Genomic DNA, 56,740 nt, shown 5'->3' with positions numbered 1-56,740 from the left:
TGACCATACGGTGAAGGTGTGGGATTTGCAAACCCAACGGACATTAAACACACTCTGGGGCCATACCGATGAAATTCGCTCGGTGGTGATTAGCCCCAATGGGCAGCACATTATCAGCGGCAGCCGCGATCGCACGATTAAAATTTGGGATCTGCGCACCGGCCATGTCTTGCGCACGCTCCGGGGCCATACCCAATCCGTCACCTCCCTCGCCCTCAGCCCCGACGGCAAAACCATCGTCAGCGGTAGCCGCGATGCAACGCTACGGATTTGGGATTTTGAGACTGGGGAACATCTGAATACTTTAATGGGCCATAGTGATTTGGTGCGATCGGTCGCCCTCAGCCATGATGGGAAAACGATCGTCAGTGGGAGCCGCGACCACACGATCCGTGTCTGGGCCAGCCGTTGAAGCAACGACTAAAGTCGTAACTATGAACCTTTTGGGGTAGGGGCAGAGAAGCAACCGGAAGTGTTGCCGTACTAACCTGAGTGGCCTATTCGCAGCTACGACCGGGTTATCTCCGGTCACTCCCCCACCTCAGCGAATGCCAGGTGGGGGTCATTGAAACGAACCTAACCGAAGCGGTAGCCGAAGCCCCGCACGGTGATCAGGTACTTGGGCTTACTGGGGTCTGTTTCTAACTTCTCCCGGAGCCAGCGGATATGGACATCGACGGTTTTGGTGTCACCGAGGAAATCCATGCCCCAGATTTGCTCGATTAATTGTTCCCGTGACCAAACTCGGCGGGGCGAACTCATGAACAATTCCAACAGTCGGAATTCTTTGGGAGAAAGGTTAATTTCAACCCCATCCACTAAAACGCGACATTCTTCGGGGAAAAGGGTAATGCCTTCAAACTGAAGAACGGAGGAGACGGGAGCCGTTGAGAAACTTTGGCGGCGCAAGAGGGCGCGACAGCGGGCTATCAGTTCCCGCATACTAAAAGGCTTTGTGAGGTAATCATCAGCCCCCACCTCTAGGCCCAAAACCCGATCCGTTTCGCTGGCCTTGGCACTGAGAATTAAAATCGGGATCGTATCCCCTTGATACCGTAGTAACCGACAGAGATCTAAGCCATTCACCTGGGGCAACATTAAGTCCAGGATGATTAAATCAAAGGCCAGTTGCAAGCTCATTTGCGATTCTTTGAGCAAGTTCAGAGCGACGCGCCCATCCGTTGCCGTCACGACGTGGTAGCCCTGCTCCTGAAGGGCAAGGCTAACCATCTCTCGAATCAAGTCTTCGTCCTCAACAACCAGAACACGGGTAGTGGTGGTAAATTCTGGGGTTGTGCGGCTCTTTGGTATATCGAGCGACAGCATAAATATCACAATTAGTGCTTATAAGCACAGGTATACACCAAAACGGGGTCATGGAGACATGAAGATTAGATTAACAATCTCAGTCCTGGGGATCGGAGTTTGGGGGAGGGGAGGCGGAATGTTCAGAAATCATGATTGTTGAATGCCGATGGCAACTAAGTTACTAGATTTTCTGTATTATCAGAGTACACAGGTTCTAGAATAGATGTACAATTATTTTAACCGAGAAAATTTGGTTCATTCACTGCCCCAACAATCACTATGGAATCTTTAACTAAAGCGCAACAGGAACTCTACGACTGGCTTGTGGACTACATCCGAAATTCCCAACACGCCCCCTCCATCCGTCAAATGATGAAGGCGATGAATCTCAAATCCCCTGCGCCGATCCAGAGTCGCCTGGAACGGCTGCGGAAAAAGGGCTATATCAGTTGGGATGAGGGCAAAGCCCGCACGATCCGGATTACCTATGCGCCCGATCGCCCCGGTATTCAAATTATGGGGGCGATCGCCGCTGGCGGCCTCGTTGAACCCTATACCGATATTCAAGACCAAGAGCAGTTAGACTTGCATCGCGTCCTAGAGCAGCCCAATTGCTTTGCCCTGCGGGTGATTGGCGATAGTATGCTGGGTGACATGATTATGGAAGGGGATTATGTGCTGTTGCGCCGCCCTGCTGCCGATGAAGTGCCTAAGGATGGGGCGATTGTGGCGGTACGGGTGGATGGGGAAGGGACTACGCTGAAACGCTATTACCAATCCGGGGAAGATGTCACCCTCAAACCTTCTAATCTTGCCTATGATCCCATCTATGCAAAGGCGGATGCTGTGGAAGTCCAAGGGATTTTAGTTGGGGTTTGGCGTAATTATGGGATGTTGTTGCGGCGCTCTGGTTTGGCGATCGCCTAGGGTGCGGGTAGGGGCGAAAAATCTTTCGCCCTCCCCATTTCTCCCCTCGCAAAATGTTCTGTTCCCCTTGGCAACTTTGGAGGTTCCGATGTGCGATCGCCCCACCCATCAAGACCCCCCCGGCCTCTGGTGGATTTTAGCGATCCTCTCTGGTGGGAGTCATCTGCTGTTGTTGTTGCTGTTGCCGGTGGCAACGGTGCGTCTCGCAATGCCTGCGGGGGGGGGAATGCCGGAATGGTTGCCGGTGACGTTACAGGAAACGGTGGTTCCTGCGCCGCCCCCCCTAGCGACGATTCCGGTGGAGCCAACTCCGGATGAGCCGGATCCTACACCCTCAGCACCGATGGCGATCGCCCCCAACGAACCGATCGCCCCTCCTCAACCGAACCCCAATCCTCAAGCAACTCCTCAAGCAACTCCAACTCCTCAACGGAATCCCACCCCGCAACCGAACCCCAATCCTCAAGCAACTCCTCAAGCAACTCCAACTCCTCAACCGAACCCCAATCCTCAGGCAACTCCTCAACCGAACCCCAATCCTCAACCGAATCCCACCCCGCAACCTCGGCCAAATCCTCAGGCAACACCTCAACCGAACCCTAATCCTCCGGCGACTGGGGAATTTGTCGCTATCCTGGCTAATCCCACAATTCCCAGCTTTACCGATGCCTATGGCCAAACGGTGCAGCGGGATGTTCCCGATCAATTGGCAACGGTGCGCACCGCCCAAAAACGCTTGGCGATCGCCCAATACCTGATCCCCTTGGGGGTTTCTCTCCAAGAGCAGACGATTTTAGAAACCGTGGTGATTATCGATGCCACCGGCAAACCGGAGGTCTTAGCCGAACAAACGCGGGTATTGGCGGGGCCCCTCACACCAGCCCAGGCGGGACAACTGGCTAAACGCATTATTGAAACTTGGGAGTTTAACCCCACCATTGATGGCGGTCAACCGAAGGATTTTGACTATACGCTCCGGTTGACCTTGCAAACCCTGTCCTAATGCGGAAGAAAAGAGAATAGAGGATAGAGGATAGAGAATAGAGGATAGAGCAGCGTTTAACGTTCTCCCTCACTTCTCACTCCTCACTTCTCATCGGGATTTGGGCTTAAACAATTGAACTTTTATCCTCACCCTTGAGGAAGTTGTTTAACAGGCTGGATACAATCGACAGCACAAAGGAGCCAAACAGGGCGGGGAAAAAACCGGAAACGGTGAAGCCGGGGGTGAGGTAGCCCACTAACCCAAAGGCGATCGCATTCACCACTAATAAAAATAATCCCAGGGACAAAATCGTCAGGGGCAGCGTGAACAAAACGAGGAGCGGTTTCACCACGGCGTTAACCATGCCGAAAATGGGGGCAGCGATCAGGGCTGTTGTGAAGTTGGCGATCGCCAACCCCGGCACAACCCAAGCCGTCACCAGCACCGCCAGGGCCGACACCAACCAAGTAACCAAAAATTCCACCATTGCAACCTCCAGGGTCAAAAAGCCTACTCTCTCAATTTACCAACTCTGATCCAAGGGCATACCGAGTAATTTCCGAACCTTGCGCTGCGATCGCTTCCACAAACTGGGGAAATAGTCGAAATAGGTGTGATCGGTGTAGTGATCAGCGGCCCGATGGCGGATCATGAAATCGGGATGATGGAGGGGGAAAGTGAGGGGAGTCGTCGCCAGTTGATTATAGCGGCTGAGGCCGTTGGTGGTGTGGGTGGCATCGTCGGTATAGCCAATATAGCGGATGAGATTATCGCGGGGAATCGTTGCTAAACCATGGTGGATAAAATTGGCAAAAATCCATTGAAAATCCCAACAATCTAGGGTTTTATTGTAGGCATTATCAAAGGCACTCGTCCAAATTTTAACCGCATAATCATCCCCTAAAATATCCTGCAATAACCCCTGTTCCCGCACCTTGGGCCAATGCTCTAAATCATAGTCAAAATATTGCCAAGCCCGCCGCCAACTGGCCCAGCCCCAACAGTGATTATATCGAGAAAAATAATAGCTTGCCTCGGGGATATGGCGGCCAAACTGGATATTTAACCCCCCAATGGTCATCACCCGTTGATCCTCACGATAATAGGCCAGCAATTCCTCACAATAGCGAAAAAAACTCGGCTCCGGTAGGCAATCATCCTCTAAAATAATCGCCTCTGGTACGGTGGCAAAGACCCAATCAATCCCCTTCGCGGGCCCCTGGCCACAGCCTAGATTCCCATCTTGATAACGGCGATGCACCTGACAATCCCAATCAATGGTTTCCACCACCTGACGAGCAGCGGCACAGCGATCGCCATCAGTGGGATGGCCGGGGCGGGGGCCATCGGCAATCAAAAATAAAATGGGGGGACAAGCTCGGCGAATCGCCTCAAACACCTGACGGGTCGTTTCCGGACGATTAAACAGAATCAGCGCGACGGGTGTCTTCAGTTGCCAGGGTTCCATAGGGTTGAACAATTAGGAATCAGTAACTATACAATCAGAAAAAAATACTTCAGTTTTTAGAGCAGAGCCTTGTTTTCGGCAAAACCTTGGTTATCATTAGGGAAGCTTAACAAAAAGATCGGCAGTATCTACTATCACTTTTTTGATTATGAATCAACCAGTCTCTCCCCTCCCCATTTATATCCTGGGCGCAGGGCCCGCTGGCTTGGCTGCTGCCTATACCCTCGCTAAAGGGGGGCAACCCGTTGTTGTCATTGAACGGGATCAGCGGGTGGGGGGATTAGCCAAAAGCATTGAATACCAAGGGTTTATCCTCGATTATGGCCCCCATCGATTCTATACCAAGCTTGCCCCCGTGCTGCGATTGTGGGATGAGGTCTTGGGGTCGGAACAGGTGACGGTGGATCGCCTCACGCGGATTTATTATCAGCGGAAATACTTTAATTATCCCATTCAGGCGGTGGAAACGCTGAAAACCTTGGGATTGGTGGAAAGTTTTCGGATTATTTTCTCCTATTTTCAAAGTCGCTTATTTCCCAACCGTCATCCGGAAAATTTTGCGGAATGGATGGAAACCCATTTTGGTAAACGGCTTTATGAGATTTTCTTTGAAGCCTATACCGAAAAATTGTGGGGCATTCCCTGTACGGAAATTAGTGCGGATTGGGCGGCCCAGCGGATTAAAAGCCTTTCCCTGCTCAAGGCGATGAAAACGGCACTGTTGGGCAATGATGGCAAGGTGAAGAACATGATTAATCAGTTCCAATTTCCCCGGTTGGGATCGGGACAGTTGTATGAGCGGATGCGCGATCGCCTCGAGGCTTGGGATTGCCCGGTGCTGGTGAATACGGAGGTGGTGGGGGTGGAGATTGAGGGCAATCAGGCAAAGCAGGTGGTGCTAAGAAATTGCCTGACGGGGGAGGAATCCGTTGCCGATTGTGGGGGGGTGATTTCTTCGATTCCGTTAACACTGCTGCTGACGAAAATGATCCATCCTGCCCCCCCGGAGCCGGTGCAGGATTATGCCCGCGCTCTCAAATTTCGCAATACTGTTCTGGTGTATTTAATGGTGGAGGGCGATCGCCTTTTCCCCGATAACTGGCTCTATATCAATGAGCCGGGGGTGCAACTGGGGCGAGTCACCAATTTCGCCAACTGGTCTCAGGATATGCTGGCCAATGATCAGCAAACCCCTTTATGCTGCGAATATTGGGCGGATTTAGGGGATGCGCTCTGGACGGCTTCTGATCAGGAATTGATCGCCATGGCAGAGCAAGATTTACGGCACATTGGTTTACTGAAACAAGAACCTATCGCCAGCGGTTTTGTAATCAAATTACCCCGCACCTACCCCATCTATGCGGGCAATTATCAAGCGGCCTTAAGTGCGATTCAAACCTACACCCAAGGGATCGAAAACCTCCAACTGATTGGCCGTTATGGTTCGTTTAAATACAACAACCAAGACCATAGTTTATTAATGGGCATTCTCGCCGCTGAAAATGTCTTTGCGCCGGGCCGCCATGATCTTTGGGATGTGAATTCTGATCGGGAATATGTGGAAGAAGCCAAAGCCGATGCTGCCACCACCGCCGCCGAACACCGCAAATCCCGCCGCCGTCAGGTGATCGAATGGGTACAACAGTTTAGGAAATATTTACTCACTGGGGGGGCTGCAACGGTTTTTGATGTGGCTCTGTTCGCCCTGTTAATTCAGATGGGTTGGTGGAATGTGGCGGCTTTAACCCTGAGTTATTTGGTGGGGATGACGGTGAACTTTACCCTCAGTCGTCAGTTTGTATTTAAGGTGTTTTGGAATAATTGGCCGCTGCAATACGGGATTTTTTCAATTGTGGCGTTGAATGGTTTATTGGCAAATATGGGACTACTGAAGTTGTTGATTAATGATCTGGCCTTCAATCCCGTGGTGGGTCGGTTGATCAGTGCAGCGGCGGTTTCCCTGTTAAGTTTTGCCGGTCATAAACTTTATTCCTTTGCGATGCGATCGCCCGATGCCCCCCTCCCCAGCCGTTCCCTCTTGGATTAGGGGGTTCAAATTTGGGGCGGATGGGCGAGGGTGTAGATTTGCTGTTCTTGGGCGATCGCCTCACGCATATAGCGCGGCGTTTGCAACATCCCCAACAGCGTCATCCCATCCATGGCCCGCAACCCGCCCTTGGTGCGTTCCGCCAGAAGTTGATCCACCGCTGCCGGATCGGGGTGATGATCAATAGGCTGATCCCCACAGAGGAGAAAACCCCAAGGTTCCCCAAAAGTGGGAATCGTCGAGCAGTAGGAAACCACATGGGGGAAGAGGGTTTGCAGCGTTTTGGCGAGCCGAGCATGGAGCGTGAGGGCGGCGATCGCCACCGAACCCGCCTGCACCACCAACAGCCCCCCAGGGGAGAGCAAATTTTGCAAATCTCGAAAAAATTCTTGGGTAAACAACGCAAAGGAGGGCCCCGCTTCAATGGGATCGGAAAGATCCGAGATAATCACATCCCATTCCCGCTGGGCGGCGGCTACATAATCCAAGGCATCGCCAATCACCAACTCCAAGCGCGGATCATCAAAAGCCCCACCATGCATCTCCGGCAACCACTGCCGACAGGCCGCCACCACCTCCCCATCAATATCCACCATCACCACCCGCTCCACCGTATGCCACCGCAGGATTTCCCGCACCGTTGCCCCCTCGCCCCCCCCTAAAACGAGGACATTTTTTGGGGTTTGATGACAAATTAAGGCCGGTTGCACCAGCGGCTCATGGTATAAAAATTCATCGCCAGTGCAGGACTGCCATTTACCATCTAAAATCAGCGCTTTGCCGTAGGCTCCGGTTTCCACCAGCATCATTTCCTGAAAGGCGGTGTGTTGATGTAATAAGATACGGCTAATGCCATGGTCATAGACATCCCAGGGCGTAAGGTTGTCCTTGAGCCAGACATCTACCTGAACGTCACGGTCAGCCATTTGGTCTCCATACTACTTGGCCCCATCTATCATAAAGCAAATCTGAAATGTCCTTGCGGGAGCAAAACCGCAAGCTGCTCAGTCTGAGCCTCAGCGGCTAGAGCGGATTGAGCTTGCGTCAAAATCAAGAAAAAGCCTGCCTGAGATTTATGGTGAGTTCTGTTCAGTTGGATGAAATTCTTGGCGATCGCTATCGCATCATGCGGGTTTTGCGCCAAAATGCCTTTGGCTCCACCGCCCTTGTTGAAGATCTCAGTCAAGATTGCCAAGCCCGCATTCTTCAGGAACTCAAGCTTCCCAGCCAGGATCCCCGCCTCATCGACCGAGCGCGGGAACTGCTCACGCCGGAGGTGGAATTTTTAAAACGTCTCCATCATCCCCAGATTCCCCAATTTCACGATTTTTTTGAACTCCAGCGGGATCAGACCGTCAGTTTTTGTGTGGTGCGCACGTTCATTGAAGGCATGAGCCTGCGTCAGGTGTTGGAACGTCGTCAAGGGGAAAATCGCCCCCTCAGCGCCCTCGAAGCGATACGCCTACTTCAACAACTGCTGCCGGTGTTGGATTATCTCCATAACCAAGGGGTGATCCATCGCAATCTTTCCCCGGATACGATTCTCTGGCGACGACAGGATGCCCGCTTGGTGTTAATTGAGTTTGGCGGGTTGCTTCAGGTGATGACGATGCTTTGGACAGAGCGACAGGATGTGACTACCTTGGGGACAGCGGCGGATTTGCCCCGGGTGGGACAGTTGGGCTATGCCCCGCCGGAACAGATCCAAAAGGGGATTGTTTACACCTATACCGACCTCTATGCCTTGGGGGCAACGGTGCTGATGGCCTTGACGGGACAAGAACCCCTCTCGCTGTTTGATCTGGAGCGGGGGCAATGGCGGTGGCAGGAGGTGAAAGTGGAATATCCGGTACTCCTGACGCTTTTACAGGGGATGTTGGCGTTAAAAATTAACGACCGTCCCCACAGCGCCCAGACTGTTTTACAAACCCTCCGCCGTGCTTTGCAAGAAATGCCGACCCCTTCCCCTTCGACCACGAATCCTTCTGAATTTGTTGCGCCGCCCGTCGTGGTGGAGCGGGGGCTGTGGTTGCGGAGCTTAGGGGGTTGGCTGTGGCGGGGGGGGGTGGCGATCGCCTTTGCTGCTGCTGCGGGGGTGGGGGGCTGGTTTGTTGGCCAAGCCTGGCTGGATTATCAAGTGAAAACGGTACTCCCCTCCAGGCCGGAGTTAGATCTAGATTTGGATCTGGCTCCGGAGGTGGCCCCCTTGCCTACGGAATCGGCGGCCCTTAATTTCCCCCCCACCAATGATCAGGAACCGGAACCGGAACCGGATTTACCGGAGGCGGAGCGCGATCGCAAGCTGGAGCTACGCCGTCAGCGGCGGGAGTTGGCCATTGATTATGATTTTTTTAAGGCTTTGGTGAACGATCGCTATAGCCAGGAAAATCCCGACCGCGAAGGGATACCTTTAACCCCAGAGCCGGAGGATCAGGTGTGGCGCGATCGCCGCGATGTGATCGCCCAACAGATGCTGGATCAACTGGGGGAATTATCGGGGGAAGCCCGCCGTCGCTTAGGCGCTTATAACCGCGATGACCGCCGCCAATGGGAACAACGGCTCCAAAAGCAGAATTTAACCCTAGGGCCGGTGGAGTTGCTCACCAATACCGTCTTTACCCTTTATTTTCCCCAAGATGAGCCGGATCAAGAACCGTTGGCTCAAGTGTGGAGTGCGATCGCCTTTGATTACATTCGGGATTTGGAGGTGGGGGAAACATTGATCCCTCTCACCCCCACCCTCGGCACAGAGTTACGCCATTCTGGGAGCCTTGACCCTTGGCAAGGTAAAGTATTTACCGTCGCCCTCGAAGCCGGCCAATCCTTAACCGCCAATGGGGTCAGCGACTATCCCACGGTGGTGGGGATTTATGACCCCAGCGGGCGATCGCTCCTGGCTAACAGCAACGAGCGCAGTTGGTCGGGCCAAGTCTCCCAAACGGGCTACTACGCGATTGCGATCGTCAGCAACGCCCCCCAAACCGTCAATTACAACCTCTACCTCACCGTCAAAGCTGCCCCCTAAAGGTAGCGGCTGGCCAGGTTCAGGGCATCGCTGAGATCAACAGAACCATCCCCATCACTATCCAAGAAGGAATGCAGTACGGAATTATTGGCGTTTTCCGTTTCCGCCCCCCCTTGGAGCAATTGCAGCACCAAAGGCACGAGCGTCGGCAATAACCCCTCAATTGTGCCAGCGGGCAGGCCGGTTTTTGCCGTCACCTCTGCCACCAATTGCTGGACTTGGGAGCCGTTGAGCAGGAGATTAACCACTTGGGCATTGGGGTTAGTGCCACTGTATTGATTAACAATCTGTTGGGCCGCCGCCTCTCCCCCCTGTTGGTTAGCGGTTTCCTGTAACCCAGAGCGGACATATTTGCCGACAATCCCTAAGGCCATTTGCATCGTGTCGGGATTGGCTTGGTTGGCTTGGCTCAACTGTTGGACGGTTTGGACAATCGTCCCCAGTTGGCTGGCGTTGGCTTGGGCGTTGGGATTCTGGATCGCCCCCAGGAGGGCATTCACTAAACTCATGAGCGGTAAGTTTTTGAGATAACAATGCTTCTAGCCTAACGAGGGCGATCGCCCCATCGCCAAAAATGCCTCAAAAAATTAATCAATTGTTAACCTCATCTCCGCCTTGGCCAAAAACTTTTAAGGTGAATCCGGGCAATTCACCCGCCCCAACCGTTAACCACCCACAATTAAAGTATGTTTGAACGCATTGTCATCCCCGATGGCCGCTTACCCCTCTTTGGCCCCTTTCCCCATGCTATCCGCGCCGGAGACTTGCTCTTCGTCACCGGGCAACTCTCCGAAGACCCCGAAACCGGCGCAATGGAACTGGGCCCCATCGAAGACCAGACCAGGCGAGTGATGGAAAATCTTCAGATCGTGCTAGCGGCAGCAGGGACTTCCTTTGATCGCGCCGTCATGGCCCGGGTTTTTATCACCGATCTACGGGATTTCGAGGCCATGAATAGGGTCTATAGTTCCTATTTTGAAGCCGGAAAACTGCCCTGCCGCACCACAGTCGGAGTCGTTGGCCTGGCGGGAAAAGGCCATGTGGAGATCGATTTAATTGTCTACTGTGGGGAAACCGGAGAAGCTTAAGCTAGGCTGAGAACTAAAGCCGAGAGGAATTTGACCATGGATAATTTAGAAACCCTAGCCCAAGAAACAGAAGCCCCCGCCAGTCACTACGATTTGATTGAAACGGTCATTTCTAGTTTGGAGCAAAACGACAGCGCCATGGTCAACCATGGCGACAATGGCACGCTCTGGAAATTTCAATACGGCAGTGTCGAGGTGTTCGTCCAATTAACCGGAGAAAAAGAGGAGGACTTTCTCACCGTTTGGTCGCCAGTCATCACGCTACCCGTCAGAGATGAATTGGGGTTATTGCGGAAACTGATGGCGATGAACTGGTCAGAAACCTTTGAAACCTGTTTTGGTATTTGCAATGAGCAGGTGGTGGTGTTATCCCAGCGCACCGTTGCCGATCTCTCCGCTGGGGAAATTTCCCGCGCCATTACCCTTGTGGCCACCATTGCCGATGACCATGACGAAGCCCTCCAAGCCGCCTTTGGTGCTTAAGAGGGGGCGGCTCCTTCCCCTTTGGCAAGCGCCAGGGGAGGCACAAATGGCCCTCGACCGGGCCCTATTGGCAGGGCTGGAGCAATGGGGCCCGATCCTCCGGTTCTATACCTGGGAACCTGTTGCCATTTCTCTTGGCTACCATCAACAGACCTATCCTACTGCTTGGGAAGCTTTAACCTACCAAGGTGAGCCGGTGGAGTTGGTGCGCCGTCCCACAGGGGGGCGGGCGGTGCTCCATCAGGGGGATCTCTGCTATAGCTTGCTCATGCCTCACTTTCCGGGAACGCGGCGACAGGTGTATGAGCGTTGCTGTCAATTTTTGCGCCTCGGTTGGCAAAGCTTGGGGATAGACCTCACCTTTGGAGCGGGGCAACGGGGCTATATCCATCACCCCAGTTGTTTTAGCACCGCCACCGCTGCGGATTTAGTCACTGCCGCCGGTTATAAATTGATCGGTAGCGCCCAACTGCACCGAGGCGGCGGAATTTTGCAACAGGGTTCGATGCGTCTGAATCCTGATCCAGTATTATTTTTTGAGGTGTTTGGGGAGGCTGTTGCCCCCCCCTCCCCCATGCCGACGATTCCCGCAATTATCACCGCTCTCCATCAGGCGGCCCAAACCGATTGGGGCTGTCCCTTCCCGGCACAGCCCCTCACGGCTCAAGAATGGGCGCGGTTAAACACCCTAGGGTTTGGGACTACAAACCCCGGAGCAATTCATTAACCCGTTCAACCCCAACAGTATTATTTTGCTGTTGATAGAGTTGGCGGGCCATTTCCAGGGGGGCTTGGGCTTCCCGCTTGCGGTTACGGGCAAGGAGGGATTCTCCTAAACCCAAGAAACCGAGGGGATTTTGGGGATCGAGTTCTGTGACAAAGCGATAGGTGGCGGTGGCTTCAAGATACCGCTCTTGGCGGAGGTTGAGTTCCGCAAGGGCTAAACGAATTTCCGCAACTCGGGGAGCCAAGTCTACCGCTCGGCGGATCGCTGCGTCGGCATCTTCCCAGCGTTGTTGATATTGGTAGATTTTGCCCAGTTGGAGGTGAACTTCGGCGTTGTTGGGATCGAGGCGGTTGACGGTTTGGAGGGCTTTAATGCCTGCGTCGTAGTTGCCGATTTGTAAATAGGCGACGGCGAGGGGCAGATACAGTTTCACCTCGTTGGGGGAAGTTTGACTGGCTTGCTCTAGGAGGCGAATCGCTTCCGCCAATTGGTTTTGCTCGATCAGCAATGTACCCATCATCGCGTAGATTTGGGGGCGATCGCCCGGATTATTGGCCAACAGCCGGTTATAGATCGCCATGGCGGCATCGTAGCGACCTAAACGGAGTTGCACGGCGGCTAACCCCTGATGGCTGAGGCTGTCGTTGGGGTCGAGGGCGATCGCCCTTTCGTAGGCTTGGGCTGCGGCGGCGTATTGGCCGGCTTTGGCTTGGCTGTAGCCGAGGCCATAGAAAAAGCTGGCGTTGTTCCCCTCAAGGCGGATGGCCTGTTGGTAGGCGGCGATCGCCTCTCCATAGTTGCCTTGGCTGGCTTGGAGGTAGCCAATGCCGGAATAGATCCGGGCGTTGTTGGCATCGAGGCGGGCGGCTTGTTCATACACCGCAACGGCGGCGGCATAGTTACCCGCATCGGAAAATTCTCGCCCACGACGCAGCAAATCCCGCAGTTCTTGGGAATTGGCGGCGGCACTTTGGGACAGGAGCAGGGGTTGGGGGATGGATTGAGCTTGGGCCGGTTGTGCGGCTGTCATCACCACAAGAGCCAACCCCAAAAGACTTATGGGTTTCAAACCAATCAGATTCAGCATAGACAAACGTTCTTTGGTGTGTGTGAGAGAGAACGTTGCAATCCTAACACTTTTTAAAAAATGTTCACAAAATGATACTTTAGCGTCGCTTATCTGGTAGATGGGGAACGGGGAACAGGTGCTTTCTCATGCCATGGCAGAGCCATGGCATGACCCTTAGGCGGCTCTGCCGCCAGAGGCTCCTAGGCTGTGCCGATGTCGCGGAAAAAGGCGATCGCCCCCTCTAAGGCGGTGACAAACTGATCAATCTCGGCATGGGTATTGTAAAAATACAAACTGGCCCGCCCACTGCCGGTAATTCCCAATAAACGATGGAGGGGTTGGGTGCAGTGATGGCCGGAACGAATCGCTACGCCGTCATGATCTAATAATGTGGCTAGATCGCTGGCATTTAACCCCGCCACATTAAAGGCAGCAAGGGCGGCCCGCTCCCCCTGCTCCGGTGTGGGGCCATAGATCCGTACCCCTTCCACTTGGCTGAGTTTTTTAAAGAGATATTGGGTTAATTCCTGCTCGTAGGCGTGGATCCGCTCCATGCCGATGGCGGTGAGGTAATCGATGGCCGCACCGAGGGCGATCGCCTCCCCAATGGCCGGCGTTCCCGCTTCAAACTTATGGGGCAAGTCTGCATAGGTGGAATGATCCAAAAATACATCCTGGATCATTTCCCCACCCCCTAAAAAGGGGGGCATGGCTTCCAAGAGCGCTAACTTGCCGTAGAGGAAACCGCTCCCGGTGGGGCCGCACATTTTATGGCCCGAAGCCACCAGCCAATCACAATCCATTGCTTGGACATCTAAGGGCAGATGGGGCGCACTTTGGCAGGCATCGATCAACACCTTTGCCCCAATGCCATGGGCGCGGGCAATAATTTCCGCCACGGGATTAACACAGCCGAGGGTATTGGAAACATGGACGACGGCGACTAAACGGGTGCGATCGCTCAACAATTCCCCAAAGGCATCAAGATCAAACTGCTCCGTTGCCGTTAACGGAACGTGCTTCAACACCGCCCCGGTTTTTTGCGCCACCATTTGCCAAGGCACAAGATTACTGTGGTGCTCCATCACGGAAAGGATGATTTCATCCCCCGGCTGGAGCGTACTCATCCCCCAGGTATAGGCCACCAAATTAATCGCCTCGCTGGCATTGCGGGTAAAGACAATCTCATTGCGAGAAGCCGCACCAATAAAGGCCGCCACCTTATCCCGCGCCCCCTCATAGGCCGTCGTCGCCCGCGCACTGAGGGCATGGGCCCCCCGATGGACGTTGGCGTTATCCCGTTGGTAGTAGTGATCGAGGGCATCCAGAACCGCCTGGGGTTTTTGAGACGTAGCCGCGCTGTCGAGATAGATCAGGGGGCGATCGTGAACCCGTTGGTTGAGGATCGGAAAATCCCCACGTCGTTCAGCGGCTAGGGAAGAATGTTGTAGAAATACCATGGCGATCGCCCCTTAAACATTAAACAAATAACTCTTCAGTGCGGCAGGCCACACATTGGCTCAACCGTTGACGCAACGAGGCGAGGGGAATCCGATCCAACACCTCAGCGGCAAAGGCATCCAAAAGCAGATCCCTGGCTTGCTCCGCATTAATGCCCCGACTTTGCAGATAAAACAACTCATCCGCATCAATCTGGCTCACCGTTGCCCCATGGGTACATTTGACGTTATCCGCCGTAATCTGTAACTGGGGTTGAGTGTTCACCCGCGCTTGGGGTGAAAGCAGGAGATTGCGATTCAACTGCGCTGCCTGGGTTTGTTGGGCCGCCTGAGGAACCAAAACTTTACCACTAAAAACAGCGTGGGCTTGGGCATCAACAATACATTTATGGAGTTGATCGGTAATCCCGTGGGGATGGTTGAGGGCAATCAGGCTATGGGTATCAGATACTTGGGCATGATCCACCAGCGTTAAACCATTGAGATAGGTTTCAGTGTTCGGCCCCTTTTGCCAGATGTTGAGATGGTGGCGGGAGAGTTTCGCCCCAAAGTTAATGCTTTGGGTGGTGTAGTGGCTGTCGCGCTCCTGTACCACCACAGTTTTACCGATGTGGAATCCACTCCCCGATTCCCGTTGGTAGCGGGTATGGTTGACCCGGGCATTGTTACGGGTAAACACCTCCAGCACCGCATTGTTCAAATAGGGGGGAGTGCTGGTGAAATCGGCACAGGCGGCGATCGCCACCCCATACTGCTCAATCACCGTCAGGCTTGACCCCGGATCGGCAATCACCAAGCCCCGGGGTTGGATCAAAGCCGGGTTCGAGGTGGGAACCGTCAGCCAGAGCAGATGAATGGGCATTTCTACCGTGACATTGGCCTCAGCCCAAATCACCGCCACATCGGGAAACCCGGTGCTATTGAGGGCGGTGAACACCTCACTGGCATCATCTTGATGGGCAATATATTTGATCGCGTCGTAATTTGCCTCTAGGGGCAAACCCATCAAGTTACCCACAAACACCCCAGGGGGCAGGCCCGTCAGATCCGACAGTTCCGGGGCAAACACCCCGTTTACAAACACCGCTTGGGTATCCTTCGCCTCCGGGAGCGTGAAGCTGGCGAGGGTTTCCCGGTCAATGTTGACAGCAGGGGGATTTTCAAAGGCGATCGCCTTTAACTCACTCAAATCCGTAAATTGCCATTCCTCATCGCGGCGGGTGGGTAATTTTTGATGGGCCACCTCATAGGCCGCCTTCTGACGTAACTCCTGTAACCATCCGGAAATTTCAGATCGGACACGGATCGTCTGGGTTTGACTTTGTTTGAGGAGGTCACTGAGATAAGCGTCAGTTTGGAGCATAGCGTTTAAAAGGTCAGCAGATAATACCATTATGCCGTGACCTCAGCCTCTAAGAACTCATAACCTTCTGCTTCGAGCTTCAGCGCCAATTCTTTACCGCCACTCATGACAATCTGCCCCGCCTGCATGACATGGACATAATCCGGCTCAATGTAGTCGAGGAGTCGTTGATAGTGGGTAATCAAGATTGTGGCGTTATCGGCATTGGCCAACTGATTCACGCCACCGGCTACAATCCGCAGTGCGTCGATATCTAAGCCCGAATCCGTTTCGTCAAGGATGGCTACTTTTGGCTCTAGAAGGGCCATTTGTAAAATTTCATTGCGTTTTTTCTCACCGCCAGAAAATCCTTCATTAACGCTGCGGTCTAAAAACTTAGCATCCATCTGAACAACGCCAAGCTTTTCAATCACCAAATCCTCAAAATCAAAGGTATCTAGTTCTTCTAAACCTAAAGCTTTTTGGCGAGAATTATAGGCCACCCGCAGGAAATCCAAATTACTCACCCCTGGAATTTCTAAAGGGTATTGAAAGGCGAGAAAAATTCCTTTCAGCGCCCGTTCATCGGGTTCAAGATCGAGAATATTGTCGCCATAGTAGAGAATTTCGCCGCCGGTCACTTCATAGTCAGGATGGCCCGCTAGTACTTTAGAAAATGTGCTTTTTCCGGAGCCATTGCGGCCCATAATCGCGTGAATTTCTCCCGCTTTGACCTCCAAATTTACGCCTTTGAGGATCGGGGTTCCATCCACATTGGCAGTCAGGTTCTTAACCGATAAAATAACGTCGCTATTGGGGTTGATCATGGTCATCAATCAATAAATGTTCAAAATGCAAACTTCAAAAATCAAAAATCAAAAAATTGCCATCGTTAACCACTATCTACAGAGTAGGGGCGAAAAATTTTTCGCCCCTCCAGGGTTAACCGACGGTTCCCTCTAATTTAAGGCTGAGGAGTTTATCCGCTTCAGCGGCAAACTCCATGGGCAATTGGTTAAACACATCCTTACAGAAACCGCTAATCAGCATCGAGATCGCATCTTCGGCACTGATGCCCCGTTGGGCAAAATAGAAGAGTTGATCTTCCCCGATTTTGGAAGTGGAGGCTTCATGTTCAACTTTGGCGGTTTGGTTATCCACTTGGATATAGGGGAAGGTGTTGGCTTGGGCGCGATCGCCAATCAACATCGAATCACATTGGGAATAATTCCGCGCCCCCTTCGCCTTCGGCCCCATCTTCACCAAACCGCGATAACTATTTTTCGATTGACCCGCAGAAATCCCCTTAGAAATAATCCGACTCCGGGTGTTGCGGCCAATATGCACCATTTTTGTGCCGGTATCCGCCTGTTGATGGTTATTGGTGAGGGCGATGGAATAGAATTCACCCACGGAATTATCCCCTACCAAAACACAACTGGGGTATTTCCAAGTGATCGCGGAACCCGTTTCCACCTGCGTCCAGGAAATTTTGGAATTAACCCCCTTACAGAGGCCCCGTTTCGTCACAAAGTTGTAAATCCCACCCTTGCCATTTTCATCCCCGGCATACCAGTTTTGCACCGTGGAATATTTAATTTCCGCATTGTCCAGGGCCACCAATTCGACAATGGCCGCATGGAGTTGATTGCTGTCGTACATCGGGGCAGTACAGCCTTCGAGATAGCTCACCGAAGCCCCTTCTTCCGCCACAATCAATGTCCGCTCAAACTGCCCTGTGTCCCCATTATTAATCCGAAAATAGGTGGAGAGTTCCATCGGGCAGGTGACACCCTTGGGAATATACACAAAGGAGCCATCGCTAAAGACAGCGGAGTTGAGGGCGGCAAAGTAGTTATCGCCAATGGGGACAACGGTTCCAAGGTATTTCTCCACCAGTGCCGGGTGTTCTTGAAGTGCTTCGGAAATGGAGCAGAAAATTACCCCGGCCTCAGCAAGCTTTTCCTTAAACGTTGTCCCAATGGAAACACTGTCAAAAATGGCATCAACGGCGACATTACTGAGGCGTTTTTGCTCCGAAAGGGGAATGCCCAATTTTTCAAAGGTTTCGAGCAAGGCGGGATCGACTTCATCCAAGCTGGCGAGTTTTTCCCCCGCTTTCTTTTTGGGGGCGGAGTAGTAGATGATATTTTGGTAATCAATGGGAGGATAGCCGACGTGGGCCCAGTTGGGTTCGCTCATCGTCAGCCATTGGCGATAGGCCTTGAGGCGAAATTCCAACATGAATTCTGGCTCATTCTTTTTGGCGGAAATGAGCCGCACGACATCTTCGCTGAGGCCGGGGGGGAGGGTATCGGCTTCAATATCGGTGATGAACCCGTATTTGTAGGGTTGGTTGACGAGGGTTTTGACCGAAGTTGCACTCATGAAACTCAGTGTTCTCCGCAGCTAAATCGGGGTGGACAGGGGTGCTCTGGTATGGAGGGGAAAAATTCCTTAAGGTTTGGGCTTAACCGGGCCCTTGGGCTTAGGGTAAACTCATGTCCTTGTCGAAACGTTCCATTGTGGCGGTCAGGGGCTGGATCGGGGAGCGATGGGTACGCTAGCGCGGATCGCCCCTGGAACAACCTTGACCCACAGTTTAAACAACAATTTGGTTGTTTTACTGATCATAGGCTACATTAACAACAGAGATGTTGTCAAAGTCCACAGGGAATTTTACACAATGGCGACGACGCAGCACGCTTCGACTAAGCAAGACATTCTGCAACATCTGCTCCGGCAGGGGCAAGCTACTGCCCAAGACCTGGCAGAATCCCTTACCATTAGCCCCCAAGCGGTGCGCCGCCACCTCAAGGATTTAGCGGATAGTGGCTTGATTGAATACGAAGCCATCCAAACCGGGATGGGACGGCCCCAACACCAGTATTCCCTCAGTCGGGAAGGCCGGGAGCAGTTCCCCCACCGCTATGGCGAGTTTACCGTGTCGCTGATTGATACGTTGGTGGAAACAGTGGGCCGGGAACAGGTGGGGATGGTGTTGCGGAAACAATGGGAACGGAAGGCCCGAGAATACCGCGATCGCATCGGGGTGGGCAGTTTGCGCGATCGCATTGAACGCCTGGTGCAAATGCGCCAAACCGAGGGCTACATGGCGGAACTCCACCCCCCGGAACCCCGCCGCAGCAATGAACCAGAGCAATACATTTTTGCGGAACACAATTGTGCGATCTCCGAAGTGGCGGAATCTTTCCCCTCGGTCTGTGGCCATGAGTTGGAAATGTTTGCCGCCATTTTGCCCGATTGCACCGTGGAGCGAACCCAGTGGCTCAACGATGGGGAACACCGTTGCGGCTATTTAATCCGGGCCAAACTCAGTAATGAATCCGCCGCTTAAGCTCAACTAACGGGTGATGCGATTGAGGAGCAGCAGGGAGGAGACGATGCCGGCAAAATGGGCGGCGATCGTGTTCGTGTTGGCTTGGATCACCAAGAGATCAATGGAGTTAACTAATTTGGCGGGATCTTGATTGGCCAGCGCCCCCGGTGGATTGGCGAGGGATTTGGCCAAGACAATCCCGACGATCGCCTCTGCGCCAATAATCGTTAACAGCATCCCCACCATATTGACAATTAACCCCAGGCGGATCACCCGGATTGTGTCGGCGCGGTTGGGACGTTGGGCGGGGCCTTGGGTTTGGAGGAGGTCGGCGATCGCCATATACCGCCAAGAAAAATAAATCCCCACCGAAAGAGCAATCAACCCCCCCACCGCACAAAATACGCCAAATTCTGTCCCTTGGGTTTCCCGGCTCCCCCCACTGAAAAAGCTTGTACTCGAAAACAGCACCGTCACCACCGAGATCACCCCCAGCACCAACTGCACCCAAAAGCCAATGCGGCCCGCAAACTTTAAATCAGCAGAGATCTGTTGTACTTTAGAGGAAGGAGGAGCCGTCAGGCCGGGCTTATCGTTCATGATCTTGGGAAACAGCAACAGACTTATCCCCCCTATTTTAGCGGTTGTGGGCAGTGAAACTTTCGCGGCTGCCGCAACCCAGTCTAGACAATTGACTTAAAAACAAAAAAATCATGAGCCAAATGACGCAAAACCGATGAAAAATCCCTGAATCTTGGCACTTGCTTTGGAAGTAATCGTCTAGAATCCCTGTGCAATCATCAGGTTCGTTTATTGGGTTAGCTATGTCCCCATCCATGTCTTTTGCTCCTAACGGCTCTTCTTTATCTCTGTTTAGCCAAAGGCTCAAGCAAATTAAAGAAAATCTCCGCAAGATCAGCCACAACCTCAACCTGCGCAGTCAACGCGGGCAAAACAATCACCATACGCAGGAAAACTTGATTGCCATTCAGGGGGAAATTGCGGCTCTCGTTGTGCTTTTTCCCCGCATCGAAAAATTACTCATTCAACTGGAATCAAGTTCACTCCATCGTTTCGCAAAATTCCTGCGCATCAGTTCTAAGCAACAGGAATTAACGATGTTGTTTGAATATATTGAAATGGCCATTGAGGTGCTTAGTCATGAGCATCCCAGTGTATTAGTGGCGCGAAAAATCCGCATTGATATTGAGCGGACGGTAAATTGTTATCAACATCCGTTGATGGGGGTGATTATCAATCGCTTTATGGACGTTTACCGTTCGGAATCCGATCCCCTTAAGGTAGTCTGTGGATTAGCCTTTACCTCCTCGATCTCTGCCCTGCTGTTTTTTGGGGGGCTGATTGGCATTTCTTTACAGCAGAAAAGTGGGGCAGAACTATTGGAAGTTCAGGAGCGGTTATTTACAATTAAGGCAATTTTAGAAGAAGATGGGGTGACAATTAATGAAAATGGGGAATTAATTCCTTTAACCCCTAATGCCCTCAATCCGAACAATGGCTCTAATTCCTTAGGAAGTGCCATTGGTCAAGCGATTACGAGTGATAATCATTTAGAGTTAGCGCGGGAATATCGCACGAAACGCTTGCGCCTCAATACGTTGGAGAAGTTGCAGGAGCAGGAACGGCAAGATGCTTCGATTTTGTTCTTGATTGTGTTGGTGGTTTCTTCGGGAACTCTAGGGAGTGCGATTAGTATTTTGATTCGGATCAATGATTTTGAAAAGCAGGATGCAACGGATCCGATTGTGCCGATTTTTACCGGGGCGTTTAAGCCGATTATTGGTTCTTCCTTTGGGCTTTTGGTCTATGCGATGTTCAGTTCTGGAATTATTTCGGTGCAAATTGTGCCGCCGACGACGGCGCGGGGGGCGGAGTTTTTCTTTTGTTCTCTGGCGTTTGTGGTGGGGTTTAGTGAGCGGTTGGCGAAGGATGTGATTAAGCGGACTGAGGATCAGTTTTTAGGGGCGGAGCCTGCCCCGCTACCGCCGCCGATGGCTTCCCATCGTGTCACCTATGTGGAGGAGCAGATTACGCCACCGGAGGAGGTACGCGATCGCCCCTCGATCAATAGTCCCGATTATCCCCAGTTGCCGAAGGGGGAAGATGGGGGTTAAGGGGGTGGGGGCGAAAGATTTTTGTGCCTCCGGCAGGCTTAGGCCAACGCCCCTACGGTTTGGTCGTGCTACGGGTTTGCTCCGTTTCCCCGTGGGCTTTGAGCAGAGCCGCCAAGCGACGACGGATGAGCAAACCCGGCTTATCCGTCATCATGTGTTGCTCATATTTCGACTCCAGCGGCACATCATAATCCGTAGTTTCAAGAATCGCCTGATCTTCAAGCGTCACCTGTCGATCAAAAGCGATCGCATCCACCGCCTTAAGCTCCGCCTCCGTATCATTGCGTAAACAAAACTGCACCATTTGCGATCGCCCATCGCTAATCGGGGTCATCGTATTGACAATCATGTGGGTTAAACCATTGGGATAATTAATCCGTAAACAACAGGTAAACGGCATAAACCAATCCATATCAAGAAGGCGCTGAGTTTGGCTCTCTGCCATGTTTAAATTCTTTTGCTGTAATTCCGGATTGACCACCCCCAATGTGGCGCGAATTTTTAACCCATAATCCGTTTCTTCGGTTTCCAAATGGTCAGGAATGGGGTGTTCTTCACTGCCGAACGTGGTGGTATGGACAAACGTCGGATGAGCTAAATCCAGTTCATTTTCCATCACCCGCAAACCGGCACAATTCCAAGGCTCATAAAACTCATGGATGAGGCGATAAGCGGGATCATCGGCTTCGGGAATGTGGGGAATCGGTTGTAACGGTTCCCCTAAACAAACCCAGGCGTAGCCATAGCGAGCCTCACAGCGATAGCTTTGGATTTGATAGGTTTTGGGAATCAAGGCATCATCCGCCAGTTGGGGAACATTGCAGCATTGGCCCGCCTCGTCAAATTGCCAACCGTGGTAGGGGCAGGTGATGCAGCCATTTTTGACCGTACCGAGGGAGAGTTGGGCGGAGCGGTGACAACAGCGGTCTTGGGCGGCGGCGGGCTGACCCTGGGCATCAAGCCAGAGAACAAGTTTTTCCTCAAGGAGCGTGAAACTGTAGGGGCGATCGCTTAACTTCGCCAGGGGAGCGATGGGATACCAAAAGTTACGAAAAACCGGCTGTTTTGTGACGAGCATAGGGAGGAGCAGTAAGGAGTTGAGGGCATTGTAGATCAATCCCGCCGGGGGATTTGTAGCATAACCCACCCCCCACCGCAGCGATCATCCGCTGCTCCGTAGGGGCGCAAAATTTTTCGCCCTCCCCCTGTGGGCATTAATAGCGATACCAGAGTTTGCGCACGAGGATCAGCAGGCTCAGGAGTTGCTGAAGTTGCTGGATTTGGCTTTGGAGCCGGGCGTAGGCGAGGCGGGTTTGTTGGGCCCCCTGTTGCCCTTGGTGGATCACCCTTGGGGCAGTGGTGAGGATGCGGCGCATTTGCCGTTCCGTGCGGGTAAGGGTGTAGTGGGTACAACGCAAACAGCGCCGCCACTGGATAATTTTCCAGAATAGATAGCAATTCAAAAGGGCGATCGCCACATTAAACCCCACAACCCAAACCACCATAACCCTCTCCTGATCCTCAAAAGTATACTACGGAAGCAATGAGCTAGAACCTACAGGGATTGATAACACTAGGCAGAATGATTAAGACTCAGTTTGTATTGCAGAATTCAGCCCGCTCCACCTTAGTTTCAGAGATTGCATTAACCTCCTTGGCTACTGCTAGAATTGCAGCGATGACTGATGCAATTGAGCAAGTCACCCGTGAAAATCTGCCTAGCGGGTACAGCAATTATTGCTGCTGTACCTCATGAATCACAAAATTTATTTGTTTAACGCACCCGTTTAAGACTTTCTACCTTATTGGTAAATAGTTCAATAAATAAACTAATCACCTTGCGATTTTCACGAATTTTAATATTCACACTCACCGACATCCCTGATTGCAAGGCAACTTGCCGGTCTTGGATTTGTAAAAACTGTTGATCTAGGCTCACCTTAACGGGAAAGCGGAAGAAGTTATAAACTTGATCCGGCGGTAAAGCATCGGAACTAATGGACATCACTTCCCCTTTAATATCACCAAACTCGCTGAAGGGAAAGGAATCAATACGAATATCAGCGGCCATAGTTTCCCGCACAAAGCCAATTTCTTGATTGGTGACAAATACCTCAGCAATCAGGTTATCTTCTGGCACAATGGAGAGTAATGTATCACTGGTATTGGCGACAAAACCGTTATAGGCTTGGAGATCAAACACCTTTCCCGCTACAGCCGCTCGAACTTCTTGGTAGCGCAATTGTTGCTGAAGTTGATTGATTTTACTATCCATTTCAGCGAGGCGTTTTTCATTGGCCACCACCACATTGAGGACGGATTGAGTCAGTTGGCTATCAATATCAGCAATGCGTTTGTTATTGGTGGCGATCGCCTCCCGCACATTTTTCTGTGTACTCGCCGTTGTATTCGTCAACTCCTCCCGCCCCCGCGCCACATCCAACTGAATACGATTTAATTCCTTCTGAAGTTGCTCAATTTCCGCCTGACGACTAGCAATTTTTTGCTCCTGCTCTTGGGTTTCAATGCGGGCATTGCGCTGCAATTCTTGGAGCGTAGCGCGGCGATCATTGGCCCGTTGTCGCTGTTGCTCCACTTGCACATTGGCGATCGCCTCCCCCGCCAAGGGACTCATATCCGCCAGCATATTTTCCTCTAACGCGAGGGACTCCGCTGCTTGGGCAATGGCGGTACGGTTGCGGGCGTTGATCTCTGCTAACACCCGGCGATCAGTGGCTAAGGCTTGGCTCGCATCCGCCAGTTTAATTTGGGTTTGTTGTAATTGTTCCTGCCGTTGGGCAATATCGAGGCGCACCGTATTAGCCCGCGATCGCAATTCCGCATTAGCCGTCTGGAGCCGAGCCAGATCCCCCGCATTCAACCCCTGGCCATTCCCCGCCAATTCCGCCTGATAAAACTGATTTTCCTCCACCACCGCTTGGCGGTTGCGGGTCAGTTGTTGCACATCCGGGGGGAGGTTGAGGCGAACAATGGCCTGCATTAAGCCCCGCGCATCCCCAGATTCAATCACATTGCGGTAAAGGCGGTTTTCCTCCACCAGCGATCGCCGCACCAATAAAGTCCCCTGCAATTCCGCTTCCACAGTCCCCGAATCAAACTGCACCAACAAATCCCCCGGCTGCACAAAATCCCCTTCAGCCACCAACACCTGAGCCACCACGCCACTCGCAGGCGCTTGGATTTCCTTCACCGTCGCCTTGGGTTTTAACTGACCCGTTGCAGTGGCCACCTGTTCAATCTCAGCAATACAGGCCCAACCCACCCCAAACGTCACCACGCCGATAATCGTCCAAGTAATCAGTCGTGACCAGCGGTGGGATTGCCGCAAAACGACCGGCTGATCAAATTCGGGATAAACCAGGGCGTTGGTGGTTTGAGCAGCGCGTTGGGGAACGAGGGCAGAAGTTTCCCTGATCCTGCCTTGGGTTGGGGGTAGGGGGGGTAAGGTAATGGAATGATTGATAATTTTGCGCTGGGGTTGTCCGTTGCCATTGGATTTAAAACCGTTACCGTTCATTTGCCCCTCTCTTGCGATCGCCACGCTCTAACCCGTCCATCCTAACGGATCTTTCCCACCACCATCGCGATTTTTTTTCCGCCCATGGGCTGAATTGCACCATGCCCTCAACGTCTGAGGGATGAACCCAAATGAAAAGTTTTGCTAAAAATTTGCTAAAAATCAGGCGATCGCCCCTCAAATCCTTGCTTTATCATCAAACTTGATTAGAATTGAGAGATTCCCCAAACGACAAAGCTTATTTATGAATCACTTTGACCTGCTCATGCAATTTTTGCGCGATCGTACCCAATTAATCGAAACCATCAAAGAAGGCAAACGACTAGAATCGATTATTTTATCCTTAATGATTTGTAGTTGTATATTCCTAGGGATATACGGTGCAATCATCGGCTCATTCAATGGCCTCTTACAAATGCTAGCCTCTGCCATCAAACTCCCCGCCCTTTACATCCTTACCCTCTTTATTTGCCTACCCACCCTCTACTTTTTCAACGTCATTTCTGGCTCAAAACGCACCTTTAGCCAATATTTAGCCCTGCTCCTTGCCGCCACCGCCGCCATGGCAGTAATGCTATTCGGCTTTGCCCCCGTTACTTTATTTTTCCGACTCTCCAGCACAGATTATCAATTCTTTCAGTTTCTTAACATCTTGATCCTCGCCGCCTCCGGTATTGTGGGAATCCATTTTTTCTATCGCAGTGTTTTATTTATTGATGATCAACCCGCTGAAAAACAAATTCAAAACCGCAACGTGCTAAAAATATGGCTATTTTTATATGGTTTTGTGGGTAGCCAATTGGGTTGGACATTACGCCCTTTCTTTGGTGCTCCCAATAGTCCATTCCAGCTTTTTCGCCAAATCGAAAGCAATTTTTATGCCCATGTCTTAAAACTCATTGGTCAGTTATTGGGTGTATCTTAACCACCATGCATTATTCCTTTAAAACCTTAACGATTACAACTCAAGAGGTTGAAGATCTAACTAACTTTGATCTTTTAACCCATCTCAAGCTAGATTTTTATCAGGCCTTGATCCTGAGCAACCCAAAAGCTCGGCAACGTCTCCTCAGCACAGAACTTTCTTTATTTTTTGTTAGCTTTATTGTGCTGACCCCGATTTTCTTGATTCTTTCTCGTTCTTGGTCAGCCATTACCAATGATGGCCAAGGATTAGCAATTTTGTTCTTAAGTTTATTGATTGTACTTTTGGGCTGCTTCGGTGGGTTGAATCTTTTTTTAAAACAAACCTGCCTTTCCATGAAAACAGTGAGTCAGATTTTGCTAGAAATTGATAAATATAATCGGGTTATTTATTCCCTAAATCTTTTGCAGGAACTCCAATCTTCTGAAAATCATGCTGCTGAAGATGTTAATCCAATGGGTCAAGGTACTGAAGCAATGACCTTTGATTTACTGAAGACAATCAAAAAAAGCTTAATTCGTGCTATAACAGTAGAACAAATGCTCAGAACTAAGCTTGATCAAAACATTGATTTACAAAGTATTTCACAACAGCTAGAGCAAGATTTAGAACGATTAATGTCCCATGAAAACTCCTATGGTTTAGTGGAAAATCATCAACTTTTAGCGGATACCCTTAAAATCAGTATGATGGTACACCAAGAGGTTCAAAATTTATCGCGCTATCCGCTTTAGGTCTAGGTCTTCTTTATCGAGGACAGTCCCTCACCCTAAATCCCTCTCCTTCTTTGGGAGAGGGACTTTGATCAAGTTTTTGGTGATTTATGAGCAAACTGTAAGGTGATAAGCTCAATTTATTTAAAGTCGAAACCCTTGATGTAGGGGCGAAAAAATTTTCGCCCCTACGGGTTTAAAGCTGGATTAATACTTCAGATCGCCATTGTTCACAGATCATGGCAAATGTAGAACGCAAGAATTATCATCAGCGCCTTCCAGGGGCGGAACTGAATATAGCAATTTCTCAGTCGATGAGGTACAGTCTAGAGCCAATCGCCCTCTTTGGGAGAGGGGTTTGGGGTGAGGGCTAGACTTCATGAGCATCGAAAACGCTATAATAATTTTTTCTTAACAATTTATCTGATCTAGCTCTAGAACAAAATGGTACGATCAGGTTAATGCAAATAAAACTAAATTTAATAAAAGGAAACAGGAAAGATGAAATTTCAGCGTTTGCTCCGCTTTGTTTTTATGCTGGGAATTAGCCTATTTGCACTGGGTTGGAATGCCCCATTCAGCCAGATTTTAGGTGGGGATCTTGCTGTCGCTGCTCCCATTGTTCCCAATGTTGATCAATTGGCTGAAACGGTGCAGGAAATTGAAGCTTTAGATGCTCTGCGTACAGGGTTAGCCTCTTCTTTGGAGGGTAGCACCGAGGTTCCTACGATGCAAACGATGAAGGAAGTTTGTCGTCCGGTGGGGATGCGGGCCATGGAACTCAGCCAAGAGCATGGTTGGCAGGTAAAACAGATGGCTGCGAAGTATCGCAACCCGAAACACGCGCCGGATAATGTCAATGCAGAGATGGCTTTAGCCAAGTTTGATCAAGAGCCGACTTTGATTGGTTTTTGGGATCGAGAAACCGTCAATGAGCAGCCTGGAACTCGTTATTATCGGCGGATTAATGTGGAATCCAGTTGTTTAGTTTGTCATGGCATGAAAGAGCGCCGTCCTCAGTTTGTCAAGGATGCCTATCCTCAAGATTTAGCCTATGATTTTAATGTGGATGATCTACGAGGGATGTATGCGGTTTTCATTCCCGATGGTTTGCAAAAAGCCTTAACAGAGACTACTCATTAAAGATACAAATGTAGGGGCAAAAAATTTTTCGCCCCTACGCACATTCAGCATCCAATCCAGCCACAGTTCTTGCTCTAATCATATAGCAGTAGCCAAGAAGGTTAGGACATCGCGTCGGGTGAACATTGCCCACCAGGAGAGGGTTTCGGATTTAACGTCCTAACCATACTGACTATTGCTATACATTCCGCAGGTTAAGACTAATGATGCTAGTGAACGGTGCGTCAGACACAATTCAACCATCAACATCATCATTGATTTGGTTTGACGCACCCTACGATTCAATTGTAGGGTGCGTCAGATTGGTAACCTAGGATGCAAAAGAGTAGCTTAACGGCTGACGCACCATTGATTGAGCAACCTGCGGAATGTCGGCTGTAATTTTATCCTATTTTTTGAAAACCCAAATTTGGAGTCATGATCATGAAACCGCTTTTACGTTTTCTGGGATCACTGTTCATCGTTGGACTGTTGGCCGTTGGGCTGGCCTGGGATGGCGTGATCGCCCCCGCCCAAGCCGCGCTCCGCCAGTTGGAGGAAGCACCGGGGCAGGTGGTGGTTCAATCTCGCCAAACCTTGAAGGATCAGGAGGGGAAAACTTGGCAGGCGATCGCCTTCCGGCGCACAACACCCGATGGCGCAAACCGTTTCTATCTGCGTTTGATCGGCTTTCCAGGGGTAGCAACGCTCGATCGCTCCCAACCTTTACAATTAACCAACTTCAGAGGCAAAACCTGGGAAGCCACTGATTGCTCTGAAGTCATGTTTACCGATGCAACCCAAAATCAGCCCAGTTCCGGGCAATATGATTTAGGGCCAATTTTGATGAAGTTAGAACCGGCGATTCCGTTAAAGTTAAGTTTAGCCACAATGGAGGGGCCGGAAATTGTCTTGAATATTGCCCCGGAAATGATTGCGGAATGGCGATCGCTCCAATAACACCAACTTCTAGGGGCGCAAAAACCTTTCGCCCCTACCCCTCCCTAAGGTGTTAACACATGATAAATCCCCCAAATCGCCATCGCCCGCAAATAATGACAGGCGCGGAACGTCCGCACCGCCGTAATCGCCTCCGGTGTGCGGAATTGCAAACCTCCTTCGTAGATTTGCCGTACCACCGTTTCCGCCATCGTTAACCCCTCTTCCCGCATCCCCATCAAGATCAAATAGGCCGCTAACCCGAAATTAATCCCCGTCCACACCTCTAAAGGGTGAGTGGCATTGGGATTTTCAGGACTGCCATCGATGAGCATTCCGTTGGCTGCCCCAAACTGACCCCCAGCAAACCGCAGGAAACAGGCTTGATAAACCGACCGTAATGCTGACTCCGCATAGGGGCGATCCACCACATCGGGCAAACCCAATAATTGGGCATAAAACTGACCACACAACTGATCCGCCATCACCACATCAGAGCCGCTCTCACTATCGAGGCGATAAAACTCCCCATTCCAAAGTTTTTCCTGATATACCGGCCGGGCTTGACGGATCCATTCCCGGTATTGCTCTAGGTGACGAGTAATCCCGTGGGGATAGTCTGCGGGTTGAAGGAGGGGATTAGCAGGGGGATGGTCGAGGAGGATCACGCCAATGGCGATCGCCGCCTCCAAGGCCGCAATCCACAACGCCCCACAATAGGCACTCACGCCCCGTAACTGCCAATCATCAAAGGTCTGATCCGGTGCGCCGGAATTTTCCGGGATGCCATCGCCATCAAAATCAAACCCTTTGAGATAGTCCAAAGCAATGGGAATTGCCCCCCAACATTCCCACAAAAATTCCACATCATCGGCCCCGGTGAGGAGATAGTTGCGATAGACCTGTAAGACAAAATCCGAGGGCAGATCTTTCCATTGGTTGCAGTCTTGATAACTGGTGTAGTTGCTCTTTTCCCAAGGATGTTCATTGGGAGCGCCGAGATCATGGGGGGTGGCTCCGGCCAGTTTGCGGACGGCGGGGGCTTGGTTGTAGCCGATGATGCGGGGGGTAGCGTCGGCGGTGGGAATGGCGCGGGCAAAGGCTTCTAACACCGCTTTATCCAACCGAGGAAATAGGATCATCATCCCAAAGGAGCCATAAAGCCGCACATCCAGGCTTTCATACCAGCGGTAATCCACACATTCCCAAATCGCAAACTGGCCGATGGGGTCGGTTTCCGTTCCGGCTGTCCAGAGGGTTCCCCCATCGGTGAGCAGATAAAGCTCGTTAAACAGGGCCATTTTTAACCAGTCCGGCAGGTCTTCGCGATCTAATACCGAGGCTTGCCAGGTGAGGATTTTTTCCCGCCAAATATCACTATGTTTTAAGGCGGTGCGGATCACTGTCCAAACGTTATTGCCACTGCGGCCAAAAAAGTCGGTGTGGCGGCGGAAATAGCTAATCCCCTCGGCAAATTCGGTGATCGGGAAATCCCAGGCGAGGATAAAGGGGATTTTGCGCGATCGCCCCGGTCGAATCGTGAACCGGATTGCCATCGCGGTGGCAATTTGCTCCCCAGGGGCGGCGGGGGTTTCATCCTGCTGATCCGGTAACATCCCATTGCGGGAAAATAACTCCCACACTTCCCCCCCATCGCCATCGGGGTTCCATCGCCCCAGGTGGTAGGCTTCAACAGCGGTATTGGTGATGGAGGCGATCGCCATCTGCCCATCCCCCTCTTGCAATTCTGCATGGGGCCGCACCCGGTTCATCAAACAGCCCACCCGGTAATGATCCATAATCCACTGATTAAAAGACCCGGTACTGTCTCGCCATTTGGGTTGATATTCATATTCCGGGCTACCGTCATCGCGCACCGTCACCGTCGGCTTTTTAATCGCATTGGTAAACCAGCCCACCATATTTTGCCAGGTGAGCAGGATACTCATCGTGATCGGCTGATCCGTGGGGTTGTGGATTGTCCAATCAAACACCGCCACGGGATAGCTGGATTCTTGATAACAATCGGCCCAAATTGGGGAAAACTGCTCACAGATAATCTCACTTTGAAACACCCCCTCATATTTGAACCAACTGCGGGGATAGAGGGCGTGATAACTGCCTTTTTCGGCGGGATACCATTGCCAACGGTTCAAACTGCCATCGGCGGGGGGTTCCGTACTGAGGGCATAGGCTTGGGGGAGATTGTCCCCCACCTGCTCAAAAATGCTGAATTGACAGGCGGGAACCGGGTTAAAAATATGTTCACCGCCATCGAGATGCCAAAGGTTGAAGTCACCACGGGGCGATCGCCCAATACAGCCCGCCCCCAATCCCCCCAAGGGCATCCCATGCCAAGGGCCATCATCAACATTGCTGTCCCGGCGGACAGTATAGGGAGCCTCCCAACCGCGACCGATGGGCCGTTGCCAAGCAGCGGCGGGAATTTCTGGGGGGGCAATCTCGAAGGCTTTCATGAGTAATGGTGATCGATATCAATACAGTAGGGACGGGGGGGTTCACCTCGACTGCGCTCGGTGAACAGCGTTGGCTCGGTGAACAGCGTTGGCTCGGTGAGCGCAGTCGAACCGAGGGATCAAAAAAAGCGCACAGCTTTAACTGCTTTAAAACTGTGCGCTGTAAAAGGGGGCTAATTTGGGGATTAGAAATCCATTTCAGCGGCTTGGACGCGCTCGATTTGTTTCTTCTTGAGGGCAAGGAGGGCTTGGGAAAGGGCGATCGCCGCCAAGAACACCAAGAGCCACTGAATCCGCACCGGATCTTGCAGGACAATCTCCGCCTCTTCCTGACCAAAACCGCCCACGTTGGGGTCATTGGTCAAAAATGCACCGGCTTCAACGGTATCGCCAACGGCAACCAACACCGTCGGGCCGGGGGGAATCACTTCATCCACTGCACCCTCGGCGGTGGCAATGGTGACGACAGAACCGCCATCATCCCCAGGGGCGATCGCGCTGATCGTGCCGCTAGCGCTGGCTTTGAACGAATTGTTATTCGTCGTGTTGCCCGCAGGATACAACTGGCCGCGGCCCCGGTTCGCACCGAGGTAAACGGGAAACTTACCAAAATGGACGCTCTTATCGGTTTTGGGATTGGGGGACAAGATGGGGAAAACAATTTCTTGATATTGCTCACCGGGTAGGGGGCCAACGATGTAGACATTATCTTGATCTTCCCGGTAGGGTTGGAAATAAACTCCACCCACTTCTTCCTTCATTTCCTCAGGAATGCGATCGGCAGGGGCAATGGTGAAGCCTTCGGGCAACATCAACACCGCACCCACATTCAGGCCCCCTTTAGAGCCATCCCCTAACACCTGTTGTGCAGAGAGATCGTAGGGAATTTTAACAATGGCTTTAAATACGGTATCCGGCGTGACGGACAGGGGCAATTCAACTTCAGCAGGTTTAGAAGCCAGGTGACAGTTAGCACAGACAATCCGGCCTGTGGCTTCGCGGGGGGTTTCGGGGGCGGTTTCTTGGGCCCAGAAGGGGTAAGCCGCAGCGGGTTGGGCATTGAAACCCAAAAACACCACCATCGCCAGTAGAACAATGCTCAGGGTTTGGGCGACCCGGCGCAGGGCATTACTAAACAAATATTTCATCGGAACGGTAACAAGTCCTAAATCAAGGGATAGTTCAACAACTTTGGAGGAAAGAGGATAGAGAAGAGAGGAAAGAGTTTTTTCACTTCTCACTTCTCACTTCTCACTCCTCCCTAAACGGTAGGGGTTAAGCCCACCAGGGATCTTCGCCGGTACGGAAATCAGTTTCCGTCCAAGGGGTGAGGACGACGTGATCATCCACGACTTCGGTATGGGCCAAAGCGAGGGAGAGGGGGGCAGGGCCGCGCACCACTTTCCCTTCATTGTCGTATTGGGAACCGTGGCAGGGGCAGATGAAACGGTTGGCACTGCTGTTCCAAGGCACAACGCAACCCAAGTGGGTGCAAATGGCGTTGAGGCCATAGGAAGCAATGGCGGCTTCTTCGGTGACGATCAAATAGGTAGGATCACCTTTGAGACCTTGGGTGAGAGCGCGATCGCCCGCTTTACGGCCCGTTACAAACTCTTGTACCGAAACATCATTACCCAGGGCATCTTTAGCGGTTACACCGCCCCCCGCGCCACCGCTAGCCGGGGGAATAAAGTATTTCACCACTGGATACAATGCACCCAGGGCTGTGCCGGTGATCGTGCCAAAGGTCAACAGGTTCATAAACTGACGACGACCCATGTTGGGGGCATCAGAGGAGGCGGAAAGTTGTGTCATAACTCAAGAAATCATGTTTATACTTTTGCAGAGGAGCCGGGTTCGACGGTGAACGTCCTAGCAAACCTCGAAAAATCGGGGATAGAAATGGATCATTGCTGGGTTTGGGGCAACCCTGTGATCATTAACAATCATGAACAGGGTTAAACCCTTGTTACTCGTTAAATTATTGCAGAAAACTCGCAGATTACGGATTAAACTTGCTCTTTAGTCGCGATCGCCGCCCCTGAAACCATGACCGGCCGAGATCTTCACCAACTCCTGCTCCAGAAATGGGGCCGCTCCTATGCCCTCCAAGTCCGCCAAACCAAGGGAAAACTCTACGTCCAAGTGATGTGGAAGTACCGGGAACAGGCTTCGTTCCCCATGAGTGAGGCGGAATATTTTGCCCATCTCGATGCGGTCGCCAACTACCTCAACGCCTGGGATGCGATCGCCCAGGTGGAAACCTATCTGGCCCAAACCCGTGAGCGGCCCCGCTTGGGCAAAGCGGTGAGCATCCCCATTGATTTAGGCGATCGCGCCTCCGAATGGCTGATTGAGGGGATTTAGCCCCGAATTTTCAACCCTTCGGTACAATAGGCCAACGCCCTGAACTTGCAAGATCCTATGGCTGCTGCTGACACCAAACCCCAATTGGAACCCACCGAAAACCCCAATGATCCCCCCCATGATGTCGAGATGACCCTGACGGAGCATTTGGAGGAACTGCGGTGGCGGATCTTTGCTTCTCTGTTGGCGATCGCCGTTGCCTGTGGCGCTTGCTTTATCTGGGTGCGCCCCCTTGTCGCTTGGCTCGAAGCCCCCGCCGGTGACGTTCGCTTTTTGCAACTGGCTCCTGGTGAATTCTTTTTTGTTTCCTTCAAGGTCGCGGCCCTGGTGGGGGTGATCCTCGTTAGCCCCTTTATCCTTTACCAGGTCATTCAGTTTATTCTGCCGGGCTTAACCCGCCGGGAACGGGATCTTTTAGGGCCTGCGGTTCTTGGTTCCAGTGTATTGTTCTTTACGGGGTTAGCCTTTTCCCATTGGGCATTAGTTCCGGCGGCCCTCTCCTTCTTCATCAGCTATGGCGGTGATGTGGTGGAGCAAGCTTGGTCGATTGAGTCCTATTTTGATTTTGTCTTGCTGTTGATGTTTTGCACTGGCTTGGTGTTTCAAGTGCCGGTGCTGCAATATATCCTCGCCAACTTGGGGATTGTCTCCAGCAATCAAATGCTGAAAACTTGGCGGTATGTGATTTTACTTTCCGTCGTCCTAGGGGCAATCCTCACCCCTTCCACCGATCCCATCACCCAATCCCTATTGGCGGGAGCAGTGTTGTGCCTGTATTTCGGGGGGATTGGGGTTGTCAAAGCCTTGGGCAAATAGCCCCAAAACAAATGTAGGGGCGAAAAATCTTTCGCCCCCGCAGAGTTTATTCCAGTCAAACAAAACTACCAATCAGCCTTGACAGTTTTGTGGTGCAGTTCCCCGGAAAAGGGTTGCACGCCAATTTCAGGATAGGATGCATCACTAGGGGCAAACAAACGAGCGATCGCCTCAGACACAAATTGACCCGCATCCCGGAGCATTTGAGTAAGTTTCATCATGGCCGCCTCCCTTGAGTGAAATGGGTTAAATAGAACAACTAAAACATTGATTTCGATACCTTTATTATCAAAGATTTCAGGGGCGATCGCCCCCTGATCCCCCCCATTGCAATTAAATTTTTCATAGATTTACAAAGCTTCGTCTGTTGGGAGCTTACACTTTAATCATTACAAATTTTTGTGATCAGTAAGCTCAATTTATTCAAAATTGCAACCCTGTAGGGGCGAAAAATTTTTCGCCCCTCCGCCAACGCGGTAGCGAACCCATTGCACCATTTTCTGAAGACGTAGCCACACCATGATCCACGGTTTTATCCCCCCAGCCCGTTTTTTCCCCTATCTCACCTGGACAGACATCGCCGCCATGCCGGATAAAGCCAATGTGGTGATTGTTCAGCCGATTGGGGCGATTGAGCAGCACGGCCCCCATTTGCCCCTGGTGGTAGATGCGGCGATCGCCGCCGGAGTCCTCGGCCATACCCTCGCCGCCCTCGATCCCGCCATCCCCGCCTATAGCCTCCCCCCCCTGTACTATGGCAAATCTAACGAGCATTGGCATTTTCCCGGCACAATCACGCTTTCCGCCACAACCCTCCTCAACGTGATCCGCGATGTCGCCGCCAGCCTCTACCGGGCCGGGTTCCGCAAGCTCGTTCTCCTCAATGCCCACGGCGGCCAACCCCAAATCCTGGAAATTGCAGCGCGGGATCTCCATCAGGAATATGGGGATCTACTGGTGTTCCCCCTGTTTGTGTGGCGCGTGCCGAACCAAGTGGGGGCATTATTGAGCGATCGCGAACGGGAGCAAGGCATCCATGCTGGCGATGCCGAAACCAGCCTCATGCTCAAGTTGCTACCGAAGCAGGTACGCATGAATCAGGCTGTGCGAGAATATCCCCCCGATTTACCCCCTGATAGCCTCCTCAGTTTAGAGGGCCAGTTACCCTTTGCTTGGGTGACACAGGACATCAGCAAAAGCGGTGTCATTGGCGATCCCACCGTAGCGACCCCAGCAAAAGGCGACCAGATCCTTACCGATCTCGTCGCCGGGTGGGTCAAAGTCCTCACCGAAATTCACGCATTCCAACCGCCGCAGGTGATCCCCCCATCAAGGTAGACCCACGAAGTTTAGACCTTCACTGTTTGTCCTACAGACTTCAGTCCAATTCCTCTGTGGGCTAACGATTGAGCAGCGGTTTAAGCGGTTTCCAGCCAATCAAACATTTGATCAATTTGTTCTAACGTCACTAACCCGTATTGCCAGAGGATCATCGGCAGGACGTTGGGGGTGGGGTCGTGGCGGCGGGTGGCGATCGCCAAAGATTCAGGCGGAATGGCGAGTTCGTCTTGGAGGAATTGGAGGAAGCGGCAGGCGAGGGGCGTTTGCATGGCGGTGAGGGGGGTTAAAGGCGTTTTTTTAAAAAAGGTTTAAAGTAGTAGATCTGAGTTTAGAGGTCGTTGCGGACTTCCACTTTGCCCTGTTTCACAGAGCGTAACAGGCGGTTAATGGCGCGAGTTTCATCTTCACTTAAAGATTCTTCTAGCAATGCCGCCATCAAACCGTACTGGTCAGCCCGTTTCAGTTGACCGGTTTGCCGGGCAGTGGCAAGCATTTCAGAAATAGAGCCAGGGAGGAGTTTCAATGCAGGCAACATGACTGCTCCTTAGGGTGAATTGGGGTTGTCACCAATATCGGTGATTTTGTCTGCACTGCGGGTGATAAACCCCCCTATGGCCCTGTGAATCTGATCGACCTGGGTTGTGATGGCTTGGCGGTTGGGATGTGATCAGTTTAGACCTGATTATGTGATTTTCATCACATAATTCCCAAGAATCGGGAACAACCCCTTGACAAGTGGGGACTAATCTCCTATATCTCAGTAAAGATAAGTAAATGTAACGACAACGTTCATCTCCTCCTATCCATCAGGATCGTTGAAAAGCCTGATTCCCCCGGTGAGGAGACGGAAGTAGGCTTAAGCCCGAAGGAACGCATTGCGCCTCTATTTGCGTCTTCTGATTCCATCTTCATAACACCATGATGATTGCACCGCTTTTGATCAGTTTATCCGTTGCCTCCCTTGCCGTTTACCTCCGCATCAGCACCCAAGAAGAAATCGTCAAGGTCAGTGCAGGGGCGATCGCCATTATTGGCCTGCTCCTGAGTCTTTACTTTGCGCCGATGTGGATTAAAGCTCTGTTGTTGACGTTCCCTTTGTTTAACAACCGTTTCAACACACTGGACTTTTTCAGTTAATCTTCGCGGATCAGGGTTCCATCTTCGCCATACCAACGGCAACGCAAATATTGAGCATTGACAAACCCCTGCCGACCTTCAACTTGGGGGTTTGGCCCTTGCAAAACCTTAATTTCATACCATACCGTCCCCTCTTCGCTGAGGGTTCCCCCAAAAGCCCGGACAAGGTTGCCGTTATCCAAACCGGCAAAGGGTTGGCCATGGGGGGCAGGGCGCACCGCTAATTGGCCTTGGCGAATGCCGGTGACTTGGCAAATGACGATCGCATCAAAAATATCGGCATGGGCCGCACGGGGCCAAAGGCTGAGGAGCAACGTTGCCCCGGCTAGGGACAGCACCGTTTTAAGTTTCATGATCTTTCCCGCTCCTGAACTGCCTGAATTTGCCTTTATGTTAATGGACTTCAGGGGTTTGGAGAAATGTTTGGATCTGGGCGATCGCCTCCTCCAACACCTTCACATCATGCACCAAGGCAAAACGCACATAGCCTTCCCCACTGGGGCCAAACCCTGCACCAGGGGCTAACGCAACGCCGGTTTTAGCCACTAAATCCATACAAAATTTGATCGAATCCTGTTGCCAGGGTTCCGGTAAGGGGGCCCAAAGGTACATCGTGGCGGTGGGGGTGGGGACGGGCCAGCCGATCTTGGCCAAGGCCGCCACCATAAAATCCCGCCGCTGGGCAAAGGTTGCCACCGTTGCTTGTACTAAACCTTGATCGCTATGGAGGGCAGCGATCGCCCCCGCCATGATGCCCCGATATTGGTTAAAGTCGATGGTGGCTTTCACTTGACGGAGGGCGCGGATTATTTCCCCATTGCCCACGGCATAGCCAATGCGAAAACCGCCCATGTTATAGGACTTGGAGAACGTGAAAAATTCAATAGAGCAGGATTTTTCGCGGTCGGCTTCGAGAATGGAGGGGGGGCGATCGCCGGTAAAAAATAAATCTGCATAGGGGAAATCATGGGCCAACACCAAATTATGGGCGCGACAAAACGCCACTGCTTCTTTAAAAAAGGCAAGGGAAGCCGTCCCCGTCGTGGGGTTGTGGGGATAGCTCAACACCATTAATTTTGCTTGAGCCAGGATATCCGCCGGAATTTCGCCAAACTGGGGTAAAAAGCCCTCTTCCGCCCGCAACCGCATCGGGTGAATTTGCCCCCCCGCTAACACCACACCCCCCTGATGGGAAGGATAACCGGGATCGAGGAGCAGGGCATAGTCCCCCGGATTCAGTACCGCTAGGGGTAAATGGGCGGTTCCCTCCTGACAACCGATCAGGGGCAAAACTTCCGTTTCCGGATCGATGGGGATACCGTAGCGTTGGCTGTAGTGGTGGGCGACGGCTTTCCGGAAGGGTTGGGTACTGTGGAAAAGGGCGTAACCGTGGGTGGTGGGATCTTGGAGGGCGGTGGCGATCGCCTCCAAAACGACCGGATCGGTGGGCAGATCTGAAGATCCCAGAGATAGATCTAAAATGTTCAGCCCCTCAGCAATGGCCGCAGACTTAGCCCGATCCATATCGGCAAAGACATTGGCACGGAGGGGTTCAAGGCGGCGGGCAAATTCCATAACAAGATCAAGGGCGGGAAACGATGCCCTTAGTTTTGACTAAGGGCAGCAGGGCTAATTTAAAGGTGGGCATTCAGGAAGTTCAGGATCGCGGGCTTGGTGATCGCCCCTTCATGGCTGGCCACAAGGGTTTTATCCTTAAAAATGCGTAGGGCGGGAACGCCCTCCACTTGGCACTGTTTAACAGCATCGGTGTTGCGGTCTACTTCGAGCTTCACCACCTTGAGGCGATCGCCATAGTCAGCGGCGATCGCCTCAATGGAGGGCGAAACGAGGCGACAGGGGCCACACCAAGCCGCCCAAAAGTAGGCCAGCACGGGCTGATCACCATTGAGGACTTCCGCCTCTAACTGTGCATTTTCGAGGGTAATTACAGCGCTCATCGATTTCTTAAATGGGGGTGAGATTCAATAAGAGGCATTTCCCTAATCGTACCAGTCTTGCCGCCATGCTTCCATCTGGGCAATTTCTTCGCCTTGACTGGCTAAAATTGCCTCCGCTAACGCCAACATTTCCGGGCGTTCCGTTTTTGCCAGCAAATCCTTAGCCATATCAACCGCCCCCTGATGGTGGGGAATCATCGCATCAATAAACCGCAAATCAAACTCCTGATCAGCGGGGCCGAGATCAACACTCATGCGCATCGCTTCAATTTGCGCCTCACTCATGGGCATCATGTGACCCATTTCAGCGTGATAAACCAAGGGGCGATCGCCCGCATCGGGATACCATGCTGCTCGCCAGTCCCGCATTTGCTCAATCTCCACCGCTTGGGCGGCAATAATTGCCTCCGCTAAAGCGCGAATCTCTGGCCGTTGGGAGTTTTTTAAAGCCGCTTCTGCCATGATCACCGCCCCCTCATGGTGGGGAATCATCGCATCAATAAACCGCAAATCAAACTGGCCATCCGCCGGCCCCAAATCCATCCCATGGCCCGCCCCATGATCCATCGTCATTGCATCCATGGGAGTATCTACCACAGCCATCTCCTCGCCGGAGGGATTACCACAGGCCGTTAAACCTGTTCCCAAGGTGAGCAGGGTTAAAGTGAGCAGCGCCATCTGCCGGGGTGATTGTAAAAACATATGCTCTTAGGAATGTGGTTCGCTTCTTCAGCGTAAAACATTCCCCTTAAAGGGAGAGTCAAGAGGGAGCGCCCTAATCCAGATCATCCTTTTGATAATCAACGGAGCGGATCAGGCGGAGAGTGAAGGGATACCGATACCAGCCCCCTTGATTAGCCCGTACAGCGGCTAAAATCACAAAAACCGTTTGCACCACACCCCAGATCACGAGTAAACCGATCCCTAGCGTCACCCCGAAAATTAACCCCAGGGCCGCTAAAGGCGATTCTCCATCCTCCACCCCAAAAATAATGATGCCGATCACTAAAAGCACCGCCGCAATCATGGCCAAAATCAAGCCATAGATCAACATCGAAATTTGAAAATTCATCGATTCGCGGCCATGGTAATCAATGAATTCGGATTGCTCCCGGCGGATCGCCCAAAGGATTAACGGGGCCAGGATGGAAGCAAAGGGAAGGGGTAGCCCCAAGACAGCGAGGGGAATCCAAGCTAAGGCGGAAAGGTGGCAAAACATTGCCCAAGTGCGAGATTGCTCTGGAATGGGGGCCATGGTGTTAACTCCTTGCTGTTTCCAGCCATTCAATGACCTGCTGTCCCAAAGATAGGCCATGGAGCCGGTCAATTTCCCGAATGCCGGTGGGACTGGTGACGTTGACTTCTGTGAGGTAGCCGCCGATGACATCAAGGCCGACGAAATAAAGGCCATCTTCGCGCAAACGGGGCGCGACTAGCTCACAAATTTCCTGCTCTCGCTCGGTGATCACCGTGCTGGCCACCCGGCCCCCTACGGCCATATTGCCGCGAAAATCTGCTCCGGTGGGAATGCGATTCACTGCCCCGATCGCCTCCCCATTGAGCAAAATAATCCGTTTATCTCCCTCCGATGCGGCGGGGAGGTATTGCTGGAGCATAACGGGGAGCTTACCCCATTGGGTGCTGATTTCAATTAAGGAGTTGAGATTGCGATCGCCCTTTTCCAAAAATAAAATCCCCTCCCCCGCCTTCCCTGCCAAGGGCTTCAACACCGCCGCCCCCTGCTGGGCCACAAAATCCAAAATCACCGCTTTGGCCGCCGTCACAATCGTTTCGGGGATCGCCGTCGGGAAATTGAGGGCGTAGAGCTTTTCATTGGCCGCCTGTAACCCCCTGGGATTATTCACCACCAAGGTTTTCGCCGGATCGATCAGGTCTAAAATTTGCGTCACATAAAGGTAAGGGATTGTCACCGGCGGATCTTTACGCATGAACACCGCTGCCATCGCTGTGAGGGGTTGGAATTGGGCAGTTCCCAATTGATACCAAGGATCAGGAGCCTGCCAACGGCCTTCAACTAAAACCACAGGATCGAACGTGACTGGCGTAAGGGTGGCCCAAGCTTCCCCTGTTTGTACCGTGAGCAGATCCACCGTCGTGATCCACACCTGATGCCCCCGTTGATGGGCAGCCTCCATGATGGCAACGGTGCTGTCGTGGGTGGGGTCAAGGCTGGCGATGGGGTCAATAATAAAGGCGATATTCACGGGAGATTTATGGGGCGAGATCAATGGTTATTGTGCCACAGGACGTTTCAGGAATTGCCCTTAATCTTGGCTTATTCTCGCCTTTACCCAAGGGTTGGACATGGGGCCGTACATTACCCGCGTAGGCTTGTTTTTGAGATTTTATGATCAACTTAATTCAAAGTTTAAGCCAGGGCAAACGGCGATCGCCCTTGCTGTGGGGGGCGATCGCCCTCCTGAGCCTGAGCTTAATCCTCACTTTCAGCCAACCCAGCCCTGCCCAAACCCCATCGATCCGGGGAACCCTGGCCTTTACCCTCACGGATTTAGAGGGGGCGGAAATGTTAGCGACTGCCCCCAATGGCCAACGGGCAGTTGTGGCGGGGGGTGAGAGTATTTCTGTGGTGGCGATCGGTAGAAATAACCTCCGTGTCGAGCAAAGCGCAACCCTGCAACCGGCAAACTTCCCTGTCGGTTCCAGTGCAGCGGAAATTACCGGCGTGGCCATTAGCCCTGATGGTCGTTATGCCCTTGCTGGGGTCAAAGATCATGATGATGCCAACCTGGAAACCTTTGATGAAGTGCCGGGCAAAGTGGTGGCCTTTTCCCTGCCGGATTTGCGGGTTTTAGGGGAAGTTACGGTGGGCCGGGGGCCGGATTCTGTGGCGATCGCCCCCAATGGGCAATATGCCGCTGTCGCCAATGAGGATGAGGAAAACGAAGAGGATTTAACCAATCCCAACAACCGCGCCGGGACGGTTTCGATTATCGATCTGCGTCAGGGCCCCGCCGCCATGACCCAGGTGGAAATTCCCATCCCCGCCGCCGGGATTCCCTTTTTCCCCCATGACCCCCAACCGGAAACGGTGCGCATTGCCCGTGATAATTCGTTTATCGTCACCACATTGCAGGAAAACAACGCCGTCGCCCGCATCGAAGTCCCCCGCCGCCTCCCCCAACCCTTAACCCCCCGCGCCTTCCGTGTCACCAATTTTGATTTAGGGATTCGCACCGGGTTAGGTTTAACGAGCGATGCCGTCGGCACCGGCAATTGTCGCGCTAGCAGCTACGATCTCAGCCTCCGCCAGGAATATACCTCCGCCCGTGAACCCGATGGGATCGCCCTCTCCCCCGATGGTCGCTTTTTTGTCACTGCCGATGAGGATAATCTCACCGCCGTGAATCAACAAAGCTATCAAGGAACCCCCATGAGTCCCCATGGAACCCGCAGCATCAGCGCCTTTGATGCCCGCACTGGGGCCTTCCTCGGAGATAGCGGCAATACCATTGAAGACAGCATTCTTGCCCTCAAGCTCCCCCAACGCTGTAGTAGTAAGGGGCCAGAGCCGGAGGTGGTTTCGGTGGGAACGGTGGCAGGACGTACCTTAGCAGCGGTGGCGATCGAGCGTTCCGATGCCGTCACGATCCACGATGTCACCAATCCGCGCAATATCCAACTCCTGGATACTGTGATTCTCAATCCGAGCATTGTGGGCAGTGATCGGGCCGCCGAATTAGAACCAGAGGGGATTGAACTCCTCTCCCAACGGCGGCAAATTATCGTATCTAACCCTGAAGCTGGCTCCATGAGTTTAATTAACCTCGCGGTTCGTTAGCTTGTGGCATTGATGGCTGTAGGGGTGACGGGTTTAATTGTTGCGCCCCTACCGCATTGGATTCAGCGGATTTGATCAAAAAAAGCCAGGTTGGAAACCTGGCTTTTTCGTCATTGTCCCCTGGACGGATCAGGGTTTAACCGCCGCCGGTCAATGCTTGCGCAAGCCCAATATAGAGGGGGATTGCCAAGGCGATCGCCACAGGTGTACCCACGGCTGTGGACGCACCGATATAGGCGGAAGGGTTAGCCGCTGGGATACCTGCCCGTAAGGTTGGCGGCCCTGAAATATCTGAGCTAGAGGCTGCCATCACCGCCAGAACCACAACACCGCCAAGGCTGAACCCCGTCAGGTAGTGGGCAATCATACCAAAACCGAAGGCAATCAGCCCGTGGAACAGTGGGGCTACCACAGAATAGACCGTGTACCAATGGGCCACCTTCCGTAATTCGTTGAGTCTTGCCCAAGCTTCCATCCCCATGATCAACATCAGCACCGACAGCAGACCGCGAAACAGGGGATCATAGAAGGTGGTGTAAACACTTTCCGGCTGAGTGGCCAGACCAAGAACGAGGCCGAGGAGCAGTGCCGACAGGGCAGAACCCTGGAGACTTTCTTGGACAATGGGCCATACTTTGACCCGCTCCGGCTGCTTACTGGGATACCCTTCAGCAACAATGCCCTGCTCGCCGTAATACTCCCGTTTACTGCGATATTCCTGCTTGTTGGTATAAATACTTGCTAACACAATCGCTGTCACCAGCGCCGGGATATCCATGAAAGGATAGAGTGCCGCAGACCAAGCCTCATAGGGAATTTGTTCCGTTTCCAGAAGGGTCAGCGCAGCGGCGAAGGTAGAGCCACTCACCGCACCAAACAAGCCTGCTGTGGCAAGGCCATCCTCCATTTTGACGTGGGGCAGTTTACACAATGTGTAACGTCCGAGAAACACGATCAAAATCCCTGTCACCACGGCAAACAATGCGGGCAAGAGCATTTCCACCAAATTGGCATTGCGAATTTCCTGTCCACCCGTGAGGCCGACCTTCATCAGCAGCATAAAGACGATGAACTTATAGACCGCATCGGGAATTGCCAGGCGGCTACCCAGGGAGGCGGCCACCATACCACCAATGAGAAAGCCGAGGGTTGGGGACTGTAACTGTTTTACGAAGCCTGTCAAGAAATCGGATAGAAAATCCAAGAATACCTCCTTCCCCCTCATGATGAGGAGTAATGATTGTGATAAGCGAGCTTTAAAAAGTTAGGAGCGCAATAATCCGTTCCTCACAGGTTTGAGTTAAAAACCTGTAAGTAGCGCGAAAATGGCGGCTCTATGGGATGGGGATATGCTGGTATGTCGCAGCACATTCCCTAGGGGAAAATTAATTCAGTCCCGAATTTTGATGGAATTCAGTCTAGCGTCAAATGCACAACCATAGGCGATCGCCCTCCATGGAAATGTTAAATTTAAGCTATAAGTTTTCCTTTTATTTAAAGAGATGGGTGAATTTTGGGGTCAATTCCGATTGCATGGCCTTAGCCTTTGCCTTCGCAAAGATAATCACTACCCTCACGACGACAGCCTCAGCAAAAATGCTTAACCATGCAGGGAACTCTGCAACTAGAGTAGTTTTACGGCAATTTCAATGGGAGTCATCCCGATTAAGAGATAAGTATTTTTTATAAAATGCTTCCGCTAATCTGAGTCCATTGAGGCTAGTAGATTTGTCAACTTTTGGCATAAACTTAAAGGCATCTATTTTAAAATAGGGTTCAAGGTAAGATCATGAGGTCTTGTCTTGAATTGTCAAAATAAAACGCATCAAGAGGTAACTTAAATGACCCAACGCGCTAGTAAGCTTGTCATCGTCACGGAAAAAGTACTGCTGAAACAGATCGGCAAGATCATCGATGCAGCCGGGGCTACCGGTTACACGGTGGTAGATGCTGGTGGTAAGGGCAGTCGTAATGTGCGATCGTCGGGACAACCCAGCGTTTCCGACACGAACTCGAATATCAAGTTCGAGATCCTTACCCCTAACCGAGAAATGGCAGTGAAAATTTCTGACGAGGTGGCAGCCCAATTTTTTGATAATTATTCCGGCATTGCCTATCTTTGTGATGTGATGGAGGTATTGCACGCCCATAAGTTCTAATCTAGAATCCGCTTCAACAGATTGTGTAGATATCGGGGCGAAAAGTCTTTCGCCCCGAAGATGTGGGGGAATCTTACGAAAATAGTGCGGGCGTCTGAAAGCCCTGTGGCTGCTGAGGAGTTCCCCTTTACCAAGAAACTCAACTCTATGTCGCTTTAGCGCGGGGATTTTTAAACTAACCAGCCTAAGGTAAGCCGGCCCCACCAAAGGAGCAAGAGGAGGGCGATCGCCACTCCATCCCCGGCTCGCAGTTGTAATTGATGCCATTGCACCTGATGGGTGTTGGGGGTGGTGAAACCGCGCACATTCATCGCGAGGGCGATTTGTTCCGCCCGTAGCAGCAGATTTTCGATTAACCGCTCCGCCACCACAAGCCAAATTTGGGCCGTCTGTTTTAAACCAATTTTTTTCCAATTAATCGCCCTTGTCCGCACCGATCGCGATAGGTTTTGCACCTCTTCCAACACGAGGGGGATAAACCGCAGGGCCAGGGTGAGGGTGAGGATAATTTCCGTAACGGGAATTTTGAAACGGTTGAGGGGACTGAGCATGGCCTCTAATCCAACGGTGATTTCCTCTGGGGCTGTCACCAAGAGATAAAGGCTGCTGCTATAGATCAGTGTGAACAGGAGTGTGGCAAAGCGGGTGGCGAGATCAAAAGAATGGCGGGTGACGGTGATTCGGCCCAAGGTGAGCAGAACATAGCGGTAGGGGGTGGGTTGCATCTCGCTATAGTCGCTAAATTGGAGGCCGGTGGGTTCAATATCGGGGATTTCCAGGGCAGGGAGGCGCGGCTGACTAACGAGGGCGAGGCCATCGTCAAAGATGCAGGTAATCACAAAGGCCAAACTACCGAGGATTAAGAGCCAGCCCATTTGCTGTTTCCAGGCCCGCCAAGGAATGCCAGCGGTGAGGGTGAGGAGGATCAGCAAGATCACGAGGCCAAGGCGATAGCTGTTGTTGGCTAAGACCGGCGCAATTAGGAACGTCATTAACCAACCGAGCTTGACCCTCGGATCAAGGCGGTGTAGCCAGGTGACAGGCTCCTCTAGATAGAGGCCAATGGGGAGCGATCGCAGTAAATCCATAAGTTCTCAAACAAGAGCCACAGCAATCTAGCCTACCTTAGCTTTGGGCTAATCCCCCACAGGGGGGGTTCTCTGGCCTGATTGTCGCTAGGTTGACTACTCCCCGGCATAAATGCGCGGGGATTCTAATCGGATGCTACGCCGCACTCTCAAGAGATGCGGCTTCGCTCTTTTTAGCTGTCACCCAGAATCGAATCTGAGTGGGACGAGTCAAAGCGCCCCTAGACACTCACCCATTGCTGGGATTGTGCTTACGTTTGTTTTTGTCATTGCGCTGCCCTTTGTGAGTCCAACACTCAGCCAGTTCGGTACGCTCCCCATCCTGCCATTACTTGCCTGTGCCTTAGTCTTTCTCGGTCGAAAACGCCGAGGGTGTCTTACTGGCCGGGATTTCTCCGTACTAGGAATGGTTCCACACGTAGTCGGTAATTCCTACTAAGTTCCGCGCTATAGCAATCCGACGTGATTGCTGAACAAAAAGATAACTGAAAGCCTTGCCCAGCAACAATAGTTATTTCATGAATCAAATAGGATTGCTATATATCTGATTTTATCATGACTAGCAGGCTCAAGCCTGCCGCTGCCTTTCATCCCCGGCTTAAAAGCACGGGGTTCTCAGGCGTTTTTCCTATAGGAAGGCAATGGGAAAAAAGGAGAAGCTATTAAGAAGCCTCTTGTCAGGTTCCAAGAATATTCGCTTTGATCAAATGGTGACATTGGTTGAGGCGTTTGGCTTCCGATTATCGCGGGTGCGTGGTAGCCACCACATCTTCGAGCATCCCAACCTCTCAGAAATTCTCAACCTCCAAAATGTCAATGGCCAAGCCAAGCGCTATCAAATTCGCCAATTCTTGACCATTGTCGAACAGCACAATCTTACCCTCGACAATCAAGACGACCCATGAAGGATTACCACATCAATATTTTTTATAGCGAAGAAGATGGCTGCTATGTGGCAGATATCCCAGACCTGAAATTTTGCTCTGCCTTGGGCGAAACCCCTGAAGCTGCCCTCCACGAAGTAATGATTGCTAAAACCGCATGGCTTGAAGCCGTCAAAGCCTCAGGCAAAGCGATTCCAGCACCCACCTATCAACCCGCGATTTATCAAGTCTCTGTTTAACTCGCAACCCTCAACTCGCCGCCGTTTCCTTGCCTTGGCTCATCCCCACACAAACCGCTAGGAGGGAAAGAGCGATCGCCCCCGCTATCCCCTGCACCTGTGCCGTCGTCCCCAAGGATTGGGTCAAGATGCTGAAAAAATTGAAACCGCCCCCCAAAGCCCCAAAATAAATCCCCAAGCCAAACCCCTTCTCTTCCCCCGGCACAAGGTTGAGCACAAAGGGAACCGCACCATTAAGCACCCCACTAAGGGCCACCCCGACGGCCCCTAAGGCAATCACGACCACCGCCCCCTGGGGGAGGAACGCTAAAGCTAATAAACCAAGGGCAACGGCGATCGCCCCCCGCATCATCGTCACCCCATTGCCCCAACGGGTAGCCAGATACCCCACCGGCAAAGCAGCAAGGGCGATGGTGAAACCAAAGGCGGTCATCCCCAGATTTTTCTGATCAGGAGTGAACACTGCCCCCAAAGCCGGGCCTAATGTGCCAAAGCTAAACCGCACACTACAGGCTAGGGAGAGGGCCAAGCCAATGATTAGGACGATCTGTAGGGGTTGGAGCGTGTGAGGGGAAGGCTCAATTTCATCGGGGGAGGCATCAGGTTGGGGGGGAATGGCCCAACGGAGAAAGGCGATCGCCCCCAACAACACCACCGACCCCAACGTAAAGGCAAACCCCGGCCCCAAGCTCAAAATCAACCCAAAGGCCGTAAACCGCAACGCCCCAATCACCTGTTGGGCCAGGGTTAACGCACCAGCAGCAAGGGGCAATTGTAACGGCGGGGCAGCGGTGGCTAATAAGGACATCACCGGACTGCGAAACACCGCCATGGCCGAAGCCCAAGCCAAAGCCACCACAATCAACAACCAAGGGGCAACCCCCCCCCACAACACCACCAACGGAAAACCAATAAAACAAGTCGCCGCCCCCAAGGCCCCCGCCACAATCCAGGGGTAGCGGGTTCCTAAATTGCGCTGGGCGCGATCGCTCATCCGCCCCACGATGGGTTCAATGATCATCTCTAAACCATGCTCAATCAGCAGCAACCTGGCCGCCCATTCCGCCGCCAAGCCCAAACTCTCCAATAACTGGGGCAAATAGAGGGCATACAACACCCACCCCAACGTAATCGCCGCCTGTACCCCCGCCACCCCCAACACCCGCCAGGTACTAATCCGCACTGTACTCGTCATCACACCATTGCCCTCACGCTTTGGCTCCGTTATAACAAGCTTTGCGCCAATCTTCCGAAACCCCAGAGGGCGAAAAATTTTTCGCCCCTAGATCATCGGGCAAAAGCGAAAATTTCCGCTCTCCCTTGCCCATTGCCTGTTCCCTATTGCCCATTCCCCATTTTTTGCTCAAAATGTAAGCAATTGTAATCAATGATTACGATTAATGAAGCCAAAACCAAAGATTAAAAAACGCTAAGTATTTCTGCATTTAAATCCCGTCTAGTGTCATCATGAAAGTATGTTCACCCTATTGTGATAGTCCTCATTGCACCAGGCTTAATCAATTACATTCTTAACCCTTGAACTAAAGAAAACAACATCATTGTTGTTTAATTCCTTACCCCCCTATCCACCGAAAAAAAACAACATCATTGTTGTTTAATTCTTTACCCCCCTATCCACCCGTTTTATTTTGATTGCCATGTAGGGGCGCAAAAATTAAACCTAACTTAACCTTGCGCCCCCCTCTCCAACGTGGCATACACATTCATTCAGCAGGTCTTACCATGACGACCAAAACCTATATCACCCTTGACGGCAACGAAGCCGTTGCACGAGTTGCCTACAAACTTAACGAAGTCATTGCCATTTACCCCATTACCCCCGCTTCTCCGATGGGGGAATGGGCGGATGCTTGGATGAGTGAAGGCCAAACCAACCTATGGGGGACGATCCCCGCTGTCGTGGAAATGCAGGCGGAAGGCGGCGCGGCCGGAACAGTTCACGGCGCACTCCAAACTGGCTCGTTAACGACAACCTTCACGGCTTCCCAGGGGTTGCTGTTGATGGTTCCCAACCTCTACAAGATTGCGGGGGAACTTAGCCCCTGTGTGATCCATGTGGCGGCGCGATCGCTCGCGGCCCAAGGGTTATCGATTTTTGGGGATCACAGCGATGTGATGGCGGCCCGGGCGACGGGGTTTGGTTTGCTCTGCTCGGCTTCGGTGCAGGAAGCGCAGGATCTCGCCCTGGTGGCCCATGCGGTGAGTTTGGAAACCCGAATTCCCTTCCTTCATTTCTTTGATGGGTTCCGCACCTCCCATGAGATTCAAAAAATTGAACCCCTCAGTGACGAGCAGTTGGGGGCAATGATCTCCATGGATTGGGTGTTTGCCCACCGCGATCGCGCCATGACCCCCGATCGCCCCGTCCTGCGGGGTACTGCCCAAAATCCCGACGTTTATTTCCAAGCGCGAGAAAGTGTCAATCCTTTCTATGCCGCTTGCCCTGACCAGGTGCAGGCCGCCATGGATAAGCTGGCCAGTTTGACGGGTCGGGCCTATCAAATTTTTGAATACCACGGCGCACCGGATGCAACGCGGGTGATTGTCTTGATGGGTTCGGGCTGTGAGGCGGTGCATGAAACCGTCGATTACCTCACCGGCCAGGGGGAAAAGGTGGGGGTGCTGAAGGTGCGCCTTTATCGCCCTTGGGATGTGGCGAAATTTGCGGCGGCTTTGCCGGAAACGGTGGCGGCGATCGCCGTTCTGGATCGCACCAAAGAACCCGGTTGTGCTGGGGAACCCCTTTATCAAGATGTGCTGAATGCCTTGGTGGAGGCTTGGGAGGGGACTTTCCCGAAGGTGGTGAGCGGTCGCTATGGCCTCTCCTCGAAGGAATTTAACCCCGCCATGGTCAAGAGCGTTTTTGACAACCTCTCAGCAGCGAAACCGAAAAATCACTTCACGGTGGGGATTAACGATGATGTTACCCACACTTCCCTAGAATACGATGCCAGTTTTTCCACCGAGCCGGATAGCGTCGTGCGGGCAATGTTCTACGGGTTGGGGTCTGATGGTACGGTGGGGGCGAATAAGAACTCGATTAAAATTATCGGTTCTGAAACGGAGAACTATGCCCAGGGTTATTTTGTCTATGACTCGAAAAAATCCGGGGCGGTGACGGTTTCCCATCTCCGGTTTGGCCCCAATTTGATCCGCAGCACCTATTTAATCAATCAGGCCAACTTTATCGCCTGTCATCAGCCAATTTTCCTAGAAAAATTGGATCTGCTCAAAGATGCTGCACCGGGAGCCACGTTCCTGCTCAACACCACCAGCGAACCGGAGGATGTGTGGCGTGAATTGCCCTTGGAAACCCAGGAGCAGATTGTCCGTAAGGGTTTGAAGTTCTACGCTATTAATGCCTATAAGGTGGCCCGCGAGAGTGGTATGGGTGGCCGGATTAATACGGTGATGCAAACCTGTTTCTTTGCCCTGTCGGGGGTGTTGCCCAAGGAAGAGGCGATCGCCCAAATTAAGCACGCCATTGAGAAAACCTATGGCAAGAAGGGGGTGGCGATCGTCGCCATGAACCTCAAGGCAGTGGATAACACCCTCGATAACCTCTTTGAGGTTCCCCTCGGTGTGGCGGATTCCCCCGTTCGCCGTTTGCCCGCTATGGCTCCTGGTGCGCCGGAATTTGTCCGGGATGTGGAGGGTGCAATCCTGGTTAAAGCGGGGGATGATCTCCCGGTGAGTGCTTTGCCCTGCGATGGCACTTACCCCACAGCCACCTCCAAATGGGAAAAACGCAATGTGGCCCAGTTCATCCCCACCTGGGATCCTGATGTTTGTGTGCAGTGTGGCAAATGTATGATGGTTTGCCCCCATGCCACGATTCGCGGCAAGGTCTACAGCCCGGATCAGTTGGGTAATGCACCGGCAACATTTAAAGCCACCGAGAGCCGCGATAAGGATTTCACGGGTCAAAAATTCACGATCCAAGTAGCCCCGGAAGATTGCACCGGCTGCGGCATTTGTGTGGATATTTGCCCCGCGAAAAATAAATCTCAACCCTCCCTCAAGGCGTTGAACATGGCCCCACAGCCCCCCCTGCGGGAGCCGGAACGGGAAAACTGGGATTTCTTCCTCAATTTGCCCAACCCCGATCGCAATGGTTTGAAGCTGAATCAAATCCGGCAGCAACAACTGCAAGAACCGCTGTTTGAGTTCTCCGGAGCCTGTGCTGGTTGTGGGGAAACTCCCTATCTCAAACTGGTGTCGCAATTGTTTGGCGATCGCATGGTGATCGCCAACGCCACCGGCTGCTCCTCCATCTATGGGGGGAATTTGCCTACTACCCCTTGGGCCACCGATGCCCATGGCCGCGGCCCCACTTGGTCTAACTCCCTCTTTGAAGATAATGCCGAGTTTGGCATGGGGTTCCGGGTTTCCTTGGATAAACACGCCAAGTTTGCCGCTGAACTGGTGGCCCAATTGGCCCCAGAAATTGGCGACGATTTAGCCAGTGGTCTGCTCAATACCCAACAGGTGGACGAGGCGGAAATTTGGGAACAACGGGAACGGGTGGCGACGTTGAAACAGCACCTGAGCCGGATGGAAGGGCCAGCAGCGCAACAACTCCTCAGTTTGGCGGATTATCTGGTGAAAAAATCCGTGTGGATTATTGGCGGTGATGGCTGGGCCTATGACATTGGTTACGGCGGTTTGGATCATGTCCTCGCCAGTGGCCGCAATGTCAATGTGTTGGTGATGGATACGGAAGTTTATTCCAATACCGGCGGCCAATCCTCGAAGGCGACCCCACGGGGGGCGGTGGCCAAGTTCGCCGCTGGCGGGAAACCCGCCGCTAAGAAGGATCTGGGCTTAATTGCCATGACCTACGGCAATATCTATGTGGCTTCTGTGGCCATGGGGGCGCGGGATGAGCATACGCTGCGGGCCTTCCTAGAGGCGGAAGCCTACGATGGCCCCTCGCTGATCATTGCCTATTCCCACTGCATCGCCCACGGCATCAATATGCAAACGGCCATGACCCATCAAAAGGCGATCGTCGAAAGTGGCCGGTGGTTGCTCTACCGCTATAACCCGGATCTGGTGGCCCAGGGGCAAAACCCCTTGCAGTTGGATTCCCGCGCTCCGAAAAAACCCGTGAGCGAAACCTTCAACGCCGAAAACCGCTTCAAGATGTTGACGAAAACCAAACCAGCGGAAGCGAAAGTCCTCTGGGCAGAGGCTCAGGAGGATGTAAACACCCGTTGGCAGATGTATCAATATCTCGCAGCGCGACAATTGGCGAACCCAGCGGCCAGCGAATCAGTCGAATAATCCGTTGCAGTTGTGAGTCGTGATGCGGGCCTCACCGCCCGCGTCTTTCTTCGGAAGGAAAGAGCAACGAGAGCAACGCATAGATTGGTGTGAGGGCGAAATATTTTTCGCCCCTACATCCCTAGGGCGAAACATTTTTCGCCCCTACATTCCCTTCCCCCTACCCAAACCTGATCATGGATTTAACCACTACCTACCTCGGTCTGAATCTCAAATCCCCCCTCGTTCCCTCGGCGGCGGCTCCTTTGAGTGAGAACCTCGATGATATTAAACGCTTGGAAGATGCGGGGGCGGCGGCGATCGTTCTCCATAGCATTTTTGAAGAGCAATTGGAGCAAGAACAGCATGAATTGCACCATCACCTCAGCTATGGGACGGATAGTTTTGCCGAAGCGTTGAGCTATTTCCCTGAACCGGAAACGTTCCATGTGGGGGCGCAAACCTATTTAGAGCATATTCAACAGGCTAAGGCGATGACGGAAATTCCGATTATTGCTTCCCTTAATGGTTCGACCTTAGGGGGCTGGACGGAATTTGCCCAACAGATGCAGGAGGCGGGGGCTGATGCCATTGAGTTAAATATTTACAATATCCCGACAAACCCGGAACAATCGGGGGCGGAGGTGGAGGCGGAATATGTGGCGATCGCCCAAGCCGTCAAATCCGCTGTCACGATCCCCGTGGCCATCAAGCTCAGTCCCTTTTTCACCAACATGGCCTATATGGCCAAACAGTTAGATCACACGGGCATTGATGGCTTGGTGTTGTTTAACCGTTTTTATCAGCCAGATATTGATATCGATGAATTGGTAGTCCGCCCCAATATTCTCCTCAGTACGCCCCAGGCGATGCGTTTGCCGATGCGGTGGATTGCGCTGCTGTTTGGACGGATTAATGCGGATTTAGCGGCAACCAGCGGGGTTAGCCACGGCCGGGATGCGATTAAACTGCTGATGGCGGGGGCGAAAATTACGCAGGTTTGTTCGGTGCTGTTGCGCCATGGTATTCCTTATTTGAGTACGTTAGAAACGGAAATGCGTCATTGGATGGAGGAGCATGAATACGAATCGGTGCGGCAAATGCAGGGGAGTATGAGTCAGATTAATTGCCCCGATGAAAGTGCTTTTGAGCGGGTGCAGTATATGAAAGGTATCCAGTCTTACCATCCTGATGCGTTAAGCATGATTTCCTAGGGGAGGGAGTGGACTAAATTCCGCACTACGAACTAGGTTTATAGGGGTCTTCAGGAAATAGGGTGAAATTGGCTCGATTGGATGCTGGGCATGAGGGCGAAAAATTTTTCGCCCCGACAAGGTTTCAATTTAAATACATTTAGCTTATCACCTTAAATTGTGAAGACCCGTTTGTAGTAACGACTTTAGTCGTTATTTTTTTCACATCTGGGGGGGAATTCTACCGCAGTTGATCTGCACAAAAACCCATCTTTTCGGTTAGGAGTTTAGGACAATGAGTAATTCACAATCTAGGGTTCGCCTGGGTCATTTTAAAATTGGCACCAGGTTGGGTTTGGGGTTTGGGGTGATGGTGGCAACTGTCTTTGGGGTGAGTGTGTACACCATTGGCAATATGAGTTATTTGGCAGAGTTGACGGAGAAGCTTTATTACCATCCTTACACTGTCAGTACTTCAGTTTTAAAAGCCAGGGTGGGAATTTTGACGATGCATCGTGGTATTAAGGATGTGGTTTTGGCCATGAATCCCCAAGAGTTAGATGTGGCTGTGGCCCTCATTGAGGAGCAGGAAGCGGAGGTGTATGAGCAATTTGCAATCATTGAGGAACGTTTTTTAGGAGATCAAGCGGATGTGGCCGCCGCTAAGGCGATTTTTGAGGACTGGCAGCCGATTCGTAACCAAGTCATCGCCCTCAAACGGGCGGGCAATAATGCCGGGGCAGCCCAGATCACCAGTCGTAATGGCCGGGGTGGGCAGCAAACCCAGTTAATTTTTGCGGAGATGGATAAGATCGCCGACTTTGCCGATAATCGCGCCACGCTGTTTATGGAGGAGGCCCAAGCCTCGCGAAATCTAGCGTTGCAAATGACCTGGGGGGTGGTGAGTTTGGCGGTATTGGGGACGATTGGGGTGGCGATCGCCATTACCCGATCCATTGTTCTCCCCCTCCAACAAACCGTCCAACTCCATAATCGACTTTCTGAAGGGGCGCTCAATCTCCATATTGATGCTGAAAGTGAGGATGAGGTGGGGCAGTTGCTCCGGTCTTTAGCTCATATGGTGGGGACGTTTCAGAAAATTGTCCGCCAAGTGCAAACCACAGCCGAGGCGATTACCGCCGGGAGTCAGGGGATGAGTAGCAGTGCCGTACAAATGTCCTCAGGGGCCACGGAACAGGCCACCGCCGCCCAAGAGGCTTCGGTGGCGATTACAAAGATGACCGATGAAATGCGCCAAACAGCCGAGCGGGCCAATTCCACCCAAGCGATCGCCCAAAAGGTGGCCTTCGATGCTGAAGCCACCGGAAAAGCAATGCAAGCAGCGGTGGCGGCGATGACCGCCATTAGTCAACGGATTACGCTCATTGAAGACATTGCCACCCAAACCAATATGTTGGCCCTCAATGCCAGTATTGAAGCGGTGCGATCGCAGGACAATACCAATGGCTTTGGCGTGGTGGCGATCGAAATTCGCAAACTCGCTGAACACACCCGCAAAGCCGCCTTAGAAATTAATCAGCTATCCCACAGCAGTTTAAAAAGCGTCCAAACCGCCGGTCAAATGCTCGATCAATTAGTGCCTAGCATTCGTGAAACCTCAGACCAGATCGAGTTCATCGCACTTTCTAATCAGGAGCAACTCCAAGGCTCTAACCAAATCCAACAAGCCATCCAACAATTGGAACAGGTAATGCAGCAAAACAACCGCATGGCAGCCCATCTGTCGCAAATTTCCACCAACTTAGCGGAGCAGTCCCATTCCCTGCAATCGGGGGTGGCGTTCTTCCAAGCTTAATCCCTTAACGATCTGGGCCCTCGTATTCCCAGATTACCCCCCCAGTTTGCCGGAGCATGATTTGGGTGGATAAAGCATAGGAAATTGCGCCAATTTCAGAAACATGGGGAATATGTTGGGTTTGAATGGCCAGCAGTTCTAAGCGTCGCGCCAATTCCACATTGGGCTGAGGGGAATTGAGGACAGTTTGGCTAAAGGTACTGATCCAATTCACCCAATCGGTGACAGTGGCGCGATCGCCCACCTGCTGAAAAAACTTTTCCACCCGTTGGGTTTGCCAACCATGGGCCACACCCTCCAACAGTTGATTAAACATAAACTCATAATCCGTTGCCGTCAGAGGTTGCAGAGTCGCCACCACTTCAGGCAGCGTGACGCTCTCCACCCGTTGAGGCAATTGAGGCGATTTGCCCCATAACCGTTGCCACCATCGTTTCAGCCGTTCCAGCCAATGCCAGAGGGATTGCCACATAGTCAATCAATACTCCGAATCACGAATCAGAGCAGACAAACTATAACGACGGCGAATGTCCAATTGATCCACTAAATTAAGGCTGTCATCAGGGGGAAGGGGCATTTCATCCAGGGGAGTGAGTTCCTCCGGTGCCAAAATTGTGACCCGGGGCTGTCCTGTTGGTGGCAAGCCTTGATGCACCGGAGGGGAGAAAGATTGTTTTTGGGCAACACGGGGAGCAGGGGACGCAGCCACCCTTGGCCGGGAAGCAGCCATGGCCCGTTCTGACTGGCCCATGGGTTGAACCGGAGGCCTTTGGGTAGGAGGGAGAATCAGCCGTTTAGGGGGGGTTAGGGGTCGGGGGGGTTGAGCCGGTAAAGCCACCGGAGCCGAGCGGAGAATCCAGGTAATCACAAAGGAAAGAGAGCCACAACCCACAGTTAATAACACCAGCAATCCTAACGGAAAGGGTGTTTGCTCCGATGGCCGTTCTCCAGAGGGGATAGGGGTGGCAATGGGGGTGATAGGTGCGCGATGGTCTTCGACCGGGCTTTGCCCATCGCGAATCGCCGCAGGCTCAGGAATAACCTTTAACGCCACATCATCTTCGCCAATCATCCGATCTTCGGGGCGAAGGGGTAATTCATCCTCTAAACCAATGGGTTCGGGTAACACCGCCTCCGGTTTTCCTGGACTGAGCAAGCTCAAGGTTGCCAATACAGTGGCAGACACAGAAACTAGCCATACCCCACTCCACAGCAATGCCGGGAGCCAAGCACGGGCAGCCTGGAGGAGGAGTGGCTTGGATTGACGGGAGTCATTGGGGGGGGAATCTACCATTGAGAAAGTCCAGAAGCAGGGGGATTGAAGACGACTCGCTTATTATAGGGGACATCTCCGGGATCTGTTGCTTGGCGGGGCAATGAATTGCGCAAAGCACCTCACTCCACCTGATGGCTAATTTCCGCCACCCAAAGCCGCCGTTCTTGATGACCAAGGGCAAGAATATCATCCCGCGACCAATGAAAATGGAGGGCAATATAGGCTACCTCTTGGTAAAGTTG

Annotated in this window: 58 protein-coding genes and 1 riboswitch (3 of these 59 cut by a window edge); of the genes, 25 read left to right on the top strand and 33 right to left on the bottom strand. The window is 52.3% G+C overall.

Annotated features, from left to right (window positions below):
- Positions 1-412: the 3' end of a response regulator gene (locus tag VB712_RS15415; RefSeq protein WP_323256278.1), read on the top strand. The gene continues 2,945 nt to the left of window position 1, outside the view; the window shows 412 of its 3,357 coding nt (coding positions 2,946-3,357); the start codon falls outside the window, past its left edge; the stop codon is at positions 410-412.
- A gap of 164 nt (positions 413-576) precedes the next feature.
- Here VB712_RS15415 and VB712_RS15410 read toward each other — a convergent pair whose 3' ends face one another.
- Positions 577-1,326, bottom strand: coding sequence for a response regulator transcription factor (locus VB712_RS15410; protein WP_323256276.1), 750 nt, complete (start codon positions 1,324-1,326; stop codon positions 577-579).
- A gap of 261 nt (positions 1,327-1,587) precedes the next feature.
- Between VB712_RS15410 and lexA the strand changes: the two genes are divergently transcribed.
- Both lexA and VB712_RS15400 read left to right on the top strand, forming a co-directional pair.
- Entirely contained in the window at positions 1,588-2,235 is a 648-nt protein-coding gene (gene lexA / locus VB712_RS15405; RefSeq protein ID WP_323256274.1) for a transcriptional repressor LexA, read from the top strand.
- A gap of 67 nt (positions 2,236-2,302) precedes the next feature.
- Positions 2,303-3,238: a hypothetical protein gene (locus VB712_RS15400; RefSeq protein ID WP_323256272.1), complete on the top strand. Its 936-nt coding sequence runs from the start codon at positions 2,303-2,305 to the stop codon at positions 3,236-3,238.
- A 106-nt stretch (positions 3,239-3,344) separates the two neighbouring features.
- On the opposite strand, the gene VB712_RS15395 is transcribed toward VB712_RS15400, so the two are convergent.
- Complete coding sequence (locus tag VB712_RS15395; protein WP_323256270.1) at positions 3,345-3,707, bottom strand: phage holin family protein; 363 nt, start codon at positions 3,705-3,707, stop codon at positions 3,345-3,347.
- Between the two features lie 36 nt (positions 3,708-3,743).
- Positions 3,744-4,688 (bottom strand): glycosyltransferase family 2 protein, encoded by a 945-nt coding sequence (locus tag VB712_RS15390; protein WP_323256268.1) that lies wholly within the window; start codon positions 4,686-4,688, stop codon positions 3,744-3,746.
- Positions 4,689-4,836: 148 nt separating this feature from the next.
- On the opposite strand from VB712_RS15390, the gene VB712_RS15385 reads away from it, so the two are divergent.
- Positions 4,837-6,735, top strand: a complete 1,899-nt coding sequence (locus tag VB712_RS15385; RefSeq protein WP_323256266.1) for a GtrA family protein — start codon at positions 4,837-4,839, stop codon at positions 6,733-6,735.
- Positions 6,736-6,740: 5 nt separating this feature from the next.
- On the opposite strand, the gene VB712_RS15380 is transcribed toward VB712_RS15385, so the two are convergent.
- On the bottom strand, positions 6,741-7,661 hold the full coding sequence (locus VB712_RS15380; protein ID WP_323256264.1) for a spermidine synthase: 921 nt from the start codon (positions 7,659-7,661) through the stop codon (positions 6,741-6,743).
- Between the two features lie 149 nt (positions 7,662-7,810).
- Between VB712_RS15380 and VB712_RS15375 the strand changes: the two genes are divergently transcribed.
- The gene (locus tag VB712_RS15375; RefSeq protein ID WP_323256262.1) at positions 7,811-9,760 is read left to right on the top strand and encodes a serine/threonine protein kinase; all 1,950 of its coding nucleotides are present in this window, start codon (positions 7,811-7,813) and stop codon (positions 9,758-9,760) included.
- Here VB712_RS15375 and VB712_RS15370 read toward each other — a convergent pair.
- Entirely contained in the window at positions 9,757-10,269 is a 513-nt protein-coding gene (locus VB712_RS15370) for a hypothetical protein (protein ID WP_323256260.1), read from the bottom strand. The genes VB712_RS15375 and VB712_RS15370 overlap by 4 nt on opposite strands.
- A gap of 177 nt (positions 10,270-10,446) precedes the next feature.
- Between VB712_RS15370 and VB712_RS15365 the strand changes: the two genes are divergently transcribed.
- From VB712_RS15365 to VB712_RS15355, 3 genes are read left to right on the top strand one after another with little or no spacing between them, the layout of a single operon-like run.
- Positions 10,447-10,848, top strand: coding sequence for a RidA family protein (locus VB712_RS15365; RefSeq protein WP_323256258.1), 402 nt, complete (start codon positions 10,447-10,449; stop codon positions 10,846-10,848).
- Positions 10,849-10,884: 36 nt separating this feature from the next.
- Positions 10,885-11,331: a YbjN domain-containing protein gene (locus VB712_RS15360; protein WP_323256256.1), complete on the top strand. Its 447-nt coding sequence runs from the start codon at positions 10,885-10,887 to the stop codon at positions 11,329-11,331.
- On the top strand, positions 11,291-12,058 hold the full coding sequence (locus VB712_RS15355; protein WP_416236362.1) for a lipoyl protein ligase domain-containing protein: 768 nt from the start codon (positions 11,291-11,293) through the stop codon (positions 12,056-12,058). The genes VB712_RS15360 and VB712_RS15355 overlap by 41 nt, the downstream gene beginning before the upstream one ends.
- Here the strand turns inward: VB712_RS15355 and VB712_RS15350 are convergent.
- From VB712_RS15350 to sufB, 5 genes are all read right to left on the bottom strand, one after another.
- Positions 12,033-13,088, bottom strand: a complete 1,056-nt coding sequence (locus VB712_RS15350; protein WP_323256252.1) for a tetratricopeptide repeat protein — start codon at positions 13,086-13,088, stop codon at positions 12,033-12,035. The two genes, VB712_RS15355 and VB712_RS15350, sit on opposite strands and share 26 nt — an antisense overlap.
- 239 nt (positions 13,089-13,327) lie before the next feature.
- Positions 13,328-14,587, bottom strand: coding sequence for a SufS family cysteine desulfurase (locus VB712_RS15345; RefSeq protein WP_323256250.1), 1,260 nt, complete (start codon positions 14,585-14,587; stop codon positions 13,328-13,330).
- Between the two features lie 19 nt (positions 14,588-14,606).
- A complete protein-coding gene (gene sufD / locus VB712_RS15340) occupies positions 14,607-15,950 on the bottom strand; it encodes a Fe-S cluster assembly protein SufD (protein WP_323256248.1) in 1,344 nt (447 codons plus the stop codon).
- A gap of 29 nt (positions 15,951-15,979) precedes the next feature.
- Positions 15,980-16,756, bottom strand: a complete 777-nt coding sequence (gene sufC / locus VB712_RS15335) for a Fe-S cluster assembly ATPase SufC (RefSeq protein ID WP_323256246.1) — start codon at positions 16,754-16,756, stop codon at positions 15,980-15,982.
- Between the two features lie 115 nt (positions 16,757-16,871).
- Positions 16,872-18,317: a Fe-S cluster assembly protein SufB gene (sufB, locus tag VB712_RS15330; protein ID WP_323256244.1), complete on the bottom strand. Its 1,446-nt coding sequence runs from the start codon at positions 18,315-18,317 to the stop codon at positions 16,872-16,874.
- Positions 18,318-18,615: 298 nt separating this feature from the next.
- Here sufB and sufR point away from each other — a divergent pair, with 298 nt between their 5' ends.
- Positions 18,616-19,287 (top strand): iron-sulfur cluster biosynthesis transcriptional regulator SufR, encoded by a 672-nt coding sequence (sufR, locus tag VB712_RS15325; protein WP_416236366.1) that lies wholly within the window; start codon positions 18,616-18,618, stop codon positions 19,285-19,287.
- Between the two features lie 6 nt (positions 19,288-19,293).
- On the opposite strand, the gene VB712_RS15320 is transcribed toward sufR, so the two are convergent.
- Positions 19,294-19,869 carry a DUF3611 family protein gene (locus VB712_RS15320; protein ID WP_323256240.1) on the bottom strand — a complete coding sequence of 192 codons (576 nt, stop codon included), beginning with the start codon at positions 19,867-19,869 and terminating at the stop codon, positions 19,294-19,296.
- Between the two features lie 236 nt (positions 19,870-20,105).
- Between VB712_RS15320 and VB712_RS15315 the strand changes: the two genes are divergently transcribed.
- Complete coding sequence (locus VB712_RS15315) at positions 20,106-21,404, top strand: hypothetical protein (RefSeq protein WP_323256238.1); 1,299 nt, start codon at positions 20,106-20,108, stop codon at positions 21,402-21,404.
- 52 nt (positions 21,405-21,456) lie between these two features.
- On the opposite strand, the gene VB712_RS15310 is transcribed toward VB712_RS15315, so the two are convergent.
- The 3 genes from VB712_RS15310 to VB712_RS15300 form a co-directional block, all read right to left on the bottom strand.
- Positions 21,457-22,482: an aromatic ring-hydroxylating dioxygenase subunit alpha gene (locus tag VB712_RS15310; protein WP_323256236.1), complete on the bottom strand. Its 1,026-nt coding sequence runs from the start codon at positions 22,480-22,482 to the stop codon at positions 21,457-21,459.
- A 136-nt stretch (positions 22,483-22,618) separates the two neighbouring features.
- Complete coding sequence (locus VB712_RS15305) at positions 22,619-22,909, bottom strand: hypothetical protein (protein WP_323256234.1); 291 nt, start codon at positions 22,907-22,909, stop codon at positions 22,619-22,621.
- A gap of 269 nt (positions 22,910-23,178) precedes the next feature.
- The gene (locus tag VB712_RS15300; protein ID WP_323256232.1) at positions 23,179-24,942 is read right to left on the bottom strand and encodes an HlyD family efflux transporter periplasmic adaptor subunit; all 1,764 of its coding nucleotides are present in this window, start codon (positions 24,940-24,942) and stop codon (positions 23,179-23,181) included.
- A gap of 244 nt (positions 24,943-25,186) precedes the next feature.
- On the opposite strand from VB712_RS15300, the gene VB712_RS15295 reads away from it, so the two are divergent.
- From VB712_RS15295 to VB712_RS15280, 4 genes are all read left to right on the top strand, one after another.
- Entirely contained in the window at positions 25,187-25,867 is a 681-nt protein-coding gene (locus VB712_RS15295) for a hypothetical protein (RefSeq protein ID WP_323256230.1), read from the top strand.
- Between the two features lie 5 nt (positions 25,868-25,872).
- Positions 25,873-26,601, top strand: a complete 729-nt coding sequence (locus tag VB712_RS15290) for a hypothetical protein (RefSeq protein ID WP_323256228.1) — start codon at positions 25,873-25,875, stop codon at positions 26,599-26,601.
- Between the two features lie 480 nt (positions 26,602-27,081).
- Positions 27,082-27,723 carry a DUF3365 domain-containing protein gene (locus tag VB712_RS15285; protein ID WP_323256226.1) on the top strand — a complete coding sequence of 214 codons (642 nt, stop codon included), beginning with the start codon at positions 27,082-27,084 and terminating at the stop codon, positions 27,721-27,723.
- Positions 27,724-28,146: 423 nt separating this feature from the next.
- Positions 28,147-28,662, top strand: a complete 516-nt coding sequence (locus VB712_RS15280; protein ID WP_323256224.1) for a DUF3122 domain-containing protein — start codon at positions 28,147-28,149, stop codon at positions 28,660-28,662.
- 44 nt (positions 28,663-28,706) lie between these two features.
- Here VB712_RS15280 and VB712_RS15275 read toward each other — a convergent pair whose 3' ends face one another.
- From VB712_RS15275 to petC, 3 genes are all read right to left on the bottom strand, one after another.
- On the bottom strand, positions 28,707-31,118 hold the full coding sequence (locus VB712_RS15275) for a GH116 family glycosyl hydrolase (RefSeq protein WP_323256222.1): 2,412 nt from the start codon (positions 31,116-31,118) through the stop codon (positions 28,707-28,709).
- A gap of 185 nt (positions 31,119-31,303) precedes the next feature.
- Positions 31,304-32,266 (bottom strand): cytochrome f, encoded by a 963-nt coding sequence (gene petA / locus VB712_RS15270; RefSeq protein ID WP_323256220.1) that lies wholly within the window; start codon positions 32,264-32,266, stop codon positions 31,304-31,306.
- A gap of 127 nt (positions 32,267-32,393) precedes the next feature.
- Positions 32,394-32,933 (bottom strand): cytochrome b6-f complex iron-sulfur subunit, encoded by a 540-nt coding sequence (gene petC / locus VB712_RS15265; RefSeq protein ID WP_323256219.1) that lies wholly within the window; start codon positions 32,931-32,933, stop codon positions 32,394-32,396.
- Between the two features lie 234 nt (positions 32,934-33,167).
- Between petC and VB712_RS15260 the strand changes: the two genes are divergently transcribed.
- On the top strand, positions 33,168-33,485 hold the full coding sequence (locus VB712_RS15260; protein ID WP_323256217.1) for a DUF3067 family protein: 318 nt from the start codon (positions 33,168-33,170) through the stop codon (positions 33,483-33,485).
- A 57-nt stretch (positions 33,486-33,542) separates the two neighbouring features.
- On the top strand, positions 33,543-34,301 hold the full coding sequence (gene tatC, locus VB712_RS15255; RefSeq protein WP_323256215.1) for a twin-arginine translocase subunit TatC: 759 nt from the start codon (positions 33,543-33,545) through the stop codon (positions 34,299-34,301).
- A gap of 65 nt (positions 34,302-34,366) precedes the next feature.
- Here the strand turns inward: tatC and VB712_RS15250 are convergent, their stop codons facing one another.
- On the bottom strand, positions 34,367-34,522 hold the full coding sequence (locus VB712_RS15250; protein WP_323256213.1) for a hypothetical protein: 156 nt from the start codon (positions 34,520-34,522) through the stop codon (positions 34,367-34,369).
- A gap of 301 nt (positions 34,523-34,823) precedes the next feature.
- Between VB712_RS15250 and VB712_RS15245 the strand changes: the two genes are divergently transcribed.
- Positions 34,824-35,639: a creatininase family protein gene (locus tag VB712_RS15245; RefSeq protein ID WP_416236365.1), complete on the top strand. Its 816-nt coding sequence runs from the start codon at positions 34,824-34,826 to the stop codon at positions 35,637-35,639.
- An 80-nt stretch (positions 35,640-35,719) separates the two neighbouring features.
- Here the strand turns inward: VB712_RS15245 and VB712_RS15240 are convergent, their stop codons facing one another.
- Together VB712_RS15240 and VB712_RS15235 are read right to left on the bottom strand one after the other, a co-directional pair.
- Entirely contained in the window at positions 35,720-35,911 is a 192-nt protein-coding gene (locus tag VB712_RS15240) for a DUF2949 domain-containing protein (protein WP_323256209.1), read from the bottom strand.
- Positions 35,912-35,970: 59 nt separating this feature from the next.
- Positions 35,971-36,177, bottom strand: coding sequence for a hypothetical protein (locus tag VB712_RS15235; protein WP_323256207.1), 207 nt, complete (start codon positions 36,175-36,177; stop codon positions 35,971-35,973).
- Between the two features lie 249 nt (positions 36,178-36,426).
- A riboswitch (Glutamine riboswitch) is annotated at positions 36,427-36,519 on the top strand.
- 41 nt (positions 36,520-36,560) lie between these two features.
- Between VB712_RS15235 and VB712_RS15230 the strand changes: the two genes are divergently transcribed.
- A complete protein-coding gene (locus VB712_RS15230) occupies positions 36,561-36,779 on the top strand; it encodes a hypothetical protein (RefSeq protein WP_323256205.1) in 219 nt (72 codons plus the stop codon).
- Here VB712_RS15230 and VB712_RS15225 read toward each other — a convergent pair.
- The 6 genes from VB712_RS15225 to gshB form a co-directional block, all read right to left on the bottom strand.
- Positions 36,776-37,132, bottom strand: coding sequence for a hypothetical protein (locus VB712_RS15225; RefSeq protein WP_323256203.1), 357 nt, complete (start codon positions 37,130-37,132; stop codon positions 36,776-36,778). The genes VB712_RS15230 and VB712_RS15225 overlap by 4 nt on opposite strands.
- Before the next feature lie 40 nt (positions 37,133-37,172).
- Positions 37,173-38,354 (bottom strand): LL-diaminopimelate aminotransferase, encoded by a 1,182-nt coding sequence (locus VB712_RS15220; protein ID WP_323256201.1) that lies wholly within the window; start codon positions 38,352-38,354, stop codon positions 37,173-37,175.
- Positions 38,355-38,413: 59 nt separating this feature from the next.
- Positions 38,414-38,737, bottom strand: coding sequence for a thioredoxin family protein (locus VB712_RS15215; protein WP_323256199.1), 324 nt, complete (start codon positions 38,735-38,737; stop codon positions 38,414-38,416).
- A 42-nt stretch (positions 38,738-38,779) separates the two neighbouring features.
- Positions 38,780-39,439, bottom strand: coding sequence for a DUF305 domain-containing protein (locus tag VB712_RS15210; protein WP_323256197.1), 660 nt, complete (start codon positions 39,437-39,439; stop codon positions 38,780-38,782).
- A 73-nt stretch (positions 39,440-39,512) separates the two neighbouring features.
- Positions 39,513-39,992 (bottom strand): DUF4870 domain-containing protein, encoded by a 480-nt coding sequence (locus tag VB712_RS15205; RefSeq protein ID WP_323256196.1) that lies wholly within the window; start codon positions 39,990-39,992, stop codon positions 39,513-39,515.
- 4 nt (positions 39,993-39,996) lie between these two features.
- Positions 39,997-40,962 (bottom strand): glutathione synthase, encoded by a 966-nt coding sequence (gene gshB / locus VB712_RS15200; protein ID WP_323256194.1) that lies wholly within the window; start codon positions 40,960-40,962, stop codon positions 39,997-39,999.
- A gap of 143 nt (positions 40,963-41,105) precedes the next feature.
- On the opposite strand from gshB, the gene VB712_RS15195 reads away from it, so the two are divergent.
- Complete coding sequence (locus VB712_RS15195) at positions 41,106-42,557, top strand: hypothetical protein (RefSeq protein ID WP_323256192.1); 1,452 nt, start codon at positions 41,106-41,108, stop codon at positions 42,555-42,557.
- A 136-nt stretch (positions 42,558-42,693) separates the two neighbouring features.
- On the opposite strand, the gene VB712_RS15190 is transcribed toward VB712_RS15195, so the two are convergent.
- A complete protein-coding gene (locus VB712_RS15190; protein WP_416236361.1) occupies positions 42,694-43,761 on the bottom strand; it encodes a sodium-dependent bicarbonate transport family permease in 1,068 nt (355 codons plus the stop codon).
- Positions 43,762-44,398: 637 nt separating this feature from the next.
- Here VB712_RS15190 and VB712_RS15185 point away from each other — a divergent pair.
- Positions 44,399-44,716, top strand: a complete 318-nt coding sequence (locus tag VB712_RS15185) for a P-II family nitrogen regulator (protein WP_323256188.1) — start codon at positions 44,399-44,401, stop codon at positions 44,714-44,716.
- Positions 44,717-44,886: 170 nt separating this feature from the next.
- On the opposite strand, the gene VB712_RS15180 is transcribed toward VB712_RS15185, so the two are convergent.
- Positions 44,887-45,804, bottom strand: a complete 918-nt coding sequence (locus VB712_RS15180) for an energy-coupling factor transporter transmembrane component T family protein (RefSeq protein WP_323256186.1) — start codon at positions 45,802-45,804, stop codon at positions 44,887-44,889.
- A gap of 674 nt (positions 45,805-46,478) precedes the next feature.
- On the opposite strand from VB712_RS15180, the gene VB712_RS15175 reads away from it, so the two are divergent.
- Together VB712_RS15175 and VB712_RS15170 are read left to right on the top strand one after the other, a co-directional pair.
- The gene (locus VB712_RS15175) at positions 46,479-46,709 is read left to right on the top strand and encodes a type II toxin-antitoxin system HicA family toxin (protein ID WP_323256184.1); all 231 of its coding nucleotides are present in this window, start codon (positions 46,479-46,481) and stop codon (positions 46,707-46,709) included.
- Positions 46,706-46,927 (top strand): type II toxin-antitoxin system HicB family antitoxin, encoded by a 222-nt coding sequence (locus tag VB712_RS15170; protein WP_323256182.1) that lies wholly within the window; start codon positions 46,706-46,708, stop codon positions 46,925-46,927. Before VB712_RS15175 ends, VB712_RS15170 begins: the two co-directional genes overlap by 4 nt.
- 10 nt (positions 46,928-46,937) lie before the next feature.
- Here the strand turns inward: VB712_RS15170 and VB712_RS15165 are convergent, their stop codons facing one another.
- Positions 46,938-48,122, bottom strand: coding sequence for an MFS transporter (locus VB712_RS15165; RefSeq protein ID WP_323256180.1), 1,185 nt, complete (start codon positions 48,120-48,122; stop codon positions 46,938-46,940).
- A gap of 548 nt (positions 48,123-48,670) precedes the next feature.
- Here VB712_RS15165 and nifJ point away from each other — a divergent pair.
- From nifJ to VB712_RS15150, 3 genes are all read left to right on the top strand, one after another.
- On the top strand, positions 48,671-52,234 hold the full coding sequence (gene nifJ, locus VB712_RS15160; protein WP_323256178.1) for a pyruvate:ferredoxin (flavodoxin) oxidoreductase: 3,564 nt from the start codon (positions 48,671-48,673) through the stop codon (positions 52,232-52,234).
- Positions 52,235-52,410: 176 nt separating this feature from the next.
- Positions 52,411-53,427, top strand: a complete 1,017-nt coding sequence (locus VB712_RS15155; RefSeq protein WP_323256175.1) for a dihydroorotate dehydrogenase-like protein — start codon at positions 52,411-52,413, stop codon at positions 53,425-53,427.
- A gap of 274 nt (positions 53,428-53,701) precedes the next feature.
- Positions 53,702-55,222 (top strand): methyl-accepting chemotaxis protein, encoded by a 1,521-nt coding sequence (locus tag VB712_RS15150; protein ID WP_323256173.1) that lies wholly within the window; start codon positions 53,702-53,704, stop codon positions 55,220-55,222.
- 4 nt (positions 55,223-55,226) lie between these two features.
- Here the strand turns inward: VB712_RS15150 and VB712_RS15145 are convergent, their stop codons facing one another.
- Positions 55,227-55,694: a hypothetical protein gene (locus VB712_RS15145; protein ID WP_323256171.1), complete on the bottom strand. Its 468-nt coding sequence runs from the start codon at positions 55,692-55,694 to the stop codon at positions 55,227-55,229.
- A gap of 6 nt (positions 55,695-55,700) precedes the next feature.
- Positions 55,701-56,516 carry a hypothetical protein gene (locus VB712_RS15140; protein WP_323256169.1) on the bottom strand — a complete coding sequence of 272 codons (816 nt, stop codon included), beginning with the start codon at positions 56,514-56,516 and terminating at the stop codon, positions 55,701-55,703.
- A gap of 101 nt (positions 56,517-56,617) precedes the next feature.
- Positions 56,618-56,740: the 3' portion of a DUF6760 family protein gene (locus VB712_RS15135; RefSeq protein WP_323256167.1), read on the bottom strand. It continues 6 nt past the right edge of the window; only the last 123 of its 129 coding nucleotides appear in the window; its start codon lies off the right edge, out of view; its stop codon occupies positions 56,618-56,620.
- Positions 56,722-56,740 carry the 3' portion of a hypothetical protein gene (locus VB712_RS15130; protein ID WP_323256165.1) on the bottom strand. The gene runs 332 nt beyond the window's last position, so the window shows 19 of its 351 coding nt (coding positions 333-351); its start codon lies off the right edge, out of view; it ends in the stop codon at positions 56,722-56,724. Before VB712_RS15130 ends, VB712_RS15135 begins: the two co-directional genes overlap by 25 nt.

Origin of the sequence: Spirulina sp. CCNP1310, assembly GCF_034932185.1 — a bacterium.
Lineage (GTDB): Bacteria > Cyanobacteriota > Cyanobacteriia > Cyanobacteriales > Spirulinaceae > Spirulina.
Note: the sequence above shows the minus strand (reverse complement) of the source record. Positions and strands in the feature narration are given on the sequence as shown.

Bases quoted from the DNA above. Each gene is read 5' to 3' on its own strand.
- VB712_RS15290 (WP_323256228.1), top strand. From the start codon at position 25,873: ATGCATTATTCCTTTAAAACCTTAACGATTACAACTCAAGAGGTTGAA.
- VB712_RS15185 (WP_323256188.1), top strand. From the start codon at position 44,399: ATGACCCAACGCGCTAGTAAGCTTGTCATCGTCACGGAAAAAGTACTG.
- VB712_RS15235 (WP_323256207.1), bottom strand. From the start codon at position 36,177: ATGTTGCCTGCATTGAAACTCCTCCCTGGCTCTATTTCTGAAATGCTT.
- VB712_RS15215 (WP_323256199.1), bottom strand. From the start codon at position 38,737: ATGAGCGCTGTAATTACCCTCGAAAATGCACAGTTAGAGGCGGAAGTC.
- VB712_RS15370 (WP_323256260.1), bottom strand. From the start codon at position 10,269: ATGAGTTTAGTGAATGCCCTCCTGGGGGCGATCCAGAATCCCAACGCC.
- VB712_RS15220 (WP_323256201.1), bottom strand. From the start codon at position 38,354: ATGGAATTTGCCCGCCGCCTTGAACCCCTCCGTGCCAATGTCTTTGCC.
- VB712_RS15170 (WP_323256182.1), top strand. From the start codon at position 46,706: ATGAAGGATTACCACATCAATATTTTTTATAGCGAAGAAGATGGCTGC.
- VB712_RS15390 (WP_323256268.1), bottom strand. From the start codon at position 4,688: ATGGAACCCTGGCAACTGAAGACACCCGTCGCGCTGATTCTGTTTAAT.
- petC (WP_323256219.1), bottom strand. From the start codon at position 32,933: ATGACACAACTTTCCGCCTCCTCTGATGCCCCCAACATGGGTCGTCGT.
- sufD (WP_323256248.1), bottom strand. From the start codon at position 15,950: ATGCTCCAAACTGACGCTTATCTCAGTGACCTCCTCAAACAAAGTCAA.
- sufR (WP_416236366.1), top strand. From the start codon at position 18,616: ATGGCGACGACGCAGCACGCTTCGACTAAGCAAGACATTCTGCAACAT.
- tatC (WP_323256215.1), top strand. From the start codon at position 33,543: ATGGCTGCTGCTGACACCAAACCCCAATTGGAACCCACCGAAAACCCC.
- VB712_RS15210 (WP_323256197.1), bottom strand. From the start codon at position 39,439: ATGTTTTTACAATCACCCCGGCAGATGGCGCTGCTCACTTTAACCCTG.
- VB712_RS15150 (WP_323256173.1), top strand. From the start codon at position 53,702: ATGAGTAATTCACAATCTAGGGTTCGCCTGGGTCATTTTAAAATTGGC.
- sufC (WP_323256246.1), bottom strand. From the start codon at position 16,756: ATGATCAACCCCAATAGCGACGTTATTTTATCGGTTAAGAACCTGACT.
- nifJ (WP_323256178.1), top strand. From the start codon at position 48,671: ATGACGACCAAAACCTATATCACCCTTGACGGCAACGAAGCCGTTGCA.
- VB712_RS15385 (WP_323256266.1), top strand. From the start codon at position 4,837: ATGAATCAACCAGTCTCTCCCCTCCCCATTTATATCCTGGGCGCAGGG.
- VB712_RS15300 (WP_323256232.1), bottom strand. From the start codon at position 24,942: ATGAACGGTAACGGTTTTAAATCCAATGGCAACGGACAACCCCAGCGC.
- VB712_RS15260 (WP_323256217.1), top strand. From the start codon at position 33,168: ATGACCGGCCGAGATCTTCACCAACTCCTGCTCCAGAAATGGGGCCGC.
- VB712_RS15355 (WP_416236362.1), top strand. From the start codon at position 11,291: ATGACCATGACGAAGCCCTCCAAGCCGCCTTTGGTGCTTAAGAGGGGG.
- VB712_RS15315 (WP_323256238.1), top strand. From the start codon at position 20,106: ATGTCTTTTGCTCCTAACGGCTCTTCTTTATCTCTGTTTAGCCAAAGG.
- VB712_RS15375 (WP_323256262.1), top strand. From the start codon at position 7,811: ATGGTGAGTTCTGTTCAGTTGGATGAAATTCTTGGCGATCGCTATCGC.
- VB712_RS15275 (WP_323256222.1), bottom strand. From the start codon at position 31,118: ATGAAAGCCTTCGAGATTGCCCCCCCAGAAATTCCCGCCGCTGCTTGG.
- sufB (WP_323256244.1), bottom strand. From the start codon at position 18,317: ATGAGTGCAACTTCGGTCAAAACCCTCGTCAACCAACCCTACAAATAC.
- VB712_RS15205 (WP_323256196.1), bottom strand. From the start codon at position 39,992: ATGGCCCCCATTCCAGAGCAATCTCGCACTTGGGCAATGTTTTGCCAC.
- VB712_RS15365 (WP_323256258.1), top strand. From the start codon at position 10,447: ATGTTTGAACGCATTGTCATCCCCGATGGCCGCTTACCCCTCTTTGGC.
- VB712_RS15240 (WP_323256209.1), bottom strand. From the start codon at position 35,911: ATGCAAACGCCCCTCGCCTGCCGCTTCCTCCAATTCCTCCAAGACGAA.
- VB712_RS15395 (WP_323256270.1), bottom strand. From the start codon at position 3,707: ATGGTGGAATTTTTGGTTACTTGGTTGGTGTCGGCCCTGGCGGTGCTG.
- VB712_RS15195 (WP_323256192.1), top strand. From the start codon at position 41,106: ATGATCAACTTAATTCAAAGTTTAAGCCAGGGCAAACGGCGATCGCCC.
- VB712_RS15380 (WP_323256264.1), bottom strand. From the start codon at position 7,661: ATGGCTGACCGTGACGTTCAGGTAGATGTCTGGCTCAAGGACAACCTT.
- VB712_RS15230 (WP_323256205.1), top strand. From the start codon at position 36,561: ATGATGATTGCACCGCTTTTGATCAGTTTATCCGTTGCCTCCCTTGCC.
- VB712_RS15310 (WP_323256236.1), bottom strand. From the start codon at position 22,482: ATGCTCGTCACAAAACAGCCGGTTTTTCGTAACTTTTGGTATCCCATC.
- VB712_RS15295 (WP_323256230.1), top strand. From the start codon at position 25,187: ATGAATCACTTTGACCTGCTCATGCAATTTTTGCGCGATCGTACCCAA.
- VB712_RS15145 (WP_323256171.1), bottom strand. From the start codon at position 55,694: ATGTGGCAATCCCTCTGGCATTGGCTGGAACGGCTGAAACGATGGTGG.
- VB712_RS15345 (WP_323256250.1), bottom strand. From the start codon at position 14,587: ATGGTATTTCTACAACATTCTTCCCTAGCCGCTGAACGACGTGGGGAT.
- VB712_RS15165 (WP_323256180.1), bottom strand. From the start codon at position 48,122: ATGACGAGTACAGTGCGGATTAGTACCTGGCGGGTGTTGGGGGTGGCG.
- VB712_RS15155 (WP_323256175.1), top strand. From the start codon at position 52,411: ATGGATTTAACCACTACCTACCTCGGTCTGAATCTCAAATCCCCCCTC.
- VB712_RS15225 (WP_323256203.1), bottom strand. From the start codon at position 37,132: ATGAAACTTAAAACGGTGCTGTCCCTAGCCGGGGCAACGTTGCTCCTC.
- VB712_RS15360 (WP_323256256.1), top strand. From the start codon at position 10,885: ATGGATAATTTAGAAACCCTAGCCCAAGAAACAGAAGCCCCCGCCAGT.
- VB712_RS15410 (WP_323256276.1), bottom strand. From the start codon at position 1,326: ATGCTGTCGCTCGATATACCAAAGAGCCGCACAACCCCAGAATTTACC.
- VB712_RS15320 (WP_323256240.1), bottom strand. From the start codon at position 19,869: ATGAACGATAAGCCCGGCCTGACGGCTCCTCCTTCCTCTAAAGTACAA.
- VB712_RS15350 (WP_323256252.1), bottom strand. From the start codon at position 13,088: ATGACAGCCGCACAACCGGCCCAAGCTCAATCCATCCCCCAACCCCTG.
- VB712_RS15180 (WP_323256186.1), bottom strand. From the start codon at position 45,804: ATGGATTTACTGCGATCGCTCCCCATTGGCCTCTATCTAGAGGAGCCT.
- VB712_RS15140 (WP_323256169.1), bottom strand. From the start codon at position 56,516: ATGGTAGATTCCCCCCCCAATGACTCCCGTCAATCCAAGCCACTCCTC.
- VB712_RS15305 (WP_323256234.1), bottom strand. From the start codon at position 22,909: ATGGTGGTTTGGGTTGTGGGGTTTAATGTGGCGATCGCCCTTTTGAAT.
- VB712_RS15250 (WP_323256213.1), bottom strand. From the start codon at position 34,522: ATGATGAAACTTACTCAAATGCTCCGGGATGCGGGTCAATTTGTGTCT.
- lexA (WP_323256274.1), top strand. From the start codon at position 1,588: ATGGAATCTTTAACTAAAGCGCAACAGGAACTCTACGACTGGCTTGTG.
- petA (WP_323256220.1), bottom strand. From the start codon at position 32,266: ATGAAATATTTGTTTAGTAATGCCCTGCGCCGGGTCGCCCAAACCCTG.
- VB712_RS15280 (WP_323256224.1), top strand. From the start codon at position 28,147: ATGAAACCGCTTTTACGTTTTCTGGGATCACTGTTCATCGTTGGACTG.
- VB712_RS15285 (WP_323256226.1), top strand. From the start codon at position 27,082: ATGAAATTTCAGCGTTTGCTCCGCTTTGTTTTTATGCTGGGAATTAGC.